The organism is Pseudomonas asplenii (assembly GCF_001293465.1).
In the GTDB taxonomy this organism is placed as follows: Bacteria; Pseudomonadota; Gammaproteobacteria; order Pseudomonadales; family Pseudomonadaceae; genus Aquipseudomonas; species Aquipseudomonas fuscovaginae_B.
In genome coordinates this window covers 343603-398851 of record NZ_JSYZ01000007.1, presented here as the reverse complement: position 1 = coordinate 398851, position 55249 = coordinate 343603, and the positions used below count along the sequence as shown (strand labels likewise).

Genomic DNA, 55249 nt, shown 5'->3' with positions numbered 1-55249 from the left:
CTGGCCGCCGGCAAGGGCGAGATCGTCAACCAGTTCCCCAAGGACGCCGAGCGCACCCGCTTCAACCAGCCGCAACGGGCCCTGGCCCTGACCTATGTGAAGGGCATGACGCCGATGTCGCCGTACTCGCGGGTGGCCTTCAACCTGATTCCCGGGGTGGGCGAGTACTTCGTGTTCCCGGCGCTGACCCTGAGCGGGCCGTGCGAAATCATGGTTTTCGAAGGTATCCCCGGCGGTCCGATGGACTGCTGGCAGGACGTGCAGACCCCCGAGCAGCATCTGCAACGCAGCCTGGAGATCGTGCGCCGTTATGTGCCGTGGGAAGCCGAGCGCTGCCGCCATGTCGAGCTGACCGATGCCGGCGGCGTGCTGGCCGGGCGCTTCACGCCGATGGTGCGCAAGCCGGTGCTGGAGCTGCCCTCGGGTCTGCCGGTGTTCGGCATGGCCGATGCCCTGGTGGTCAACGACCCGATCACCGGGCAGGGCTCCAACAACGCCGCCAAGTGCAGCAAGGTCTACCTCGACGCCATCCTCGCCCACGGTGACCAGCCGTTCACCCCGCAGTGGATGGTGCAGACCTTCGAGCGCTACTGGGACTACGCCCAGCACGTGGTCGGCTGGACCAACAGCATGCTGCTGCCACCGCCTGAGCATCTGTTGCAGTTGCTCGGCGCCGCCGGGCAGTCGCAGGCCCTGGCTTCGGTCATCGCCAACAACTTCGACGATCCGCGCCGCTTCGCCCCGTGGTGGTTCGATGCCCAGGCCTGCCAGGCCTTCATCGCCAAGGTTTCGCCCGTGGCCGCCTGAGGAGTGATGGATATGAACGCAATGCACCTGCCTCTGGACCTGATCGCCGCCGACAGCAGCGAGCCCCGCGCCCTGCGCAACCTGCTCGGCCAGTTCGCCACCGGGGTCACCGTGATCACCACCCGTGGCGTCGACGGGCGCAAGGTCGGCATGACCGCCAACTCGTTTTCCTCGGTGTCCCTGGACCCGCCGCTGGTGCTCTGGAGCCTGGCGCGTACGGCGCCGAGCGTGAGCGACTTCCTCGCCGCCAGCCACTTCGCCATCAACGTGCTGGGCAGCGACCAGCACGGCCTGTCCGGTCACTTTGCGCGGCCGGCGGCGGACAAGTTCGCCGGCATCGAGCATGTCGAGGCCACGGCGGGCGTGCCGCTGCTGGACGGCGCCATCGCCACCCTGGTGTGTCGCAACCTGACCCAGTACGAGGGCGGCGACCACCTGATCTTCCTCGGTGAAATCGAGCACTACCGACACAGCGGCGGAGAACCGCTGGTCTTCCACGCCGGGCAGTACCGGGTCGCCGTCGCGCACCCCGAACTCGGCCGTTGAGTCTCCTGCCTCTTACAACAACATTCGGGTCTGTACGAAATGTCTTCAACGCCGCCTGGGCGAGCGCAGATGCATTTCCTACAGAGCCAAGGAGCCTTGCATGAACAACATCCGTAACCTGGCCTGTGCCCTCGCGCTCGGCAGTGGTGCCGCCCAGGCCTATGACCTGCCGGTGGTCAACCTCGGCCTCACCAGCTTTCTCGACGGCGGCCTGCCGGCGGGGCCGGGCTGGTACCTGCAGCAGTACTTCCAGAACTACAGCGCCAACCGCCTGGTGGACAAGAACGGCGACAAGCTGGGCTTGCCCAGGACCGAGCTGGATTACCAGGTCGCGGTCACCCAGGTCAGCTACCTCTCGGACCTGCGCCTGGGCAACGCCAGCCTCGGCCTGAACACCGTGTTGCCCATCGTGACCAAAATGAAGGTCGACGATGGTCTCGACAACGCGGCCCTGAAGGAGCAGGGCGGGGTCGGCGACTGGCTGATCGGCCCGTTCATCCAGTTCGACCCGATCATGGGCAAGGACGGTCCGCTGTTCGTGCACCGCATCGAACTGCAGGTCAACCTGCCCACCGGCGAGTACAGCGACAAGAAGGACATCAACCCCGGCAACAACGCGGTGTCGTTCAACCCCTACTGGGCGGCGACCTACTGGTTCACCCCGAACTGGACGGCCTCGGTGCGTGCCCACTACCTGTACAACTTCAAGAACCACGACCCCGGCTACGGCTTCGGCGATGCCAGCGATATCCAGGCCGGCCAGGCCCTGCACGCCAACTTCGCCACCGACTACGCGGTCACCCCGCAACTGCGCCTGGGCATCAACGGCTACTGGCTCAAGCAGATCAGCGACACCCGGGTCGACGGCCACGAAGTCTCCGGGCGCCGGGAAAAGGTCTGGGCCATCGGGCCGGGGGCGATGTACAGCTTCTCCAAGGACGATCACCTGGTGTTCAACGCCTATTTCGAACAGGACGTGGAAAACCGCCCCGACGGCTCGCGGCTGCAGGTGCGTTATATCCACCACTTCTGATCGGCTCCTGGGCGTCAGTCTTCATCAGCGTTTGGCCTGCCCTGAGTGGCAGGCCTTTTTTTTGAGTTTGAGGGAGTGCCATGGATTTCGATGCATTGATCTGCCGGACCGACCTGCAGGGGCGGCTGGTGTTTTTCAACGAGGCTTTCTGCCAGGCCCATGGGCTCACCCCGACCGCCGTGCAGCAGACGTCCCTCGATGACCTTCTGCATCCGCAGGTGCCGCGGCGCCTGGTCGAGCACCTGTACCAGACCCTCGGCCGCGGCCGGCCCTGGCTGGGGCCGTTGTGCCACCGGCGCGGCGACGCTGGCGAGCTATGGCTGGAGCTGTACATCAAGCCGGTGCATGGGGCCACGGGTATCAGTGGTTACGGGGCGGTCTTCCTGCCCCTGGACGAGGCGGGCATCGGGCAGGCGCGTCGGGGTTATCGGCGTATCGCCCGGCATGGCGCGCCGGGCGGCGCGTCCTGGTGGCGCTGGTTGTCCGCGGCGGCTGGCGGCTTGCTGCCGCAGGGGTTGCTGCGACGACGCCTTGCCGGTCTGCTGGATGATCACGGCAAAGTCTGCGCCGATCCCTGGTTGGCCGGTTTTCTCGGCGGCGAGAGCAGCCTGGCCCGGGTCGCCTGGGGCCTGCGCAGCGAAGAGCGGCGCCTGCAGGCGGCACTGGTGCGTATCGCTGGCTCCGGGGCCGGGCTGGGCGGACAGGCCCGGGACATGGCCGGGATGATCCGCGAGGAGGCGCTGCAATTGGATCGCCAGCGCGAGGCCAACCAGCAGGTGGCCACGGCGCTGCATGAGCTGGCGGCGACCATCCAGGAAGTGACGCGCAATGTTCAGTTCGCCAGCCAGTCCACCAGCGAGGCCAGCAGCCTGGCCAGCGGCGGTGAGCGACAGGCGCGGGAGGCGGGCGAGGCGCTGGGCACGCTGGAGCAGGCCATCGGTACCAGCGCCCGCGCGACCCGGGAGGTGGCGCAGGAGGTGGAAGCCATCGGCGGGTTCACCAGCCTGATCGATGCCATTGCCAGCCAGACCAATCTGCTGGCGCTCAATGCCGCCATCGAAGCCGCCCGTGCGGGTGAGGCGGGGCGCGGCTTCAGTGTGGTGGCCGATGAGGTGCGGCAACTGGCGGCGCGGACCCAGGAGGCCACGGCACGCATCCGGCCGTTGCTCGAGCGCCTGGAGCAGGCCAACGGCCGCAACCGCGAGGTCGCCCGGCAGTGCGAGGAACTGGCCCGGGCCGGCGCCGGCCGGGTGCAGGCGGTGGCCAGCGCCCTGAGCGCGGTCGCCGGGCAATTGCAGAGTGTGGACAGCCTCGGGCAGCAGATCGCCGTGGCCATGCATGAGCAGGAGCAGGTGGTGCAACTGCTGGATGAACAGTTGCAGGGCAATGTCGAGGCCATCGGGCGCAGCGTGGAGCAGGCGAGGAGGGTGGAGGGGGTGAGCGGGGAGTTGACGCGGCAGTCGGAGAGCCTGTTGAGCCTGGCGCATTACTTCGATCGCTGACGCCCTTCTGTAGAGCGCGGCGTTTCGGGCCGCCGAACCGCCGCGCTGCTGTGAGGACCGGTGCCGCGACTCAATGCCCCTGCAACGCCCGAGGCCGCTGGCTGCGCTCCTGGTCATCGGCATGGGTGGCCGCCTGCAGGGCGAAGTCGAAGGTCATCTGCGCACAGCGCCCGTTCACGCCGTGCACGCCGTTCTCGCTGAACGTCACTTCCCCCACCAGCCCGTCCCGGGTGGCATAGGCAAAGTCATCCCACAGGTACTGGTCACCCGAGAGGTTGATCTGGGTGGTCAGGTGCCGGTAACCCGGTGCCGAGATGAAGAAGTGCACATGGGCCGGCCGCTGGCCGTGACGGCCCAACTGGTTCAGGCATTCCTGGGTCGGGCCCTGCGGGTTGCAGCCATAGCCGCTGGGCACGATGCTGCGGGCGCGGTAGCGGCCCTCGGCGTCGGTGATGATGCGCCGGCGCAGGTTGTACTCCGACTGGCTCTGGTCGAAGTACGAGTAGTTGCCCTGGGTATTGGCATGCCACAAGTCGACGGTGGCCCCGGCGATCGGCGCGCCGTTCAGGTCCAGCACCCGGCCCTCGAGGAACATCACCGTGGCCTGGCCGTCCTCGCTGCCGTCGTCCATGCGCGTTTCACCTTCGGCAATCGGCGCACCGGCCACGTACAGCGGCCCTTCGATGGTCCGCGGCGTGCCACCGACCTTGCCGGCCTGGGCGTCGCGGGCATCGGCGAGCAGGTCGAGGAAGTGCTCCAGGCCCAGCCCGGCCACCAGCAGCCCGGCCTCGTTCTTCCCGCCGAGGCGGTTGAGGTAGTCCACGGCGGTCCAGAATTCGTCATCGCTGATCTGCAGGTCCTCGATCAACCGCGCGGCGTCCTGCAGCACCCGCAGAATGATGCGCTTGATCCGCGGGTTGCCGTTGTCGTTGCGGTAGCCGGCGGCTTCTTCGAAAAAGCGCTGCACGTCGGCGTTCTGGGAAATGGCTACGGTCATGATGTTTGCCTCTGTTGTTGTGATTGTTCGGGTTAACGTCGGGTCGTTGCGCTTTGCAGGAATTTCTCGGCGTAGATCTGCACCTCGCCCGGTGCCTGGTCGGCGACCCAGCCTTTCACCGCCTCCACCATCGGCGGCGGGCCGCACAGGTACATGTCGAAGGGTTCGGCGTTCAGGCGCGCGGCGTCGAAGTGCTCGTGGATATAGCCGCGGCGGCCGTTCCAGTCCGTGCCGGGCTGGCTCACCACCGGGGTGAACTCGAAGCCGGGAATGCGCTGGCACAGCGCTTCCAGACGCGCGGTCTCGCACAGGTCGGCTTCCTGGTTGACCCCGTAGAACAGTTGGATCGGGTACGAACAGTCGCCGCGCTCGGCGATCTCGTCGAGCATGCCGAGGAAGGCCGACAGGCCGGTGCCGCCCGCCACCATCACCAGCGGCCGCTCCACCTGACGCAGGTAGAAGCTGCCCAGTGGCGCCTCCAGTTGCATCGCCATACCGGGCACGCAGTGTTCGCGCAGGAAGTTGCTCATCACCCCGTCCGGCAGCAGGCGGATCAGGAACTGCAACTGGTTGCCGGCATTCGGCCGGTTGGCGAAGGAATAGGCGCGCCACTGGTCGGTGCCCGGTACCTGCAGGCGGGCGTACTGGCCTGGCAGGAACTGCAGGGTGTCGGCCTGGGCGCTGGCGTCCAGGTGGAGGATGGCGGTGCTGGCCGAGACCTGTTCGACCCGCAGCACCGTGCTCTGCAAGCGCAGCGGCTCGCCGGCATGGCAGTGGCTGGAGTCGTGGTCGAAATAGAACGTGGCGTCGGACTGCACGCGGGTCTGGCAGGCGAGCATCTTGCGCTGCGCCAGGTCGCGGGCGCTGAGGGCTTCGTCGTCGACGTATTCCTGCTCGTAGCGCCCGGATTCGCAGCGGCCCTGGCAGGTGCCGCAGACCCCTTCGCGGCAGTCCAGCGGCAGGCTGATGCCCTGGCGCAGGGCGGCGTCCAGCAGCAGCTCGCCAGGCTTGACGGCGATGAAGAAGGTCTTGCCGTCGGCAAAGCTGAGGGCAACGTTATGGGTCATGGCGGCAGCCCTCAGAGGTGATAGAAGTCCAGCACGGAATCGATGGTGTCGTTGAGCAGCAGCACGTGCTTGCGGCGGATGCGCAAGTCCGTACCGTCCTGGCGCAGCAGGTAGGTGCAGTGGCCGAAGAAACTGCCCTGGCGCCCCTGGCGGGCGTACAGGGTTTGCCAGGCGACGCGGGCCTCGAACTGCCCGTCCTCCAGTTCGCGCACCCGCAGGTTGCTGATCTGGTGCAGGGTGCGCGGGTGCGGCGTGGACGCCGCGGACTTGCCGGTGCGCAGGCGGAACACCCGGTCTTCGAGGCCGGAACGGTCCTCGTAGTAGATGTACGAGAGGCCCTGGTTGGGGTCTTCGACGTAGCGGTGCTCGCTTTCCCACTGCGGCAGGTGGAACACGCTGTCCGGGTCGAACAGCTCCAGGTAGGCGTCCCAGTCCTGGGCATCGCAAAGCTCGGCCTTGCGCAACAGAAACTGCTCGATGGTGTAGTGCAGGGAGAGGTTCATGCTTGGACTTCCTTCGGTTGCAGGGCGCGACGGGCCAGGCCTTCGAGCAGCAGGCGCTGCCAGGTGCCGTGCTGGTTGACGTAGAGGCCTTCGTGGGTGAATTCGCGACCGGTCAGCACCGGCCGGATACCCAGGGCTTCGCTGTTGGGCGTGGCGCCCTCGGTCCAGCGGTGATGGCCACGGGAGATATCGCTCCAGCGTTCCAGGCGGGCCTGGAAGCCGCGCTGCTGTTCGCGGAACTCCACCAGGTCGTCCGGCGTGCCCATGCCCGAGACGTTGAAGAAATCCTCGAACTGGCGGATGCGATTGCGCCGGTCGGCCGCAGACTCGCCCTTGACCCCGATGCACTGGCTGATCACTTCGGTCTTGTTCCAGGCCACCGGGCGCACGATGCGCAACTGCGAGCTGATCTGGTCCATGAAGAACAGGCTGGGGTAGATGTTCAGGTTGCGCAGGCGGTGCATCATCCACTCGGCGCGGACCTGCCCGTATTCCTCCACCAGCCTTGGCATGACGCTGGCATAGCCGGGGCGCACGGCGGGGTTGGGCATATCGCTGAACAGCACGCTGTGGCCGTTGTGGAAACTGAACCAGCCGTCGTCGGTTTCCGCATCGCCCGCGCCCAGCTTGCTGTAGTCCAGGGTGCTGTCACCCTGGCCCTTTTGCGCGTTGACCTGCTGGCGGTGCTGCACCGTGGACACGTAGTTGTAGTGCACGGTGGACACGTGGTAGCCGTCCAGGCCGTTCTCGTTCTGCAGCTTCCAGTTGCCGTCGTAGGTGTAGGTGGACTTGCCTGCCAGCACTTCGAGTTCACCGGTGGGCGACTGGGCCACCATCATGTCGAAGAAGATCCGCGCATCGCCCAGGAAGTCCTCCAGCGAGTCGCTGGCGTGGGTGTCCAGGCTGATGAAGACGAAGCCCTTGTAGCTCTCGATCCGTGCCTTGCGCAGGCCGCGGGTGGCCTTGTCGAAGCCTTCCGGGTATTCGCCGGGGGCCTTGACCTTCACCAGGCGGCCGTCGCTCTTGTAGCACCAGGCGTGGAACGGACAGGTGAAGGTGGACTGGTTGCCCGCGCCCTGGCGGGTCAGGGTGGCGCCGCGGTGCTGGCAGGCGTTGATCAGCGCATGCAGCTCGCCGTTGCCATCGCGGGTGATGATCATCGGCTGGCGCCCGGCGCGCAGGGTGATGAAGTCGTTGGGGTTGGCGATTTCGCTTTCGTGACAGGCGTAGATCCACTGCTTCTCGAAAATCAGCTCCATCTCCAGGTCGAACAGTTGCGGCTCGGTGAAGATATCGCGGGCGACGCGGTAGATGCCCTCGACGGGGCGAAAGTCCAGGCAGCCCTGGACGTAGTCTTGCCATTGGCTCGGGGTGCGGGCGCTCATCGGGCGTGTCCTCGTTGTTGGAGTTCTGTGCCGGATTGAAGCGCTGGCGGCGAGGTCGCTCTAGCCGTTTAGTGGGCGTTGACCAGCCATTTCTTCCGCCCTTGCAGAGCGCGGATGACGGCGGGGCAAATAGCTGCACAAAATGGATAGTGGGACGGGGCGTTGTCGCCGGACAATCGAGCCAGTCCACCGAGCCGAGGAGACGCCCATGCACCGCGCCATTGCCACCCTGCATAACCGCTGCGCCGAACTGACCCAGGCGCAGCAATGGATGAGCGCCATCTGTGGCCCGCACCAGTTGCGTTCCCGGCACCCCGAACAGCTCTGTTTCAGCCACCTCGGCACGCGCCTGCCGGCGCTGGGCACGGTGCTGGGGCGCATCGCCTACGGCACGGCGGTGAATATCGGTATCCGCTCGCTCGACGCCTACAGCATCAGCCTGCCGCTGCGCGGGCGGCAGCGTTTGCGCAGCGGCCGCGACCAGGTGCGTTCCGATGCGGGCTGCGGGCTGGTGGTGTCACCGCTGGAAGCCCACTCGCTGGAGCTGGGCGGCGACTGCGAGAAGCTTCAGGTGGTGGTGCATCGGCGGGCGCTGGAGGAGGTGGCCGAGGAAATGCTGCAGCGGCCATTGCGCGAGCCGATCCGCTTTCGGGCGCAAATGGATATTGGCCGCGAGGAAGTGGCGGCCTGGTGGCTGAGCGTGCGCCAGTTGCTGGACAACTGGCCGCAGCTCAGCGCGCTGTACGCCCAGCCGCGTCTGGCCCGGGACATGGAAGGCCTGCTGATCCGCGCGCTGCTGCTGGCGCAGCCGAACAACTACTCCGATGAACTGGAGCAGGGCGGGCAGGAGCGGATTCCGCACTACCTGGTGCGTGCCCGGCAGTTTCTTCAGGACCATGCCCGCGAGGCGCTGCGCCTGGACGATCTGGAGCAGGTGGCCGGGGTCTCGCGGGAGAAACTCTACGATGCGTTTCGCCGTCATCACGGGCTCACGCCGATGGCCTATCTCAAGCATTACCGACTGACCGCGGTGCGCAGCGCGTTGTTGAGTGGCGGGGCGGCGGCGAGTGTGTCGAGTGTGGCGCTGGAGTGGGGATTCGGGCACCTGGGGCGGTTTGCCAGTGATTACCGCAAGGCGTTCGGGGAGTCGCCGTCCGGAACCCTGGCGCGCTTGCGCTGAGGCCCCTCTTTCAGACCGTCTTGAGAGCCCTCGCAGGGGGGGGGGCCTCAAGACGGTCGCCAGGGCATCGGGTGGTCACGACACCCGAAAGCGCCGTGTCGCCGAAGGCAGCTCCCCATACCGCCGCTTGTACTCCTGGGCGAACCGCCCCAGGTGGGCAAATCCCCATTTGAACGCCACCTCCGTCACTGACGCCTGTTCATTGCGCGTCAGTTCTTCATGCACCCGCTCCAGGCGCAGCTCGCGCATGTAGGCCATCGGGCTGGTATTGCGAAAACTGCGGAAGCCGGCAAACAGCGTGCGCACGCTGACCCCGGCCTGCTCGGCCAGCGATTCGACGCTGAGGGGCTCGTGCAGGTGCTCGCGGATGTAGGCCTCGGTGCGCTTGATGAAGTAGGGCGAGATGCTCTTTTCCGCCGGGCGCTCCAGATTGTCCAGGGCGCTGTGGGGCTGCCCGTAGAGCAGGGAATTGAGCAGCGCCGATTCGAACTGCTTGAGCACCAGCGGCTGGTGCAGCGGGTGCTCCGCGCTGCCGATGGCGTGGACCAGGGTGTTGAGCAACTGCAGGAAATAGGCGGCCCCGGGGCGCGAGAAATCCAGGCGCGGATCGAATTGCGGCAGGCGCTGGCTGGCCTGGGGGATGTGCTGGCGGCAGTGGTAGGCCATGTCGGCCTGCTCGATGCGCAGGGTCAGCTGCGGCGAGTGCCCCTGCCAGCGCATCCGCGCCGGCAGGGTCGGCGACAGCAGCGAGGCCACCAGCGGCGAGGATTCGAATTCCAGCCCCTCGCAGCGGATCAGCGCGCCGCCCTGGATGGGGATCTGGATCAGGTAGAAATCCTCCAGGCGTCCGGGGTCGATATCCACTTCCGTGGCGTACTCCAGCCGGCTCAGTGCCAGGCCGCCGCGGGTCACATGGTGCATGCAGGCGCCAACCGCCTCGCTGGTGTGCACCGCAACCAGCTCGTGCGGCTTGAAGATGCGCCCGACACTGGTCCGCACGCTGTCCAGGTCGTAATGCAGGAACAACTGGTTCTGTTCAGTGAAAAGCTGCAAATCACTGAAGCACTCACCGCTCGCAAGGCTTGCTTCGATGGAGATCATTGTCACCTCTCGTTACACAGGCAACCACGTCTGCACGCTTTCGGGCACCGGCTTCTGCAGTAACCGGATAGTCGTTGCAGTGTCCGGATAATGCCCGGGCGGCAGTGTGATCCTTGGTGCCGATCACCGTCGGCTTATCCCTCTCTCAGCAAGGAACAGACCAACCTGGATGTTGATCGTCGCGCGAGCGGGGATCGAACGCAGGTGACGACGAGGTTATGGCGCCCGTTCCGCGAGCAGTGCCTCGATCAATTCCAGGCAACGCTGCAACACCGGATTTGCTTCGTCCTTGCGTCGACTGAGGATGATCGGGCTCACCGCATCCCGATCGCTCACCCCGGTGTATTCCAGATCCGCCCGATGCTGCTGGCGCACCGACGCCGGGGCCAGGGTCACCCCCAGCCCGGCAGACACCAGCCCCAGCGCCGTCTGCAGTTCATTGCTCCACTGCCCGACCTTCACGCTCAAGCCATGGTGGGCGAACAGCGCCAGGACATGGTCGGCATAGCTGGGGCGTGGCGTGGCCGGATACAGCACGAAGGCCTCCCCGGCCAGTTGCGCCAGGCTCGGCGTCGTGCCACCCAGCGCATGCCCGCGCGGCAGCACCGCCACCAGCGGGTCCTCGTACAGCACCCGCTGCTCGATGGCCGGATCATCGATGCGAATGCGCCCGAAGCCGATATCGATACGCCCGGCCTTGAGCGCTTCGACCTGCTGCAGCGTGGTCATCTCGACCAGGTCCAGTTGCAACTCGGCGTCGCTGCGCAGCGCTCGGGTCAGCTCTGGCAACAGTCCATACAGAGTCGAGGGCGCAAAGCCGATTCCCAGCCAGTGTCGCTGCCCCTGGCCGATGCGCCGGGTGGTGGCGCCGATCTGTTCCAGTTGCTGGAGCAGGGTGCCGGTCTGTTCATAGAAATAGCGTCCGGCATCGGTCAGGCGCAGTGGCCGCCCGCGCTCGAGCAGCAGGGTGCCGAGTTCTTCTTCCAGTTGGCCGATCTGCCGGCTCAGCGGCGGCTGGGCCATGTGCAGGCGTTCGGCGGCGCGGGTGAAGTTCAGGGTTTCGGCGAGCGCCTTGAAGTAACGCAAGTGGCGAAGCTCCATCAGACTTCCTGGGTATGGTGGCAGAGGTAATCGATATTGGATTGCTCGCCGCCAACAGGCAATCCTTTGCCCACCCATTGAACGACAACGGCGGCGCAGGGGCGCCGTCGGCCACAAGGTGCCCAGGCAAATGAGCAATGCAGTGATCGAACAGGTACAGGCGGTCATCGTCGACCTGCCCACCATCCGCCCCCACAAGCTGGCGATGCACACCATGCAGCAGCAGACCCTGGTGATCCTGCGCCTGCGCTGCAGCGATGGCATCGAGGGTATCGGCGAAGCCACCACCATCGGCGGCCTGTCCTACGGCTATGAAAGCCCGGAAAGCATCAAGGCCAATATCGACAGCCACCTGGCCCCGGCCCTGATCGGCCTGGCCGCGGACAATATCAACGCCGCCATGCTCAAGCTGGACAAGATCGCCAAGGGCAACACCTTCGCCAAGTCCGGCCTGGAAAGTGCCTTGCTCGATGCCCAGGGCAAGCGCCTCGGCCTGCCGGTCAGCGAACTGCTCGGTGGTCGCGTGCGCGACAGCCTGGAAGTGGCCTGGACCCTGGCCAGCGGCGACACCGCCCGGGATATCGGTGAAGCCGAGCAGATGCTGGAACGGCGCCGGCACCGCATCTTCAAGCTGAAGATCGGCGCCAATCCGTTGGAACAGGACCTCAGGCATGTGATCGCGATCAAGCGGGCCCTGGGCGATTGCGCCAGCGTGCGCGTCGACGTCAACCAGTATTGGGACGAGTCCCAGGCCATCCGCGGCTGCCAGGTGCTGGGCGACAACGGCATCGACCTGATCGAGCAGCCGATCTCCCGGGTCAACCGCTCCGGCCAGGTGCGCCTGAACCAGCGCAGCCCCGCACCGATCATGGCCGACGAATCCATCGAAAGCGTCGAGGACGCCTTCAGCCTCGCCGCCGACGGCGCCGCCAGTATCTTCGCCCTGAAGATCGCCAAGAACGGCGGACCCCGTGCCGTGCTACGCACCGCGCAGATCGCCGAGGCGGCGGGTATCGCCCTGTATGGCGGGACCATGCTTGAAGGCTCGGTCGGCACCCTGGCTTCGGCCCACGCCTTCCTCACCCTGCGCCACTTGACCTGGGGCACCGAGCTGTTCGGGCCCTTGCTGCTGACCGAGGAAATCGTCCGCGAAGCGCCGGTCTATCGCGATTTCCAGCTGCACGTACCGCGTACCCCCGGCCTCGGCCTGACCCTCGACGAGGCGCAACTGTCGCGCTTTGCCCGCCGCTAAGAGCTAAGACAAGAAGGAAACGACCATGCTGTTCCACGTGAAGATGACCGTAAAACTGCCGCAGGACATGGACCCGGCCAGGGCCGCGCAACTGAAGGCCGACGAAAAGGCACTGGCCCAGCGCCTGCAGCGCGAGGGCACCTGGCGCCACCTCTGGCGGATCGCCGGGCACTACGCCAACTACAGCGTGTTCGACGTGCCCAGCGTCGAGGCGCTGCATGACACGCTGATGCAGCTGCCGTTGTTCCCCTATATGGATATCGAGGTTGACGGCCTGTGCCGGCATCCGTCGTCGATCCACGAGGATGATCGGTGAGGGGATGAAGCCCGGTGAAGGAGTTCCAGCCAGGCTCGCGGAGCATGGCTGGATGACTGGCGGCGATGAAGTCAGGAAAGGGCGATGCCGAGTCGACCGGTCAACTCGGCCATTCGCGGGTCGTTCCTCAGGCTCTCCAGGAACTCTTGATGGAGCCTTTCGTTGGTTGAGCGGGAGTTGAGGGCGGCGTAGGTCGATTCGTCGTCGATCAGGCCGTTGCGCTCGAACAGGGCATCCCTGTGAGATTGCAGCAGCGAGAAGTACTCATCGACTTCTCCCGACGAAAGATTCGAGAACTTCGCCTCATCTTTGATCGCTGATTTCCCATCCGGCAGGAATATGATTTCGACCGTGAGTGCATACCTGTAGCGTACCCGCCGTTCATTGTCTGCGGACTGCCCTCAGCGCGGCATGAAATCCTTCTGCCACTGATGTGGAATCCTCAGCGCGATCAGCCCCAGCACCGCGGCGATCGCCGCACTGACCACCAGCGCCTGCACGCCCATCTGGCGCTCCAGCATGGCGCCAAACACTGCACCCACCAGCATGCCGCTCCAGGGCACCAGCTGCACCCGCCAGCCATCGCGCTTTTCGCCGAGCAGCCGGCGCCCCAGGCCGCGGCCGAAGCGGGACAGGGCGCCGGTAACGTAGGTCAGGCCGATCGGCAGGCCGTTGACCTGTTCGACGGCGGCATTGAGCATGCCCATGGCAATGATCGCGGTCAGCAAGGCCGGCACGCGAGTGTTGAACGGCAGTATCGCGGCGATGCAGAGCAGGGTGGAAACGCACAGCAGCAACGGCAGCGAGCGCCTGCCGCCGACGCGTCCGGCCAGCACGCCCAGCACGTTGCCGGCGATGAACGCCATCACCGCCGCGACCAGGCGCAGCACCATCGACAGGTCCCCCTCGCTGACGGCCACCGCCAGGCGCGTGGTGTTGCCGCTCATGAACGAGACGAAGTCGCCCGTGGCGAGAAAGCCGATGGCGTCGGTCATGCCGGCGAGGAAGGACAGGCAGGCCACCAGGGCCAGTCCGACCCGGCCGCGCAGACGGCGCAGGTGCAAACGGTTGCCGGAAAGAAGAGGGGCTGATGGAAGCATCCGCTGGGCTCCTGACTGGACGGTGGACGGCAAGCGGCTGATCAGCCAGAGCAGGCCGCTGTTCCGGGTAGCCGGATGATGACAGGTTTCATGAACTTTTTGTCATGATTTTTAATGGAATAAAATGCAACTTGTATTTTTAAATAGTTAACTTTGATTTAACTGATTCATAACGTTTTATTTAAACTTTTTCATAACTTTCTTAATCCTCGGATAACGAACGGTTGCGAGTCTGCACCCAGCGCCTTCTACCGGATTTGCCGGGTCGGCTTGTGTTTTTCCTATTGAGAGAGTTGCCATGAATATCTATGTAAAGGGCTTGGCCGTTGCCGCTGTTCTTTTCAGTGCCCAGGCGTTTGCCCTGGACCGGAAGGATGTCGCCGAAGTGATCCGCGTGGACTCCAAGCCGTATGCCTGCGGGATTTCCAACGCCAGGATGACCTACAAGACGCCAGACGGGCAGATCAAGGAATATGACTACAAGACCTGGGGCAACGGTTGTGCCGGGGATTGAGGGAAGCGCGGGGCGGGAACGTCGTGTAGCGAAGCCCACTGAATCCTGTAACGCCAACGCGGCGTCACCCTGCAAAAGGTGACGCCGCGAGGTTTTTGAGGGTCAGCCCAGGCAGGCCAGTTCCGGGCCCAGCAGTTCATCGAAGGTCTGCCGCCGCCGAATCAGGCGGGAGTGCTCGCCATCGAGCAGGTATTCCGGCACCAGCGGCCGCGAGTTGTAGTTCGAGGACATGGTCGAGCCATAGGCCCCGGCGTTGTGGAACAGGATGAGGTCGCCGGTGGTTGGCCGGCTCATGGTTTCGAAGCGCAGGGCGCCGTCGCCGGCGAGGGTGAAGACGTCACCGGATTCGCACAGGGGGCCGGCGATGAGGGTGCTGATCGAGGGCCGCTCCGGGGCCTGGGCCACCAGCGACACGCGGTGGTAGCTGCCGTAGAGCGTCGGGCGGATCAGTTCGTTGAAGCCGGCGTCGACCAGCGTGAAGGGGTTGGCGCCCTGTTGCTTGACCGCACGCACTTCGCAGACCAGCGTGCCCGACTCGGCCACCAGGAAGCGGCCAGGCTCCAGCTCCAAACGTACCGGACGACCATAGCGGGTCTGTGCATTACGGCGCACCGCGTCCCACAGCGAGAAGTAGTGTTCCACATCGATCGGTTCCTCACCTTCGCGGTAGGGCACCGAGAGCCCACCGCCGGCCGACAGCGCCTCGATCGGCCGATCGATCTGCTCCAGCAGTTGGGCAACGGCGTCGCAGACCTGGCCCAGGTGACCGTAGTCGACACCCGAGCCGATGTGCACGTGTACACCCACCAGGTGCAGGTCGTAGCGGCTCAGCAGCTCAAGGGCCTCGGCCAGTTGTTCATGCCAGATGCCGTGCTTGCTGTTGGGGCCGCCGGTGTTGGTCTTGGGGCTGTGGCCATGGCCGAAGCCCGGGTTGATCCGCAGCCACACGCGGTGCCCGGGCGACAGCTCGCCCAACTGCTCGATCATGTCCAGCGAGCCGAGGTTGGCCTCGACGCCAAGCTCGACGATACGCGCCAGGGTCGGGCGATCGAACACGTCCGAGGTGTAGACCAGGTCCGAGGGGCCATCGACGTTGCTGCGCGGGTTGAAGCCGGCCTTGATCGCCCGCTCGATTTCGCCCAGGGACACGGCGTCGAGTTTCACGCCTTCCTCGCGCATGAGGCTGAGGATCGACAGGTTCGACAGGGCCTTCTGGGCGAAGCGCACGGTGTCGAAGGTTTTCAGCGTGCGGATACGCTCGCGAATGACGGCGGCATCATAGATCCAGACGGGGGTGCCATGGGCTTTGGCGACGTGTGCGGCATGCTGTTCGAGGGTCATGGGGCAAGCTCGGGCTGAAAGGCGATGTTCCCTGGGTTTTCCCAGGTCGGATAAGGCCACGCCGGGGCTCGCGAGTGTTGTCAGGAGGTGTACCGGTGTGGGTGCGCCTTTTTAGCATTGCCGTGTCCGGATAAAAAATATCAGTTTTCGGGGTGTCCATTCATTTCTGATATGGCCGGTGGGCCGTGCACTGGCTAGGGAATCTCGGCGAGCTGGGCTTCGAGATCTCGACAGCAATCGCGCAAGGCGTCGACGAATCGATCGACCAGTACGGAGTGGGGACGATGCAGCGGACGCACCACGCGGATGGAGTAGGGGATCGACAGGGCAAAGCGCCGAATGGTCAGCCCCAGGTTGACGTAGGAGAGCGCCGTCAGCGGGTTGAGGGTCGACACCCCGACACCCTGGGCGACGGTGCTGCACACCGCAGCCGCGCTATGGGTTTCCACCTGCAGCCGGCGGCTGACGCCATGCTCCTCGAACAACGCATCGATTTTCTTGCGGTAGGGGTCGTTGGCGGCAAACGAGATGAACGGTTCGCCTTCGAAGTCCTCGGGGGCGAGCACCGACTTGGCTGCCAAGGGGTGATCCGGTGGCAGTACGCAGACCATGTCCGAGGTGAACACGCAGTCGCTTTCGGTGCCGAGCGCAAGGGTGGCGTCCTCGATCAGCCCCAGGTCGTAGCGTTGCGAGGACAACCATTCATTGAGCAGCGGCTGTTCCTGCGGGGTGATGGTCAGCGCGACATCCGGGAATTGCCGCAGAAAGCGCTTGCAGACCATCGGCAGTAGGGCCTGGGAGAACGCCGGCAAGGTCACCAGGGCGATCTGGCCGTTCTTGTGTTGGCGGATGGCTTCGGCGGTGCGTTCGATCCGTTCCATGCCGAAATAGGCGCGCTCGACCTCCTCGAACAGTCGCAGCGCCTGTTCGGTGGGAATCAGCTTGGCGTTGGCCCGCTTGAACAGCACCAACTGGGTGATCGACTCCAGGCGGCTCAGCTCGCGGCTCACGGTGGGTTGCGAGGTGTGCAGCAGTTCGGCGGCGGCGGTGGCGCTGCCGGTGGTCATCACGGCCCAGAAGATTTCCATGTGCCTGAAGTTGAGCTTGGCCACGTTGCTTGGGGTCTCGGTGCGGCGGGTGGGGGAACAGATTGTATCTGAATCAGCCGTTGGACTTGAGGGCCCTTTCGCGGCGGTTCGGCGCCCCGACCAGCCACGCTCCTACAGGTTTTGGGCTGGCGCAAGGCGGGTGAGAGGCAGTGGTGTCATCAGATCGTTCCCACGCAGAGCGTGGGAACGATCGGAGGCCTGGGAGCAGGGCGTGGATTACCACAGTGGAATGACGTAGCTCACGTAGAAGCGGTTTTCGTCCTGGAGGGTCTGGCCGGTGATTTCCGGGGCGGCGTGGGCGTTCTGCCATTTCACCCCGAGGCCCTTGAGCTGGCCGGTCTGCACTTCATAGGTCAGCGCCAGGTCGCGTTCCCATTCGCTGGCATCGCTGTTGGCGGCGGTGCGGATCTGGTCGCCGTGGGCGTAGGTGGCGGCGAACTTCAGGCCGTCGATGCCCAATTGGGCGAAGTCGTACTTGTACTGGGCCATCCAGGTCCGCTCGCCGGCGTGCTGGAATTTGTTCAATTGCAGGTTGGTCAGCGCCGGGGTGTCGGCACCGGAGCCCGGGCCCTGGCGGTTGTCGCCGCTGTTGAGGCCCGAGTCCAGGTACGGGAAGTCGCTGTCGCCACTGTTTTTCTGAATGCCCAGGCCCACGGTATGGCCGGCCAGGCTGTAGCTTTCCATCAGGCTGATGGTCGACTGGTTGATCCGGCCCTTGCTGATGCCGTTGCCGTAGTAGCCGGCCGCCGCGTACTCGCTGTCACCGTCGCCGTTGCCTCCGATGCCGAGGCTGCGGTAGGCCCGCAAGTCGCTGTCGATGGCGCCGACAGGCAGGGCGTCATGGCGTTTGGCACCGAGGAAAGCCTGCTGGTAGTAGTCCTGCAGGCTCGAGTACCAGGCGCTCAGGGTGGTGCCGGGAATGCCCGCGTAGTCCGCGCCGCCATAGAGGAAGCGGTCGCTCTTTTGGGTGCCGCCGGCGGTGATCATGCCGGTGTCGCCGGTTTCGTTGCGGATCTTGGTCTGGTTGATGTCGCCGACGGTGAAGGTGAAGTTGTCCAGGTCCCTGGAGACCAGTTGCGCGCCGGTGTTGGTCTGGCGGTACAGGCGGCCGTCGGTATTGGCCAGCATCGGGTTGTTCTGGTACAGGGTGCCGATGCGCAGCTCGTCCTTGAGGAAACGTGCCTTGAAGGTCGGGCTGAGTACGCCGAACTGGTCGGCGGACTTGCCGTCATCCAGGGGGAACATGCTGCCGGGGTAGCGGCCCTGGTGGCTCCTGTCGTTGAGGTCGCCGCCCGAATCCAGCTTCAGGCCGTAGAAGGCCTGCAGGTCCAGGCCCAGGCCGATGGTGCCTTCGGTGTAGCCGGACTTGAAGTCGAACTGGAAACCCTGGCCCCAGTCGCGAATGCTGTGGGCCTTGGCACTGCTGCCGCTGATGTCGCGCCCCTGCTGGTTCAGGTAGCGGTTGAGAAGGGTCACGTCGGCGTGGCTGTCATCGATGAAGTCGGCGTGGGCAGACATCATGATACTCGCCAGGGCGGCCCCCATCACGGGACTGTACAGCTTGTTCATTGGTTCGGGTCCTGGTCACGAAATTGAAATAAGAGCTGAAAACTCTTGAAACAATTAAGCGGTGGCCATGTGACAGTTCCGAGTCAAATGCGGCGTGCAGCGGATGAAATTAAATTTAGAAAAGGCACCTTTTACCCAGTCTACAGCGTTGATTTACCAGCCTTTTTTTTCGGTGTGTTGCAGTGCTTCCGGCCTTGGGCGGGTGGCATGCCGAGGGGCCGGCCTACCGCGGGTTCGTGGGGGTGGCAGCATTGACGTCGGCAGGTCTGCGGGGCGGTTCGTCCAGGGGCACTTCCAGGGTGAACAGCGCCCCCTTGCCCGGCCCGTCGCTGTGCACACTCAGGCGCCCCTTCATCTCGACCGCCGCCAGGGCGCAACTGTGCAGGCCAAAGCCGTGGCCGTCCTTGCGGGTGGTGAAACCGTGGGTGAAGATGCGCGGCAGGTTCTCCGGCGAGATGCCTTCGCCATCGTCCTGCACGCCGATACGCAAGGTCGTGCCGTCGACCACCCGCACGCTCACGGTGATTTCACGTTCGCGGTTCGTCAGGTCGGACACGGCCTGCTTGGCGTTGCTGAGCAGGTTGATCAGGATCAGCAGCAGCCGGTGCTTGTCGCCGAGGAAGATCGGTACCGGCTGGTAGTCCCGGACGACCTTGACGTGATGCCGGGTCAGCGAACCGCTGTTCATGCGCAGGGCATCCTCGATCAGATCGGCGATATTCAGGGGTTCGAGCAGCTTGGGTGCACCGGCGTAGGATTGCTGGGTGCTGACGATTTCCTTGATGTGGTCGACGCTTTTGCTCAGTTGTCCCAGCTCCTGGACGATCTCCGTCTGTTCGGCGCCAATGGCGGTGACCAACTGGTTGAGGTAGGCGGGCAGCAGCTTGCCCTTTTCGTCCTGGCTGAAGAAATGGCCCAGGTCATCGGCCCGTTCGTTGATCAGTTGCACGGCCCTGCCGAGCCCCTGTGCCTTGCTGCCACGCACCCGGCGTGTCACCAGGTCGGCCGAGATGTTCACACTGTTGAGTACGTTGCCGACGTTGTGCAGCACGTTGGTGGCGATCTCCGCCATGCCTGCCGCCCGGGCCGTGCTCATCAGCTCGCTCTGCGCCTCGCGCAGTTCACGGGTGCGCTCTTCCACCCGCTGTTCAAGGCGTTCGTTGGCCGCCTGCAAGGCACTGTTCATCTGGTTGATGAGGGCATGGCTGCGCAACTGGCGGATGATCAGGTAGAACACCCACAGCACCATGAGCGCCGCGCACAGGCTCAGATAGACCAGGTACTGGCGGTTTTGCAGGTCGGCGCGCCGCTGGTTTTCATTGAGCAGTTCGTTGATGGCGTCGAGGTTCGCCGCCACCGGAATGAAGCCGATGCGTTCCAGCAGGTCATTGGTCTGGGGCTGTTCGCTGACCACCACGTTGACCTGTTCGATCAGTTTGTCGATGGGTGCGGCGAAGGCGGGGGGAAGGGTGTTTTTCTGCGAGGTCAGGTACTGGATCTGGCGCTCGATCTTTTCGGCCCTGCCGTTGGTCACGTGGTGGGCGTATTCCATCGTGCTCAGGGTCAGTTTCGAGGCGCTGTAGAGCACGCTGAGGGTTTCCACCGGGTGGCTGGTGCTCAACGGCTGCAGGTCGGCCTGGATCGCGTCCTCGATCGCCGACAGGCTTTCCAGGTCATCACGCAGCGTGGTGTTGTGCGCCTGGAACTGTTCGATCAGTTTGCTCTTTTCCCCCGAGGCATCGAGGTAGGCTTTCTTGCGGGCCTGCCAGATGGGGGAACTGTCCAGGGCGCTGTTCAGCGTGACCAGTTGTTCCCAGCGCCTGCCCGATTCCGCGGCGGGGCCGGCCAGCAGGTTGTAGTTGTATTCGTCGCTGATGCGGGTCTTGAGAATCCTGGCATCGAGCCGGGCGTCCAGTTGCTTGAGCTGGCGAATCAGGTCGCGGGATTCGACGTAGGTGGAGGTCTCGCCCGAGAAGGCCTTGACCAGAAGGAATGCCAGGAGGCTGGCGAGAATGACGAACAGGGTGATCAGCGCGGTACCTCTGTACCTGCTCCATTGCATCATGGCGGACGTCCTGTGCACTACCGGGTCTTCCCTGAGTGTAGTGCCGGCTGACGCTTTCGCCCTGAGAGGGGGTGTGCGGACCCGACGGCCGGGCCGGTCCATCCGGGCCCGGGCGGTCGTCAGCGCCTGCCGGGCCGGATGTGGGGCAACCTTGCGTTGCCCCGTGCAATCATCCGTGTTGCGGCGATGGCGGCAGGAACCAGTTCAGTACCAGGGCGCAAATACCGCCGGTGGCGACACCGGATTCGAGCACGTTGCGCAGCGCCGCCGGCATGTGCGCGAGGAACTCCGGCACCTGCGACACCCCCAGGCCCAGGGCCAGGGACACGGCGATGATCAGCAGCGCCCGGCGGTCGAGGGTGATGCTCGCCAGGATGTTGATGCCCGAGGCCGCGACGGCGCCGAACATGACCATGGCCGCGCCGCCCAGCACCGGCTCCGGGACCGCCTGGATCGCGCCGGCCACGGAGGGGAACAGACCGAGCAGGATCAGCATCAGGGCGATCCACTGGCCGATGTGGCGACTGGCGATGCCGGTGAGCTGAATCACGCCGTTGTTCTGGGCGAAGATCGAGCTGGGGAAGGTGTTGAACACCCCGGCCAGCAGCGAGTTGGCGCCGTTGACCAGCACACCGCCCTTGATCCGTTGCATCCACAGCGGGCCTTCGACCGGCTGGCGCGAGACCTTGCTGGTGGCGGTGACGTCACCGATGGCTTCCAGCGAGGTCACCAGGTAGATCACCAGCATCGGGATGAACAGCGACCAGGAGAAGCCCAGGCCGAAGTGCAGCGGCGTCGGCACCTGGAACAGCGGCGCTTCGTGCATGCCGGTGAAGTTCAGGCGACCCAGGTAGCCGGCCAGGGCGTAGCCGACGGCCAGGGCGATGACGATGGCGCAACTGCGCATCCACACCAGCGGGATGCGGTTGAGCACGACGATGATCGCCAGCACCACGCCGGACAGCAGCAGGTTCTCGCCGTTGGCGAAGGTGCCGTTGCCCATGGCGCTGAAGCCGCCGCCCATGCTGATCAGGCCGACCTTGATCAGGGTCAGGCCGATCATCAGCACGACGATGCCGGTCACCAGCGGGGTGATCATGCGTTTGACGAAGGGCAGGATGCGCGAGATGCCCATTTCGACGAAGGAACCGGCGATGACCACGCCGAAGATTGCCGCCATGACGGCTTCCACCGGTGTGCCTTGCTTGACCATCAGGGCGCCGCCGGCGATCAGTGGGCCGACGAAGTTGAAGCTGGTGCCCTGGACGATCAGCAGGCCGGCGCCGAACGGCCCGAAACGACGGCACTGGACGAAGGTGGCGAGGCCGGAGATCACCAGTGACATCGAGACGATCAGGTTGGTGTCACGGGCCGACACGCCCAGGGCCTGGCAGATCAGCAGGCCGGGGGTGACGATCGGCACGATGATCGCCAGCAGGTGTTGCAGCGCGGCGAGCAGGCCGATCAGCAGGCGAGGGCGGTCCTCAAGGCCAAGGATCAGTTCATTGGCCTGGGGGGCGCTGGGCGGGGTCTGGTGAGAGGTCATGGCAAGTGCCCTGGCAAAAATGAGCGGCGATTCTACTGCAACGGTCTGGGGCGTGAAGCACTATCTGTGGGAACGGGTTCGACATGCCCGCTCCCACAACGCCAGCGCCCAACGGCGCGCGTGGCGCAGTCGAGGATGTCGAAACCGCTGCCCAGCCGCTCGCCATTGATCAGCAGGTGCACTGCATGGTGGCCGCTGTAGTGGCGGCGCGTGGTGAGTTCGCGGATGTGCTGGCGGCGGCTCGTGTTCTGCTGTTTCCGGCGCTTTTATTGAACGACCGTCGGGGCGCAGTGGGGGCTGTCCGTGACAATCCGGTTGCGCCCGCTTTTCTTGGCTTTATAGAGAAGGCTGTCTGCGTGGGCGAACCACTGTTTTGCACTTTCGAACTCGTCATGCCAACTGGCTATGCCTACGCTGACGCTCAATGAAGGGGCTACGATATGAGCGCTGTTGATTTTGAAATTTTGACAGGCGCGCTCGATTATCGTTGCAGCCTGCTCCAGGGAAACGCCCTCCATGATTATGCAGAACTCATCGCCGCCGAACCTGGCAATAAGGTCGGCAGAGCGTAAGGAGGACCTGAGTGTTTTGCTCAGCAGGCAAAGAATGGAGTCGCCAGTCGGGTGGCCGTAACGGTCATTCACTGCTTTGAAGTTGTCCAGATCAAGCACTATGAGAAACGTGTTGTTTTTTCTGTTGTTGGAGCTGGCGATGTTCTTCAGCTCTTCGTCCAGGTATCTCCTGTTTAAAAGCCCGGTTAGTTCGTCTGTTATGCTAAGGCTGTTCAGGGTGTTTTTTATCTTGTATAGCTCTGAGGCAAGCTTATATGAGGTAAAGCTTACCGAGATAGGGTATAGCGTCAACAGTGGCAGGCTTGACCAAGCCGACAGAATTGAGCTTTGTTGTAAGTCTATTCCGACGAGAATCTGCCACGCGAGTATGCCTGATGCTTGCAGGGTCAGCCCTTTTTTCAGACTCTTCAAACCGCCCGTGTTGATGGCGTTCATTGCCACCATTGCGGATAGGCTTATTGAAGAGATCGGGTTTAATCCGATGGCGCCCATCCATAAGCCGCACAGCAGTGAGTCGACGTCCAGATTTCGTATTTCTGCCATGTAAGGGTTTTTTGAGCGGTTGGAAATTCTGTAGGCTACATGGGGCCATATTGCAACATTTATAAAAAGCAATGACGCCAGGATCAGGAAATTCTGTTGGTGGATGATGGATTCTAGAATGATGGGCGCACACAATATCGTACCCAGTATTCGTGGGTAGTAGATTCTCTTGGTGAACCGTTTTCCATGCTTTATTCGATCCAAGGTTCACCTCTACTGATCACGTGACATGCTCCTGTATGCCATCATGTCTGTCGTGTTTTGTCTAGCATCATGGATTCTGGTTTTCGGTTTTTGCCAATTCCTCTTGTGGGAAAATTGGACTGGCTAACCGGGTTCTTGATTGACGCCAATGAGTTTTAGTTGGTGAGCGAGGTTCATGTATCGGAGCGGATACAGCACTTCGGGTAAGGGCCCGGAAGAGGCTTTGTCATACAGACCCTAGTAGTGTGGATTTCAGATAGATGTGCAGGCCTGGCCGGTGGTCGCCTGAATGCACCATGACTTTTCGGCACTGACCCCTCGACTTCAACCGACCTGTCGTGGCAGCCGTCTCCAGCCGGTCAGCGGCTTCTAGACCCTCATTCGTTCAGTTGAGCAGAGACTTCTTTCGCCAGCTCGATGAAAACCCGAGCCGCGGCGCTCTGGTAGGCGCCTTTGCGCTGCATAAGGACGGCGGTGCGCTGCAAGCGTTCGGGCTCGAGTGCGATCGCCACCAGGTCGCCATGGGCGAAGGCGGTGTTGGCGGGCAACAACGTCGACAGCGTGGTCCTGCGAACGATTTCGATCACTGCACCGAGTGCATTGGCCTCCATCCGCACTTCAGGGCGTATTCCGTGCTCGCGGCAGTAGCGATCGATCTGTTCGCGGGTCGCGAATTCCGTGCTGAGTAGAACCAGCGACTCGCCGCTCAGGGCCTGAGGGCCAATGGAACTTTCCTGCGCCAGGGGGTGGGTGCGGTTCACCACCAGGGCGAGGGTTTCGATCAGCAAGGGCAGGGAATCGATGTCCGGGGTGTGTATTTCATCGAACGCGATCCCCACGTCCAACGCTCCAGCGATGAGCAGGTCCTCCATGCGCTCCTGGGAGATCTCCTGCACGTTCAGGGTGATCTGCGGGTAACGCGAGTGGAATGCCTCGACCAGGGGGCCCACCAGGTAGGTCGTGAAGGTCGGTGTCACCGCCACCCGCAACGACCCGCGACTGAGGTCGCTCACATCATGGATGGCTCGCCTGGCTTCGCGCAGTTCCTGTGAGGCCCGGCGCGCATACTGTAAATAGACCTCCCCGGCATCGGTCAGACAGGTCGTGCGTCCAGAGCGATCGAACAGCTGGGCGCCGAGACTTTCTTCCAGGAGCTTGACCTGCTGGGACAGCGCAGGCTGGGAGACATGCAACGCCGCAGCGGCCCGCGTGAAGCTGTGATGCTCCGCCACGGCGAGGAAATACTGGATGTGTCGGGCAAGCATGGATTTATCCATAAGATAATATGATCAATCACATAATAAATGAGACTTTTACCTTATGTAAGTCCACCCCTAATCTTGGCTTCAACAACCCGCGACATCGAGGACGAAGCCATGAAGGACATCATTGACGGTTTTCTGAAATTCCAGAGGGACGCCTTTCCCGAGCGGATCAAGCTGTTCCAGGACCTGGCCACGCAGCAGAGCCCAAGGGCGTTGTTCATCTCATGCTCTGACAGTCGGCTGGTGCCTGAGCTGGTCACCCAGCGCGAACCAGGCGATCTGTTCGTGATCCGCAACGCGGGCAACATCGTGCCTTCCTATGGCCCTGAGCCGGGCGGTGTGTCGGCCTCGGTCGAATATGCCGTCGCCGCGCTGCAGGTCGCCGACATCGTCATCTGCGGCCACTCCGATTGCGGGGCGATGACCGCCATTGCCACCTGCAAGTGCCTGGACCACATGCCCGCTGTGGCGGGCTGGTTGCGCTACGCCGATTCCGCCCGGGTGGTGAATGAGGCCCGCCAGCATCCGGACCAGCCGACCAAGGTCGCGGCCATGGTGCGCGAAAACGTGATTGCGCAATTGGCCAACATCCAGACTCACCCGTCGGTGCGCCTGGCCCTTGAAGAGGGCCGCGTCACCCTGCACGGCTGGATCTATGACATCGAGAGCGGGCGTATCGACGCCTTCGATGGCAGTACCGGGACCTTTGTGTCCCTCGCCGACCACCCGCAAGTCCACGCCGTTTCCAAACCAGCCAGGCAAGTTGCCTGAACCCGATATCAACCGAGGAGATAACCCCATGATCCAGACACAAGCCACCAAAAGCCTTCGCCAGGCCCTGACTGAAATCATCGTGATGGCCAAGGCCCGCAAAGGCCTGTCCTACGCGCAACTCACCGAGGGTACCGGCCTGTCCGAAGCCTTCGTCACGGCAGCCCTGCTGGGTCAGCACCCGCTGCCTGCCAACGCCGCGAAGGTCGTGGGCGAAAAGCTGGACCTTGACGCCGACGGCATCGCCTTGCTGCAGACCGTCCCGGTTCGTGGCTGCTTCGAGAACAGCGTACCGACCGACCCCACCCTCTATCGCTTCTACGAAATGCTGCAGGTCTACGGCACCACCCTCAAGGCTCTGGTCCACGAGAAGTTTGGCGACGGCATCATCAGCGCCATCAACTTCAAGCTGGACATCAAGAAGGTCGAAGATCCGGAAGGCGGCTCCCGTGCCGTGATCACCCTGGATGGCAAGTATCTGCCGACCAAGCCTTTCTGACCCTGCTGTGAGTCTGCCCGGCGTCTGACGGCGACCGGGCTACCCCCCAACCCCTTATCTCAGGCTGCGCCACCCCGGCGTGAAGCCAGGCCTTTTTTCGCCCTCAATACAGGTGAGTTGCCATGAAATATTTATTCGCTTTATTCCTGGGTGGTCTTTGCTCCGTTGCAGTAGCCGATGAACTCACTGCCCAAACCCCGCAGGTTACCGTCGAGTCCTATCGTGACGCTCAGGACCTGGATATCGCCCACGTGGTCGCCAGTACCGAAATACCGGACGTCTGCGGCGTAGTGCCTGTGCAGATGACTTATGACGACTCCAAGGGCATTCGGCACACCATCGCGTACCACGTCATGGGGACTGGCTGTACCCACTGATCATGCCTCTCGTCAGCCTGTCTGGCGCCCGATCATGCGGCGCCAGCGGCGGGGGACCTTGGCCGCAGTCGCGGGGCCCGGTTCTCGTGAGCCAACCCTTCCTCATTCCGCGTCCTGACGTTTCAACGCGGTCGTTGCGATCCGTTCCGCCAAGTCCACATTCGACCGCATGCTCGCGGTTGACTTCCTCGTTTTTCTGGCACGCTTCGACTCAATCATAAACAAGCCTTGGATCAGTTTCTGGCCGCAGATGCTGGATGAGGTTCTGGCAGGCGTGTGATCGATGTGGGATCAGTGGGGTGCAGGCGCAGCGGCCATCGTTGCCCGTGGCCTTCCTTGCTGGCAACGGCAGTGGCGCCAGGCGTTTCGCGGTTTTGCGGTTGAACAGGATGAGTTCGGCAGTCATGGAGCCTGCTTGGGGCGGGTGCGGCTGCGGTATCTGTGAGCGAGTGGGCGACGCAGAGGCAGGGGTCGGCCTTATCAGCAGACCTGATCCTTCTTGAGAAGGGGCAGGTCTGCTGGATGTTTGGCGGGGGTTAACGGGATGTTCAAGCCAATCTGGCTTGTATGAATGGCCGGCCTTGGAGAACGACGCGTTGAAGCGATATTGGCGCAACTTTACTTGCGTTGACGACGCGGCTGTCATTACCCAACGCTGACGTCGTAAATAACGCGCTCGCCAGTAGTATCAAAACTCTATGGCGCAGGCGTACGGCTCCTCGAAACTGAAGTTTCGCCGCGCAGTGTCATCACGCTTGGAGCCGTACTTGCGTTATAGAGCGTTCATATTGAACGAATGGTTTTCGTCACGCCCTATCCAGTTGACCAACTTGAGATATAAAGATGGATCTGGATTGATGGGACAACTTACAGCCCAAGTTCTGTCAGGCCTGGATGATCATCCGGACGGCGCCCCAGTGGCCAGTGGAACTTGCGTTCGCTTTCCTTGATCGGCATGTCGTTGATGCAGGCGAATCGGCGGCGCATCAGACCATCCGCTTCAAATTCCCAGTTTTCGTTACCGTAGGAGCGGAACCAGTTACCGGAATCATCATGCCACTCGTAGGCGTAACGGACGGCGATGCGGTTATCGGTAAAGGCCCAGAGCTCCTTGATCAGGCGGTAGTCCAGCTCTTTCTTCCATTTGCGGGTGAGAAAGCCCTTGGCCTCTTCGCGATTGGTCGCGAATTCAGCACGGTTACGCCATTGGGTATCCAGCGTATAGGCGAGCGAGACCTTCTCGGCATCGCGGCTGTTCCAGCCGTCTTCGGCGAGTCGGACTTTCTTAATCGCCGATTCGCGAGTGAAGGGAGGAAGTGGCGGGCGAGTTTGGGCATTGGACATGGTAGTGCCTCCAGTCTGGTTGGATAAATCGGTATGGGTAACGTCTTTTGAAACTCAGGCCTTTATGAGGAGGCCTCTAACAACAACTATGCAAATTCCCTTGCATGGTCGGCTGCGCGATAATCATCCAGCGCGGGTGCCATAGTGATTGCGCCTTCCATTAATATTATTGACTGCCCGGCTTAAACTCAGCGTTTGCTCGATATTCAGTGCCCGGTCAGCCCAAGCGTATAATTCAGTCGTTTCTGCCTGCGCACTTTCGCAAACTTGCGGATGGGGATCATCTGGATCCCCAAACTTCTCCCGCAGTGTTGATCATCCACAGCCAGAAAGACCCTCCGACTCGAACCGGCCGTGAACGGATTAAGCATGCGATCCGTCATGGGTGGGTTCATGAGTTCAATGTAGAACGATCGTTCTCCCTGGTCAAGCGACACCGGGAGAATTTTTTTCCGAGGGGGTGAGCAGGCCAAGTCGAGAGGCATCAGGGAGCGTTTCGAAAGCGCTGGATCGACCCTCACGGCAACCTGCTCGACGGCCTACGCCATGCTCCTGCGATGGCGCAACAGGTCGAGAAACGAATCAAGCTGCACTCCGAAGCATTTTCACGGTCCATGTAAAACGCATCGTTGAGTGGGAGGTGAACCTTGGCAAGACAGAAAAAGCCCGTCGTCGATGGCATGCATTTGACGACGCTTTCTTCCAACCGCAAGGACCGCTTCTTCGCAGCCATGGACGCCAGCCACAGCGCGATGATCGTGACCGATCCGGCGCAGCCGGATAATCCGATCATTTTTGCCAATCAGGCATTCCTGACCCTCACCGGGTATGAGCACGACGAGGTCATCGGACGCAATTGCAGGTTCCTGCAGGGCCCGCAGACCTGCAAGGACACCCGACGGCAGGTGCAGTTGGCGGTCGGGCGGCACCATGAAGTGTGTGTGGAGGTGATCAATTACCGCAAGGACGGCTCCTCTTTCTGGAACGAGCTCTTTATTTTCCCGCTCTTCGATGAACGTGGCCGACTGACGTATTTTTTCGCCTCCCAGTTGGATGTGAGCCAGCGTCACGATGTGGCGCTGCGCAGGCGTCGGGCCCAGGACCTCGAGGCACTGGGGCAGCTCACCGGCGGTATTGCCCACGATTTCAATAATCTCCTCCAGGTGATGGTGGGCTATCTGGAATTGATTCAGTTGAGCGCAAAGCGTCCTGGCAGCGATCCGCAGCGTATTTTCAATAGCGCCAATCGTGCCAGGGCCGCCGCCGAAAAGGCGCAAACCCTGACTCAGCAGTTACTGGCGTTTTCGCGCAAGCAACGGCTGGAGAGTCGTGTGTTCAACCTGAACACCTTGTTGAGCCGCCCCGGCGTCATGGCGCGTGCGCTGCATGACGTCCACCTGCAGGTTGATCTGGCCGACGATCTGTGGAACTGCCTGATTGATCCTGGCCAGGCTGAGCTGGCGGTCCTGCAGTTGCTGACGAACGCCCAGGAGGCGCTGGAGGGCCGCGTCGATCCGACAGTGACCGTCAAAACCTGCAACGTGCGGATTCCAGGCGACGCCAAGCTTCAACGGGAGGGTTTGGCAGAGGGGCGCTATGTCAGCCTTTCGGTGAGTGACAATGGCAAGGGGATAGCGGCGGAGCTCCAGGACAAAGTCGTGCAGCCGTTCTTCACCACCAAGGAAGAGGGCAAGGGTTCTGGCCTGGGGTTGTCGATGGTGTACGGCTTTGCCAGGCAATCGGGGGGCACGGCCCGCATCCATTCATACCCCGGTGTCGGCACCACGATACGCCTGTATTTTCCTGCAGATGACAGCGAGTACTGCGACGAGCAGGCGCCGACAGCGCCTCTGTCGCTGCAAGGTTGTGAAAGCATCCTGATTGTGGAGGACCGGCCCGAGGTGGCCGAGCTGGCCCAGGTGATTCTGTCGGATTACGGCTATCAGATAGACACCGCGCACGATGCCGCCCAGGCATTGGCCCTGCTCCAGAACAAGGCCTACGACCTGGTGTTCAGCGATTTGATCATGCCGGGGGACATGGACGGCGCGGCACTGGCGCGTGAGATATCCCGCCTGTATCCGCACACCAGGATCCTGCTCACCACAGGCTACGCGAAAGACGCGCTGGAGCGGGCCAATATCCAGGTGCATGAGTTCGAGGTGCTTCCCAAGCCTTATCAGCCTGCTGACCTACCCCGAAAGATACGTGCCGTGCTTGACGCTCAGTGACACCGGCGCAAGACAGCGCTGGTCATGGTGAACCTGGGAGAGGGCTACCCAGGGCAGGTGAAAATCCTGTCGTTGTCAGGCAAAGCGTACACCGGCACAGACCTCTGAAATCCACCTCCCTATACAGCCCTTGCGTATTGACGTGTGGGGGCATGGGCTCAGGCGTTTGCCCGAGCCAGCCTTGGCGCATTGGCCAGATAAAATCCATAAAAAAGCCCGCACTGAGTACGGGCAAGACAGGAGTGCTTATGAGCAGCCTGGAGTGACCAGACTCACTATTGAGATTTAAAAAACCTGAGCTTTCTCGATTGTTTTTCCAGGTTGCCGACGGATGGTGGAGGTTCTTGAACAAGCGCGCCATGCCCGGATAGGCGGGTTCAGGTTGCGGTCTTTTTGCTGCGTACTTTGCGCGGGGTCGACGAGGAGGGTGCCTTGCTTTTTGAGTGTTCCGGTTCAGGTGGCGCGACGCTGCTCTCGACAGAGCCCGACAACTCGTCAGTGCCAGCCGCTCCCAGCTCATCCCTGGCTTGTAGCCAGTGTACAAAGTCCCGGCCATCAGGTTTGCCTTGCTGCTCCCAGATGCGATAGGCGGTGAGCCGAATCGTTTCTTCGTCCATTGTGATTCTCCCGTTTAAATCAAAGTCGTCAGGAATAAATGAAGCTGCTGACCGAGTCCGACTTGATGATGGGCAAGTCGATGGCATGGATCAGACCGGCGGCGATCGCTTGTTGCGGGTCAATGATCCTCGGTGCGGCGATCAGGTATTTTTCGGTTTCCAGTTTTTCGATAGCGCCGTGGGTGCGCTCGGCTACGATACGCACATACAGTTGCAGGTCGTAATCGAGGCTCATGGCATATTCGGACATGCGTGAATGATCTACGGCACCCTGAACATGCCAATGAAAGGGATGAAATAGAAACTTGCTGTATTGGCAGGCGGTCCTGCGCTCGCCAGCCAGGAAGATGATGTTGCCCATCGACTCGACTGTACCCAGATTGTGGGTATGCACGGGAATCGGCAGAGACAACAGAAAGTTGTACAGGGTAAACCCGTAGCTACATTCACCCCCCATGGTCGCGATATTGAGCACCAGCTCTGATGCGTCTTGCTGTACGGCCGCCGAGGCCTTTTCGATCAGTTGGCTGCAGGTGGAGGCGGTGATGGGCCCGGTGAAGTTGATAATGTGTAAAGGCATGGTTTCGCTCCATGAGGTAAACAGGAGAGCGCAGCTCCCCTGTATCAGGCACGTCAACGGTTGCGCCCGCTACCATGGCTGTTTCCACCACCCTGTTTAGCGGTTTCGTTCACACTCATATGGCCTTGCTTGTCTTGAGTACTCATGCTGGATTTCCTCTCTGTCAGAGAGATTTTTAGAATTTAATGCTGATGTGCCAGGGTTTTTATCAAATAGCGCAGCCTTATGGATGGTGTAATAGGTTTCTTTCACAAACGGGGGGTGTCTGAGATGCACCGACGATGGCTTCGGACTGTCTGACCCTTCGCTGATGTTCGTAACAAGGGGGTGAATTCGAGGTCGGGCCAGTCTTGGCTTCAGGACGTGTTTCCACGCCTCGCTGGCGATTATTGTGCTGCTTATCAGTTGGCGTTCGCATGATTGATATCCTTGGTTTGACTGCCTGTCTGCTAGCGGTCTGATTCAGGCTGCCGGCAACTATTCAGAGAGTGGCGGCGATGGGTGTGTTTTCTTTTTTTTCGAAAATGGCGACGAGCGGCATTCGGATAAACTTATACAAGTCGGGTGCCGCTTCGTATAAGTAGGGTGGCGGGATTGATATTAAGGTGATGGCAATGACCGCTTGGCTTTCTGCTTGCTGATAAAGAGCAGCGATGAGAACCGAATCTGTCAGTGAGCAAGTCTGGATTGACTCGGGATGCCCTTTCGTGGGATACATCTCGGCCGCACGCTCAACTTCTCAGTAACTTGCTATAAATCCCGGTGCGCACCCAATTAATTGGGTTTGTTTTCTTCCTGAATGAATAATCACCTATCTAGTGGGACGCCCTTGCGATGCCTTCTACTCTTGAATTGCGTCGTCTCATTGAAACCGCATTTCTGCCAACCCCGTGCATCTGCACGGTCGATCAGGGGAAAACCCTCACGATTCAACTGATGGACGCAGATACCCGGCAGGAGCAGCTCACCGTCACCGGCATTGACCCTCAAGGTTTGAGGTCGATTCGGGCCATTGCGCTTCTGGTCGCAGAGATCAAGGAGGAGCTCAGGCTCAATGCGCGAGCGACGGATGAGTCCGCAGACACCTGAGGTGCCAATAGCCTGATATCGCACTATCGAGCTGAAAACTCGAATAGCTGGGTACCGTCACCTGAAAAGTTGTACAGAATTCTAAAAGATGTACACGTAAGCGTCGGTTCGTCTACACCCCGGGCATCTGCTTCAACACCCCTTCATCTTTGACGCCACCCCGCAACAGCTCCCCCTGCGCTCAGCTTTTCTGAACAATTTCTCCCTTTGCAGACTCCACCGAACAGGCAACTGTCGTGATGGAGCGTGATGGGTACCTGGCGATCCGCAAGGACTGCCGGGTGGGCCAATCCGGTCTTGACCATCACAAGCGGTCGGTGAGGGCAGTGACAGCCTTGGCGTCCATCGAAAAACACCTGGGGAGAAAGGGGTATGTCCACCGCCGCAAACATCATTGCTTGTCTGCGTAAGCACGCCTTGCGGTTGACCACCGCGCAGTCGTGCACCGCAGGCAGGGTCGGCGAGAGGGCATGGGAGGAGCAGCGTGAACCAGCCTGAATCTGCGGACGAGCAAAGCCGCGATTACCCGGTACGCGAAGACATGGCCTATCAGCTCAAAGTCTGGCGATTTGAGCGGTGGGGTTGGTATGGCTTGGTCGTTATCGTGTTGATGGCATTGCTCGGGTTTTTTTCTCGTGGGCCGCTGAGCAGCCGGGAGCTTCACAGCCAGGACGGCAGGGTAACGCTGCGCTACGAGATCGTTCACCGCAACGGCTCGACCAATCCCATGAAGATAACCGTTGCCAGTGGCCGGGCCCAGTCGCAGGTCGAGTTGGCGCTGGATGGGGATCTTTTCGAGGGATTCAGCATTGAAACCCTGCAACCCGATCCGATCAGGACGGTCAGCTCCGCACGGGGGCTCAGGTTTTGGCTGCAGACCGACGCTCAAGGACAGGCCACGCTTTATCTGATGCTGCGAGGCGATGGCCTGGGAGGCTACAGCAGCCGCGTATCGATAGCGGGCTCCTCGCCCGTTGAACTGACACAATACATCCTACCGTAGGTGCACCATGGACTCCGTGTTACGAGCGGCCGCGATGTACGTGGCCTTGATGATCCTGTTCAAAATCGCTGGAAGACGCTCGCTGGCGGAGCTGACCACGTTCGATCTGGTATTGCTCATGATCATTGGCGAGGCCACGCAGCAGGCGCTGCTTGGCGACGATTTCTCGTTGACCAACTCCATCGTGGTCATCGTCACGCTGATTGCGGTGGACGTGGGCCTGTCGCTGTTGAAGCGACGATTCTCGACAATCTCCCGGCTGATCGACGGCTAGCCCACGATTCTCGTCGAGCACGGCAGGATTCTGCATGAGCGCTTGCGTCAGGCGCGTCTGATCGAAGCGGATCTCATGGAAGCGGCACGTTCAAACCAGGGCATCGAACGCGTGGACCAGATCAAGTTCGCCATACTTGAGCGAAATGGAAAAATCTCGGTCATTGCGCAGGATCAATGAGGGAGTCATCAGCGCCCTCAACCACATTCGCGTAGGCACGAGCTGCCCTGCCGAGCAGCGCGGCGCGCTCGTCGCCGTCGATGAAGCCTTCGTCGAAGTACTCATCGGCCAGCCGCACGAGCTCTTCATGCTGCTCCTGGGCGTTCATGTGGCTCTCCGGTTTTTCCAGCAGTTTTTCCCAAGCCTGTAAGGCGTGTTCCTTTCGGTCTTCGTACATGGCACACCTCATGGAATGATGACGAGCGCAAGGGCCCAGGCCTCGGTTGAACGACAGTACGGAAAAGCTCGGCCAAGGTTCCAGGCGTTACCCTCCTGGACTCTCGTTGGCCGATTGGCGCATGGCTTTGGCACGCTTTTCCAGTACCAGGTAGCTGGCGCCCGCGAGCAACAGGGGGATGAGGTAGTAGAGCGTTCGATAACCCAGCAGTGCGGCCACCAGCGGGCCCTGGTCAAGCTGGTCGTGGAGCAGGGCGAGAAAAACCGCCTCCAGCACACCCAGCCCTGCGGGAATATGCGTGATGACGCCTGCGACACAACTGATCAGCAGAACCCCCAGGACCGCGGGATAGCTCAAGGGAGCCGGGAGCAGCAGGAACATGAGGCCTGCCATCAACGCCCAGTTGCTGGCACCGAGCCCGACCTGAAACAGCGCCAGGCGCAGCGAGGGTAAGGTGAACTCGTACCTGCCCCAGGCCCAGGCCCTTTGCCTGGCCCACCCGCAGGCAAGCAGATAACCCCCGGCGATGACGACCAGCGTCAGTCCGATGAGCTGCAAACCGAGCGCCCCCAGGCTCCAGCTGTCCGGCAAGGTCACCAGACGCAGGGAAAACACCACGCCGGCCAGGGCCGCATAACCTATCCAGTTGGTGACGATCCCCAGGGTAATGATCTGCGTGACCGTGGCAGTTTCAAGCCCCAGGCGCTTGTAGAGGCGTAAACGCAAGGCGATGCCGCCGATCCAGGTGGTGAAGTTCAGGTTGAAGGCATAACAGACAAAGGCCACCGGCAGAACATGCCGCACTGGCAGCGTGTGGCCGGTGTAGGCGCGGGCGAGCAGGTCATAACCGCTGACCAGTGCGTAGCTCAACAGGGCCATCGCCAGACCGAGCAGCAGTGTCCCGGGTTCATAGCCTTGAATCGAACGCAGGACCTGGTGCCAATCCAGGTGGCGGGCCATCCAGTAAAGCAGCGTGCAGACGAGCCCCACAAAGCACAGTGTCAGCCACTGCCGGCTTCGGGCCTGCCAGGCTTTGCCCGTCATCAGCGCTCTCCTTCCTGGCAACTGATGGGCTGCGCGTGGGGGGCCAGGGGGCGCAGGTATTGCTTGTGCGCCGGCAGCCAGCCGGCAATCGTCGGAAAATGCCGGATGCAGTGAAAGCACAGGAAGATCAGCGGGGCCCTCCACCAGAAGCCGCGGACCATGCGCTCGAGGGTGATCCGCTTGCAGTCGTGGCGGATGAGCTGTTGAAGGTGATCGTGCAGGTGTTTGTTGAACACGTCATCGCGAATGAAGAGATTGGCTTCCAGGTTCAAGGCCAGGCTCAACGGATCGAGGTTGCTCGAACCCACCGTGGCCCATTGATCATCCACCAGCGCGACCTTTCCATGCAGTGGCCGACGACAGTATTCCAATACCCTGACGCCATCGCGTAGCAGGTGGTTGTACAACAGCCTGGAGAGGGCTCGCACCCAACGCAGGTCCGGCTGCCCCTGCAGAATCAGCGTCACCTCTACACCCCGCCGGGCGGCGTTACGCAGCTCTCGCAGCAAGCGATAACCCGGAAAGAAGTAGGCGTTGGCGATCAGCACGCGAAAGCGGGCGGCCTGCAGGGCTGCCAGGTACTGCTCCTCGATCGTATTGGTGTGATGCTGGTTGTCACGGTCAAGCAACCGTGCCCATGCCTGTCCGCGCAGACGGCCGTCGGCCGCCGCCCGCTGCTCGGGTGGCTCTTGGCCCAGCAGGCGCAGACAGCAGGCCTGCACCTGGGCCACGACGGGGCCGGTCACCTCCACCGCATAGTCCTGTTTGGCCATGGGGCCGGATTCGTCCAGGTGATCGGCGCCATAGTTGAGCCCGCCGACAAACGCCCGCTGGCCATCAATCACGACAAGCTTGCGGTGCAGGCGCCGAAAGAGATTGGTACGCATGCCCATCCATCGCGGTTGAGGATCGAAGACATGCAGGCGCACCCCCGCTGAGGTCAGGGCCTGGATGAAGGCGGGAGGCAGGTCGGCGGTACCGTAGCCATCGACCGTGACATCGATCTGCACGCCCCGTCGAGCGGCTTCGACGAGCACCTGCTGCAACGCCTTGCCCACGGCATCGTCCTGGATGATGAAGGTTTCAAGCAGCACGCGTTGGCGAGCCTGGCCGATGCTGTCGAAGACACGGCGGTAATAGTCGTTGCCATTGATCAGCAACCGGACGTCATTACCTTCCAGCCAGGGGGCGTTCACAGGGCCAGCTCCACCACCAGCGACGCATGGTCCGACAGGTGCGACCAGGGGCGTGTGCTCAGTACGCGTGCGCCCAGGGGCGAAGCATTGCGCACATAGACCCGGTCCAGGCGTAGCCAGGGAAACCGCGCAGGAAAGCTGCGTGCCGGCGCACCTTCAAGCTGGGCGAAGGCTTCGACCCAGGACTTCTCGCAGAGCCGGCGGTCAGCGCGTCGACGCCAATCGTTGAAATCCCCGGCGATGATCACCGGCGCGTCGGGGGGCAATGCCCCCAGGTAATCGAACAACAGATCGATCTGATTCTGACGCTGGGCTTCGCGCAGGCCCAGATGCACGCAAATGGCGAACACCCGGGCATGCCCGGGCACATCCAGTGTGCAGTGGAGCAGCCCGCGCTGCTCGTTGCCCTGGACCGAAACATCCCGGTTGCCATAGGCCAGGATCGGAAATTTGGAGAGCAGGGCATTGCCGTGATCCCCATGGGGATACACCGCGTTGCGTCCGTAGGCGAACTGCGGCCACATGCTGTCGGCCAGGTACTCGTACTGAGGCAATGAAGGCCAATCGGGGTAGCGCTGCTCGTGTTGGCGATGGCTGCCATGCACTTCCTGGAGAAACACCAGATCAGCCCCGGTGCTGCGTACGGCCTCGCGCAACTGCGGCAGGATGAAGCGCCGGTTGAACAGGTTGAAGCCCTTGTGCACATTGAGGGTGAGCACCGTCAGGCGATGTATCGCATCGACAGCCGGTGGCAGGCTGGCTGGGCCTGGTACGGGGTTGACCTGGTTCACCGTTCTCCTCCTTCCTTCCGGGGCTGGCCTGCGCGTGTCGGCTTCACTGTGAGCGGACCACGCGGGCGCGAGGGGGCTGATTTCGAGCTGTCCCCTGTAGCTGCGACCGGGCCTTGCGCCGTGCAGTTCAAGAAGAATCCGTGCGCCCCGGATAGCCGGCGCCCTGCGGGTCGGTAGGCCGTCACGACGGCCACGCTCCGTTGATCGATCCGGCCGAACTATTGATCCGCGGGGTCAGTCGGCTTCCCTATAGGGTCAACAAAGGGAGCCCTCCCCATGAGCGTTACGGCGAAGCAACGGTGTGTGGTGGCCTACGGCAGTGTCGGGGCCGGGGAGCATGAGGAACAGACCAACCTGGCGCTGGCGCGCTGGTTGGCACAGATTCTCGGCTGGTCATTCACCGACATCAGGTCGCAGGACCGCGAGTCGGCGCAGGCGCTGTATTTCGTTCCTGCCCACACCCTGGTCGGTGAGGAGCGGGTCGAACTGGGCATCAGCGGTGTGGAGGACCTGCTGGGTGGCTATGTGCAACACGCTTTCATGGCCACCAAGGCGATTTCCCACCCGTTGCTTTCCCGAACGCGCTGGCAGCCGCAGGGGTGGAATCCCCAATTCGCGGAACGGGTGCGGGCCGTGGTGCTGGCGGGCCTGACGGTGTTCGATCGGGACGATGCCCGGCACGCGGCTATTGAGGCGCTGCGCTCAGGGCCCTTGCGGGTCAAGCAGGTGCAGGCGTGCGGCGGGTCCGGCCAGGCGGTGTTGCACGACAGCACCGATCTGGCGCAGTGGTTGAGTGGTCTTGATGAGCCCACCTGTGCCCAGGGCATCGTCCTGGAGGAAAACCTTGAACAGGCCGTGACCCACAGCGTGGGACAGACCCTGATCGACGGTTTGCTGATGACCTATCACGGCCACCAGCACCAGGTACTGAACCGGCACGGTGAGTCGGTGTACGCCGGCTCCGACCTGTTGCTGGTACGTGGCGACTACGTCGATCTGCTGGCGCGGGACCTGGAGCCGCAAGTGCGCAAGGCCATCGAGTATGCGCGCGTTTATGACACTGCCGCCGCGCTGAGCTTTCCGGGCTTCTTTGCTTCGCGTCGCAACTATGACGTGCTGCAGGGCATGGGCAGGGAGGGAGAATCGAAGTTCGGCGTGCTTGAGCAGTCCTGGCGGGTGGGCGGCGCGACGGGGGCCGAACTGGCAGCCTTGCAGGTGTTTCGTGAGCGCCCGGCTGTGAAGGCCGTTCGTGCTTCCACCCATGAGGCCCATGCCGAATGCCCGCTGCCTGAGTCGGCACGGGTGCTGTATCGCGGCCCTGATGGCCGGGGTGATTTCATTCTCAAGTATGCACAGGTCCATGACCATGATTGCTAACAGCGAACCGGTGTGGATCAACGTCGAGGAAGACTCCATCGCGGGCAATTTTCTGAGCCCCCGATCCAAGGTCCCCGGCGTGTTGTTCGTGCACGGTTGGGGAGGGAGCCAGGAGCGTGACCTCAAGCGTGCCCGGGGGATCGCCGGCCTGGGCTGTATCTGCCTGACCTTCGATCTGCGCGGGCATGGCGCAGAGGACAGCCGACAGGCGCAGGTCACGCGTGAAGACAACCTGCGTGACCTGTTGGCCGCGTATGATCGGCTGCTGGCGCATCCCGCCCTGGATACCTCATCGATCGCTGTGGTGGGCACCAGCTATGGTGGCTACCTGGCGACGATTCTCAGCCAGCTGCGCAAGGTGCGCTGGCTGGCCCTGCGGGTACCCGCCATCTATCGTGATGAAAACTGGCACATGGCCAAACGCCAACTCGATCGCAGGGATCTGATGCAGTACCGGGCGAGTCACATCCAGGCGACTGAAAACCGCGCCCTGAGAGCGTGTGCGGCGTTTCGGGGAGACGTTCTGATTGTCGAGTCGGAGCATGATGAGCATGTGCCCCATGCCACGATCATGAGCTACCGGGCTGCGTTTCAACAGACCCATTCGCTCACCCACCGCATCATTGATGACGCCGACCACAGCTTGAGTACCGAGGTCGCGCAGGATGCCTATACCTCCATTCTGATCGATTGGATCACCGAAATGGTGGTGGGTGAGCGATTGAGTATCTCCAGCCTATAGGATCGGTTTGCCGCCGGTGACGCCATAGCGTGACCCCGAGACATAGCTGGACTCGTCAGAGGCCAGCAGCACGTAGAGCGGCGCGACTTCCACGGGTTGGCCGGGCCGCCCGAGGGGCGTCTGTTGACCGAAGTTCCTGACCTCTTCAGGCGGCATGGTGGCCACGATCAGGGGTGTCCATATCGGACCGGGCGCCACGCTGTTGACACGAATGCCCTGGGGACCGAGCAGTTGCGCCAACCCGGCAGTGAAGTTGGCAATCGCGCCCTTCGTGGTGGCATAGGGCAGCAGGGTCGGCTTGGGCGCATCGGAGTTGATCGAGCTGGTATTGATGATCGAGCTGCCGCTGGCCATGTGGGGCAGGGCCGCCTTGCAGAGGCGGAAGATCGCCGTGATGTTGATGTCGAAGGTTCGCACCCACTCCTCATCGGCAATGTCCTCCAGGGTCTCGTGGGTCATCTGGTAGGCGGCATTGTTGACCAGCACGTCGATGCGCCCGAATGTCTCGACGGTTTTGGCCACCAGTTCGCTGCATTGCTCTTTCTGCGCTATATCGCCGGGCAACAACAGGCATTGGCGACCGGCCTGTTCGACCCAGCGCGCGGTTTCCCGGGCATCTTCATGTTCATCCAGGTAGGCCACGGCGACATCGGCGCCTTCGCGCGCAAAGGCAATCGCCACGGCGCGGCCGATGCCGCTGTCGGCGCCGGTAATCAAGGCAATCTTGCCTTGCAGGCGGCCGGAGCCCCGGTAGCTTTGCTCCCCGCAATCGGGGTAGGGATCCATGGCTTTCTGCGAGCCGGGAGTGGATTGGGGTTGGGACGGAAAGGGCGGGCGAGGATAGGTTTTCATACGTGCGTCTCCATCAGAATCAGGGATGGGCAGTTCAGCCATGGGTCGTTCAGTGGCGACTCATGCGAAGTTGCCTGGATTGCGTTGTCCGGTAGGGGCCAATGCGATACCGCTGGGACATCTGACTGTTGCCGGCTGTATCGCCTGACGCCGAATGACCTGCCAGGGAGGTCGTCAGGCGGCCACGAGCGCCTGCGCAATGGCCTGGTTGAAATCGTCCAGGTCGCCGGGGTTGCGTGAGGTGATCAGCGTCCAGCCATTGGCCTGGCATTGCGTGACCGAGGCATCGATCCATTCAGCCTTGGCATTGACCAGGTCTGTCCGCACGCTGGGGTAGGAGGTGAGCGTTTTGCCTGCGATCACGCCGGCGTCAATCAAGGTCCAGGGCCCGTGGCAGATGGCGGCAACGACCTTGCCTGCCTGGACAAAGTCGTTGATCAGACGAAGGGCCTCGCCATCCTGGCGTAGCGTATCGGCGTTGACGGTACCGCCGGGAATCAGCAGCGCATCGAAGCCGCCGCCGTTCAGATCCGCCAATCGAGCGTCGGATTCGACCTGCCTGTCCTTCTCGGTATCGTGCAGGAAGGTCTGGGTCGCACCGCCTTCGCTGGACCCATGGGTGACCGTCGCACCCAGCTCACGCAGGGTCTGCAGCGGTTTTAACAGTTCATCTCTTTCGATACCGGTGTTTGAGGTGATGATGAGTATGTGCTTGCTCTGGAGTGGTGAGTTCATGAGTGAAAGTTCTCCGGTTTAAATAAAGGGGGGCTTCAGTTGGCGCTCTACCTCCTGTCTGACCTCATGGGCAATGCCGTAGGCCGGTGATTCATGCGCGGCGGCCACCTTCGGGCGGTGGCCTCGATCGGGCTCAGGCGATATCCCGGTCCACCAGTTGCAGATGCTCGATGGCTTCTCTGGCCTGACTCTGCGCCTTGGCCTTCAGCGTCTGGTAATGGCTGAAGGTTTCCGCATCGAGGTCGGGGCGCTCCAGCAGTTCATAGGCGGCATGCTGAAGGGCATAAGCCCTGTCGAACAGTCGCCGGTTCTGTTCGAGCGCGAACCGTTTGCAGGCTTCGAGTGGGGCGTGATGAGGTTGGGTTTGCATGGGTTCCTCCTGATTGAAAATGAGCGGTGGCGGCTGGCAGAACGGCTGCCATACAAGGTCCGACTTCGACCGGGCGCAGGGATTGCAAATAAAAGCATTGGAAAAGCTGTGGCGTTGCGCCGTTAACACAGCAGGAAAGTCGAACGGTCAAAGGGAAGCTCCGCCAGGTCGGGTAGCGCCTGCCGGCGAACCATCAAGGCCTGACCCTTCACCTCTTGCGTTTGGGCAGTACGCTGCTCACCACCTGTTTGGCGGTCTGCAGGAGGATGCCTGCTTCATCGGGATCGCCCTGGGCCAGGGTCGAGGCCATTTTTCTGGCCTGCTCGAGCGTGATATGCGCCGGCAGCGGTGGCACGTTGGGGTCGGTCTTGAACTCGATGACCACCGGGCAGTCGGCGGCCAGGGCCTGCTCCCAGGCCGCAGCGATGTCCTCTTCGCGCTCGACGAAGATGCCCTTGAGGCCGATGGAGATCGCAAACAGGTGGTAGGGCACGTCCGGAATGCCCTGCGAGGCTTCGAACTTGGGATCGCCTTCCATCACGCGCTGCTCCCAGGTCACCTGGTTCAGGTCTTCATTGTTGAAGATGGCGCAGATCCAGCGGGGGCTTTCCCACTGCCGCCAGTACTTGGCCACGGTAATCAGTTCGGCCATGTTGTTCATCTGCATGGCGCCGTCGCCGACCAGCGCCACCACGGTGCGCAGAGGGTGGGCGAACTTGGCGGCAATGGCATACGGCACCGCGGCCCCCATCGAGGCCAGGCCGCCGGACAGCGAGCACTGCATGCCCTGGCGGATCTGCAGGTCGCGGGCAAACCAGTTGGCGCAGGAGCCCGAGTCGCTGGTGACGATTGCGTGGTCGGGAAGACGGGGCGAGAGTTCGAACACTACCCGTTGCGGGTTGATCGGATCGGCCTTGACCAGGGCGCGTTTTTCCAGGGTTCTGTCCCAACTGGCGCGCCAGCTTTCGACCTTCTTGCGCCACTGGCGGCGAGTCTTGTGTTCAAGCAATGGCAGCAGTGCCTGCAAGGTCTGGCTGGCATCGCCCTGCAGATTGACCTCCATCGGATACCGCAGGCTGAGCATGCCGGGCCGCAGGTCGATCTGCACCGCACGCGCCTGGCCTTCCCTGGGCAGGAACTCGGCATAGGGAAACCCGGAACCGATCATCAGCAGGGTGTCGCACTCGTTCATCAGCTTGTAGCTGGGCTCGGTGCCCAGCAGGCCAATGCAGCCGGTGACCCAGGGCAGGTCATCAGGCAGGGCTGCCTTGCCCAGTAGCGCCTTGGCGACGCCGGCTCCGAGCTTCTCGGCCACGGCGATGACCTCTTCGGTGGCCTGCAACGCGCCAGCGCCGACCAGGATCGCCACCTTGTTCCCGGCGTTCAGGACCTCGGCCGCGCGTTGCAGGTCCTGCGCATGAGGGATCACCCGCGGGGCACTGTAGCCTGAGCCGGAATGCGCGGTGCCATGGGCGCGACTTGGCTCCTCGTATTCGAGGTCCTGAAGATCGTTGGGCAGAATCAAGGCTGTGACGCGTCGCTCACCGATGGCGATCCGCAGTGCCCGGTCGACCAGGTGGCGAACCTGCGAAGGGGCTGAGGCCTGCTGGACGAAGGCGGCCGCGACGTCCTTGAACATCGACACCAGATCCAATTCCTGCTGGTAATGGCTGCCCAGCGCCGTGCGTGCCTGCTGTCCAACGATCGCCAGTACGGGCATGTGGTCCATCTGTGCATCGTAGAGCCCTGTCAGCAGGTGTGAAGCGCCCGGACCTGAGGTGGCGATACACACGCCGGGTTCACCGGTGAATTTGGCGTGGGCCGTGGCCATGAAGGCGGCCATTTCCTCGTGCCGGGCCTGAATGAACTCGATCTTGCCCTGGCTGCGGTTGAGGGCACCGAAGACACCATTGATGCCGTCGCCCGGATAGCCATAGAGGCGTCGGACACCCCATTGATACAAGCGTTGCACCAGAAAATCGCCTACGGTCATGGTCATTGAACACCTCACTGTTCTCGAAAAGGACGTCGTGATGGGGCTTTCCGCCTGGCTACCGGCGAACGTCACGGATCATTGATGGGGCACTGGGCTGATTGCGCCCGGACGCGCTGAACGGCGACGGCTGCGGATCAACCGGGGCTGCCGCCAGCGTCTTCAGGGTTTTCCTGAAACTCGTTCCTGGCTTGCTCCCAGGCCTTGCGGGCTTGCGCGTACCGGGTAGCGGCTTGCTCCTTGGCGAGGCGAAATTTCTCCAGTGTGTCCGAGGTGACGACGCCGTCGCTGAGCAGGTCGTACGCTTCGTCATCCAACCGGGCCGCCTCCCTGAACAGGCGGTTGCTGCGTTCGGTTGCCGCGAGCCAGCGGTTTTTGGTTGTCTTTCTGTTATTCGCTCCTCGGTTCATGGCAGGTCTCCTTTTCTGGCTTGTCATTTCAAATGAAGGGAATCAACCTGGCTGCTGTAGCAACAGAAGGTCAGTCGGGTGGCGGTGGGATATAAGGTTTTGGAACAAAGGGCGCTTCGCCGGAGCGCCACCATTTCACGTTCTCGACGCCATAGCGTTCGGCGAGCGGTTTACTGATCCGTTTGACGCGCTCTCGGGCGAATCGGGGAATACGGCCTATGCCCGCATCACAACAGGCCCAATGCCAAGCCTCGGCGTTATTCATTGTGGGTGCCCTGATGATGAAAGACTTCTGCTCGCCGTGAAGAAAGTATTCGATGATGAAAAGTTGATTGTTCATTTTTCCTCCTTGTTGTTTGAGTTGGTCGGGCAGGCGAGGCAGGAGGTTCAAATTATTTGGGGGTTTAATTGGATGGCGTGATATCAATTAGCCTCTGGGTTTTTATTTAAACGGGTGTATGGTTTGTTGTTCGGATTAATGTTGTACAGATATTTTTTTCTTGTACATGTTTTGTATAGGTATTTAAATGATTAGCGTCATTTCATAAGGCCTGGTTTGATCGTCGTGAAACAAGCGGGGGATGGGAGGAACTAACCGGGAACTTGGCGGGTTGAGTCGGTTCGCCGCGAGTCGCTGAATAACATCGGATATCGAGGAGGGAGGGGAGTTCTTGTTCTTTCGGATGCGGTTATTTGCCTGAGGTATCTGAATGAGGGGCTGTATAAAAGTTGTGGTTAACCCATTATTCAGCGCGCCCTCCACCTGGAAGAGTGCGACTGTCGCCGCACTCGTTTGCCGTTTACAAGGGGTTTTTACTGGGGATGAGTCCAGACCCGAGGTCCGCACCGGTGAGAGGGTTGGCTGCCGGGTCCGACTGGGTTCGAATTTTCATGGCTTCAAGCACATCCTCGTCGGCAGCGGGCAGGTCCACGCTGGCGCTCCCGTCCCCACCATCGAGCGCCGGTTGAGGATTGTCGACGTACTCGAAATCCTCGTCATTGTTCCATGGGCCGCGCAGGTCAGGCTCGCCCTTGGACATGCTGAAATAGGTATTGGCGAACTCAGGCATACCCGGCAGCTTGCCTTGGGGGAAGTTGGGTTGAATGGCGTGCAGGGCTTTCTCGAACGACTTCTGGTGAGCAATTTCCCGGGTCATCAGGAAACCGAGCGCCTCCTTGATACCGGGGTCGTCGACCACGTTCATCAACCGCTCGTAGACGATCTTGGCGCGGGCTTCGGCAGCAATGTTGGAGCGAAGGTCGGCGGTGGGTTCCGTCATGGAGTCGACATAGGCCGCCGTCCAGGGCACGCCGGCGGAATTCACCAGTGGGGCTCCGGCCCCGTAGAGCAGGCTGGTGATGTGTGAATCATTGCCGGCCCCGTTGATGGATCGATACAGCTCGCCTTCTGCCTGGACGCCCTCTGCCATCTGGCCCTTGGCGCCCCGGTTGAGCATGACAATAATCGAGCCGACGATCTCCAGATGGCTCAGTTCTTCTGTGGCAATGTCCATCAGCAGGTCCTTGCGGCCTGGATCCTCTTCGGCCAGTGCCTGGGTGAAGTACCGGGCGGCGGCGGCGAGCTCGCCATTGGCACCGCCAAACTGCTCAAGCAGCAGGTTGGCAAGGCCCGGGTTGGGTTGCGCGACGCGTACGGTGTATTGAAGGCGCTTATTGTGTAAAAACATGCTGAATCTCCTCGGGCGCATCGGTCTGTCTGGGTCGCACAAGGCATCACGGCCGTTCAGGTGATGGGCCCTTCAATATCAGGATGAAAGAGGGGTTGGCGAGAGGGTGACCAGGCCCCGATGTCCCTGAGGCCTGGTCCGGGTTACACGTACTCAGGATTTCTGCCCACCGGAGTGGCTATGTTGGCCACCTTTTTTCCCCGCTTCTGAAGCCTTTTCACGGTCTTCGGCAAAGTTGCCGCCGCGACCGCCGTTAGACTCGTTGTCCTGGGCGTCGCTGGCATGCCGGCCCCCGCCGTGACTGTGCTCACCGCCTTTGCGACCGGCTTCGGCGGCTCGTTCCGGATCATTGGCGAAGTTGCCTCCCGATACCTGGCCTCCCTTGCGGCCTGCTTCAGAGGCTTTTTCACGGTCATTGGCAAAGTTTCCAGGATTGGTGTTTTCGGTATTAGCCATTTTATCTCACCTCATGATTGTTAAAGTACGAGCCGTTGGCCCGTTTAATGTTGAGGGGAGAAAACGCTCAAGGTTTTTTTATTCTTTTATAGGGGCGACGGATGGATGTTTATTGAAGGTTCAACTTGTTTTGAGTTTATTCGATGGTCAGTCGATAAGCCGCCTCGCTAAATAAAGCCTCTGTGGGTGCGCGCCGACTGCTCGCGCGCAGCCTCCGGTTGAGAATGATTGAAGGTCGATTGACAGGGCTGGCCAGTGACGGGCGATAGTGGGGTGATTAAATGCCCGGGAGTGTGACTCAATGTGCCAGCATCTTGATGTGGATGCTTTCCATGATCCATAACGACAACCCCACCAGCAGCAGGATGATGACCAGCGAAAAAACGAATGCAATCAGGTTCCAGCGCTGCTCGGCGGCTGTATCCAGATGCAGGAAGTACTTCAAGTGAATGAAGACTTGCACGATCCCGCTCAGGATGACCAACCAGGCCGTGAAGTGGCGAGGGAGTGTCGGGAACATGACCAGGCCGAAAGGGATGATCGTCAGCACCAGGGACAGAGCAAATCCGATCAGATAGGACGTTCTGCTGCCATGGCTTGAACCGGCTGAGCTGTTGATGGGGCTTTGGGTATACATATCAGGCCACTCCCAGCAGGTAGACGACGGTGAACACGCAGATCCAGATGACATCGAGAAAATGCCAGAACAGGCTCAGGCAACTCAGACGCATTGCCGTGGTGCCGGTGATCCCCCGACGGGCGACCTGGCACATGAGAACGGCCATCCAGATCAGGCCGATGGCGACGTGCAGACCGTGGGTGGCGACCAGCGTGAAAAAGGCACTGAGAAAGCCGCTGCGGGCAGGGCCGTACCCTTCCTGAACCAGATGGTGAAACTCATTGATCTCCATGCCCACGAAGGCGGACCCCAGCAGGAACGTCAGCCCAAGCCAACGAATCACTTGCCCGGCGGCACCTCGGTTCAGGGCGAGCATCGCGTAGCCGTAGGTAATGCTGCTCAGCAACAGCAACAGGGTTTCTCCCAGGACATAAGGCAGCTCGAAGATGTCGACCGTCGAAGGTCCACCGGCGACGTTGTCGCGCAGGACGGCGTAACTGGCGAACAGCGTCGCGAACAGAATGCAGTCGGTCATCAGGTAGACCCAGAAGCCGAACACCTTCAGGGAGCCCGCGTCTTCATGGCCCTGTTCGTGGTTATGGGCGATAGCTTGATTCAATACCGTGTGAGTCATGATGACGCCTCCGTCAGATGCTGAAGCCGGGTTTTCTCGATCACGGCGACTTCCTGCGCGGGTATGAAATGGTCGGTGTGCTCGTCATGACTGCGAACAATCAGGGCCACACCGGCGGCGACCAGTCCCAGCACTGCCAGCCACCAGATGTGCCAGACCAGGGCAAAACCGCATAGGAAGGTGAAGAGACTGATCAGCAGGCCGGCCGAGGTGTTGCTGGGCATGTGGATCTGCCGGTAGTCGGTGTGGGTGAGGGTGCTGATGCCACGCTCCTTCATTCCCCAATAGGCATCCAGGTCATCCACTACCGGTTGTTGAGCGAAGTTGTAGACCGGGGGCGGGGAGGCCGTCGCCCATTCCAGGGTGCGCCCGTCCCAGGGGTCTCCGGTCTTGTCCCGATTCTTGTCGCGATCGCGAATGCTCACCCACAGTTGCACGGCCTGGCACGTCACTCCACAGAGAATGATCGCCACGCCGATCAACTCCAGCATCAGCCATGGGCGCCACTCGGGGTTGTTGAAGTGATTCAGGCGTCGGGTCATGCCCATGAAACCCAACACGTAGGACGGCATGAAGGCGAAGTAGAAGCCGATCAGCCAACACCAGAAGGCGGTTTTTCCCCACTTGTCGTTCAGACGGAAGCCGAAGGCCTTGGGGAACCAGTAGGTCAGGCCCGCCATGTAGCCGAACACCGCACCGCCAATGATGACGTTGTGAAAGTGCGCGATCAGAAACAGGCTGTTGTGCAGCAGAAAGTCCGCCCCCGGCACCGCGAGCAGAACACCGGTCATGCCACCGATGCTGAACGTCACGATAAAGCCCAGCGTCCAGAGCATGGGTGTTTCGAAGCGGACCCGGCCTTTGTACAGGGTGAACAGCCAGGTGAAGATCTTCACCCCGGTCGGCACGGCGATGATCATCGTCATGATGCCGAAAAACGCGTTGACGTTGCCGCCGGCCCCCATGGTGAAGAAGTGATGGAGCCAGACGATGAACGACAGGATCGTGATGGCGATGGTTGCCCATACCAACGAGGCATAGCCAAACAGGCGCTTGCGACTGAACGTGGCGGCAATTTCCGAAAAGATGCCAAATGCCGGCAGGATCAGGATGTACACCTCCGGGTGTCCCCAGGCCCAGATGAGGTTGACGTACATCATCGGGTTGCCGCCGGCTTCATTGGTAAAGAAGTGCATGTCCAGGTAGCGGTCCATGGTCAGCATGAACAGCGTGGCGGTGAGGATGGGAAAGGCGGCCAGGATCAGAATGGAGGTACACAGCACCGTCCAGGTGAAGATCGGCATCTTGAACAGGGTCATGCCCTGGGTCCGCATCTTCAGGATGGTCACGAAGAAGTTGACCCCGGTGAGCAGCGTACCGATGCCGGAGATCTGCAACGACCAGATGTAGTAGTCGACCCCGACGCCGGGGCTATAGGCGAGCCCTGAAAGTGGCGGGTAGGCGACCCAGCCGGTGCGGGCGAACTCGCCGACCCCCAATGACACGTTGACCAGCACGGCTCCGACCACGAACAGCCAGAAGCTCAAGGCATTGAGGAAAGGGAAGGCGACATCGCGGGCGCCGATCTGCAGCGGTACGACGACGTTCATGAGCCCCACCACGAACGGCATGGCCATGAAGAAGATCATGATCACGCCATGGGCGGTGAAGATCTGATCGTAGTGTTCCGGGGGCAGGTAGCCGGCTCCCCCACCGGCGGCCATGGCCTGCTGTGTCCGCATCATGATGGCGTCGGAGAAACCGCGCAGCAGCATGACCAGTGCCGCGATGATGTACATGCAGCCGATCTTCTTATGGTCCACGCTCGTGAGCCATTCGCGCCACAGGTGGCCCCAGTACCGCTTATGGGTCACCCAGGCGAGCAGGGTGACGCCGATCAGCGCCACCACCGCCAGGGTGTACATGATGATCGGCTCATCGGTGGGGATGGCGTCCCAGGTCAATTTTCCGAACATGTCAGGGCTCCTTCGACATCATGGGTTGGGGCTTGCGGTCATGGATTCCGATGGCACGCATCCCGGTTTCCTTGCCCTTGGTTCCGTTGGATGGGTTCATCCCCTCGTACTGGTCCACAATGGCCTGGAACAGCGTTTCATCGACGCGGGAGTAGTAGGTCACCGGATGGGCGATGGTGGGTCTGGCGAGCCTTGCGTATTGCGCGTGATCCAGTGATCGTGGGGCGGTTTTCACCTTGGCCACCCACGCCTCGAACCCGCTGGCGGTCGTGGCATAGGTATCGAAGTGCATGTCCGAGAAACCGGGGCCGTTGTAATTGGCGGCGATGCCCCGCAACTGCCCCGTTTCGTTGGCGATCAGGTGGAGCCGGGTCTGCATGCCGGCCATGGCGTAGACCTGGCCTCCCAATGCGGGAATGAAAAATGACGTCATCGCCGCGTCGGAAGTGATGGTGAAGCTGACCGGAGTGTTTACCGGCAGGGACAGCTCATTGACACTGGCGATCCCCAGGTCGGGATAGATGAACAGCCATTTCCAGTCTGTCGCCACCACCTGGACATTCAGCGGTGCGACCTGCGACTCGAGGGGCTTGTAGGGATCCAGCGAGTGGGTGGTCCGCCAGGTGACGACACCCAGAACCAAGATGATGAGCAGCGGCACTCCCCAGACGACCGCCTCGATCCTGTGTGAGCTGGCCCAGCGCGGTGCGTAGGGCGCGGTCTTGTTGCTGGCGCGATAGCGGTAGGCGAACCAGAAGGTCATGACGATCACCGGCAAGACGACAACCAGCATCAGCGCTGTGGCGAGAAAGATGAGGTTGCGCTCGTCAATGGCGACTTGGCCTTTGGGGTTCAACAGAACGGCATTACACCCCTGTAGCGTCACTGCACTGATCAGGAAAGACAGATGAGGTTTTTTGATTTTCATAGGTGCTCCCTCACGCGCGCTGCATTCAGTGCGGTGTGTGGTTCAGTGCGTTTGAATCGGTAACAGGGGTATGGAAAAGGCGTCGCCCGGATTGGTTTGAACGGATGTTTTTTTTACGGACGAGCGGTAAAACTGGCGAAGCGGCCAGTTGCGCTGTGATTGCCTTGTGTCGGGCCTGGATAAAAACAATGGAATTATTATCGCGGCAGCCGGGTCCTTGAGTTTCAAGCGATTTTCAGGAGAGCCGTCATGTATCGCCGAGGACCTGTCTATAACGCGTGGGTACAGCAGCCAATGACCGAGGTGTGTCATAACGAAGCGGTTGAAAATGGCTGTTACCTGGATATTCGGGTTCGAGCACGTTCCAACGAAGTGCTCGAACTCCTGGTCTGCGTTTATTCCAATGATCTGCAACCGGTATGGGAACGGGTCGAGACGCTTTCCGCAACGGAGTGGACCCTGGCCGATGCCCTCCAGCGGGGCCGCGATCAAGCCGAGCGTATCGCCGGCGGCGAGGCGGGGCGTTTGTCCTGCGCCGACTCCGGGCAGCCGGACAACGCGTGATGAAAACGGACCCCGAGAAGCTGTGGCAATGCCCCGGATCCTGACGTCTCGGATCAACGAGGATGACCTGACCGAGCAGAATGCCAAGATGTTCGGTTCTCCCAAGGAGCGCCTGGATTTCTATCGCCGTGAAATCCAGTACGAAACCACCATCCTGTCCAATCGGACGGACGCCTACCTCACGGCCCAGTCATTTCTGGTCATCGCTTTCGCTTCCTGTATGAGCAACGTCAATCCTGAGTGGGGCAAGCTGTTCACGCTGTCCCTGCCACCGATACTGGCCTTGCTCGGCATTCTCAGTTCCCTGAACGCCTGGCCTGGCATCAAGGCGGCGTACGAGATCATCGATCACTGGCACTTCAAGCAAAGCCAGCTCTTGCAGAGCGAGCCGGTGATGGGACTGGCCTATGATGAGTCGCCGTTATTCTGCGCCAGTGAATCAACGCACAAGGGGTACCGCAAATCGCTGCTGTTCTCCCTGCGTTCACCGCTGCTTTTTGCCCTCTTCTGGCTGTTGCTCGGAAGCTGGTCGGTGATAGTGCAGACCGTCAGCTTCTGATTCGACTTGCAGGATGAAGCGGCAGGGCGTGGACCTGTTTGGCAGGCGGTCCCGTTCGGGTCAGGCGTCGTCCTGCTTCGCCCTCAGGCGCTCATAGCGGGCAAGCATGGGCTGGGTACTCAGGCCATGGATCAGGATGCTGAGGGCGACCACCGAGAGGGTCAGGCCGACACAGGTCCCGGCCAAGTCCGCGTCCAGCCCGTGATTCAAGGCGTAGAAAAGGTAATACAGGCTGCCGATCCCGCGGATACCGAACCAGCCGACCAGCCACCGTTGAGGCGTCTGCAGCAGTGGGCCCCAAGGCAGCAGCAGGACGCTCGACGGCCGGATGACGAGAAACAGGAGGGCGCCGATGATCACTGCCCGCCCGTCCCAATAGTTCACGATGACGACCCCCAGCAGGGTGACCAGGAACACCTCCATGGCCCTTTCCACCAGGTTACCGAAGGCCAGCATGTCCCCCATCATCACCCCCGCCGCCACCTGGGCCTCTTCCAGGGCATCGACATCGCCATGCAGGGCCAGGTGCGGCTCGACGTTCTGGTGCCCGACCACGGGCTGCACCAGGTGCTCGGCGGGCGCTTTGGCACTGTCCGAGGAGAGCACTTCCGACCGGCGCAAGCCGAGCGCGGCCGCGAAGACCGAGAGAAAACCATACCCCTGCAATGCCTCTGCAATCACATAGGCCAGGGCGATCAGCGCCAGCGTCAGGTAGTCGTTGGGCGAGGAGGTGCTGTCCCGGTTTCGGGTTTGCATCAGCAGCGTCAGCCGGCCCAGCCCGCGTCCCATGCCGTAGCCGATCAGCAGGCCTGCCGGAACGGCCCACAACAGATCCTTGCATAGCCACTCCAGCCAGCCATCGCTGGTGCTGCCTGGCGCCTGGAGCATCGCCAGCCCCAACAGGACGAATGGAAAGGCCACCCCGTCGTTGAGTCCTGCTTCGCCGGAAAGGCCGAAACGCACCCGGTCGTGATCCCTCGAGTCGTTCACCTGAACCATGGAGGCCAATACCGGGTCGGTAGGGGCGAGGATCGAGGCCACCAGCACAGCGGCTCCCCAGGGCAGTCCGAGCAGATAGTGCAGCGCCATGCCGGTGGCAGCGATGCTCAGCAGCATCACCGGTCCGGCAAGCCCGAAGGCGACTCGCCAGCTGGGGTCCTTCAGAGGCAGGCGCAGCTTGAGTCCGCACACGAACAGGGAAAACAGTACGGCGACCTCACTCAGGTGCTCCATCCAGGACGACGCCTGATGAAGGTCCAGTTGCAGCCAGCCGAGTCCGGCAGGACCCATGGCAATCCCCATGACCAGGCAGGCGGCCGAGGTGGTGATCGGCATCCAGCGCAAGGCGGAGGAGGTCAGTGCCAGGACCAGCAGGATTCCGCCCAGCACGCTCATCCACAGGAGGAAGCCCATGGCGGGGCTCAAGTGCCCAGCGCAGTGAGAAAATCGCCGAAGCCGCCGCGCACGCGACAGTCGCTGCGACTGCTGGTGGAGACACTGTTGCGGGCGGTCCACACGATTCGAGCCCCGCTTTGCTGCAGGTCGTTCACCAGTTGTACATCCTCGTGCAGTGGCAGGGGTTGAAAGCCGCCGGCCCGTTGGTAGGCCCTGGCACAAATGCCCAGGTTGGCCCCATGGATGTGGCGATGATGCTCGCGCGCCTGGTAGTGCGCCTGATAACGCTGGCGCAGCCTGGCATCCTGATGAGCCTGCCAGTGCTCCACATGCACGGTGCCGCACACGGCATCGGCGCCAAATGCCAGTTGGCAGAGCAACCAGTCGGGAGGGACGCAACTGTCGGCATCGGTACACGCCAGCCAGCGAGCGCCGTTCTCCAGCATCAGGGAGGCGCCGGCCCGGCGGGCCATGCCGACGTTGCGTGCGTCGATGCTCAGGGTGCGAACGGCATGTGCCACGGCGATGGAGTGGCTGGCATCGCTGCACTGATCCAGGACGACAAGGATCTGGACGGCTTCGCCCAGGCGTTCCACAGGGCGGGCGGCCCGTTTCAAGGCCTGGAGGCATTTCCCCAGTCGCTGGGCCTCGTTATGGGCAGGTACGATCACGGCGATCATAGGCAGGTCTCCTGCAGATTGACGACGCAGGGCTCCGGGCTCCAGAGCTCCAACAGAAACTGCGCTTCCTCATGGCGCACGACCCGATGCAGGGGCAGATGGCGTTCGAGCAGGGCATGGACCTGGCTTCCGTCCTGTTCGCACCCCGCGATGGGCGCAAGCCAGTGGCAGGCCAGCACTTCACCCCCGGGCGCCAGGCTGTCGAGGGCCTGGGCGATAACCTGGCGCCAGTCGCAGGCACTGAGGTAATAGCCGATCTCGCCCAGTACGATCAGGTCAAACGGTCCCGCCGGCCAGGTCGTGGGCAGCCGGCCCTGTTCGACCACCGCGTGGGGCAAGTCGCCCAGGCGTGTCCGTGCCAGGCGCACGGCCGTCGGGTCGCCGTCCTGGCACAGCAGTGCGTCGCAGCGGCAGGCCAGGGCGGCACTGAGCTCGCCATTGGCACAGGCGGGCTCGAAGACACGCCCATAGCGTTGCCGTGGCAGGCAGGACAGGATCAGGTCGTGTTTTCGTTGCTCGTACCAGCGGCTGCGAAATTGCCAGGGATCGTCACTGGCGGCAAACAACTGGGCGAAGTAGTGCTCGCTCACACTCATGTGAATACCAGTTCAAAGGGTTGCAGAAGCCTTTCGAGGGCATGGGCCTGCAGCACTGGCGCGGTGTCCTGATCAGGCACTGTCTGGCTGCGGTGAGCGGCGATCGCCCGACGCTTGAGTGAGAGCGTCGAGGCGTCGAGCGAGAGTTTGCGAGCACGTTTCCACGGCAGGCGGGCATCGTTCGGCAGGGCCCAGTGCCACGCCCACACGGGGGCTTCGAACAGCATGGCCTGGCGTTGTCGGGCTGCCCCGGCGCAGGCCCGCCCAACCGCTTCATGGTCAGCATGACCATCCTCGCGCCAAGTGGTGATCACGCGATCCCCGGGTTCGATCCATTGCGACAGGTCGTGGCACAGCTCGGGTTCATGGCGTGCAACGTCACTGTCCGGCAGCCCGAGGCGCAACCATTGCAGCTGCGTGGTCTTGAGTCCCAGTTCATGCAGGGCGGCCAGGCTCTCCCGGGGCCGCACCTGCCGAAGCCGGTGTTCAGTCCAGCGCGTCGACCCTCGATGGCTGGCTTCGCCGTCCGTCACCGAGATCAACAACAGGTTCGGTGCCGGCTGTTGCGCCAGGCCCACCAGCAGCCCCCCGCACATCAGCACCTCGTCATCGGGGTGCGGTGCGACCACGACCAGCCGGCATCCGTCGGGAACGAGCGTGTTGCGGCTGATGGGCGGCACCTCCGCCAGGGACACCGAGCGTTGCCAGTCGGCCAGGGGCGTGCCGGTTCCCTCAATCGCCTTCGAGTCCATGGCGGTGCTCATAGCTGCCAGCTCCCTGGCGCCGCATCGGCCACCTGGTGGCCCAGCTCTGCCAGGTCCCGCTCGGCATGGCTTTGCCGCAGGTACACCGGAAGGTCGGCAGCGAGCCGGGCAAAGTGGGGATCACGACAGTAGGGGCTGGCCCCCAGCGCACGTCCCACATGAGCGCTCACGTTCGAGGCGGCTTCTTCCACCACTGCCCGCAAGCGGCGTACGGGGACGCTGGCCTCGGCCTGCGGATGCGCGTCGATCCAGGCTGCACATTCGCGCAGTGTGGCTCTGGCGGCGCACAGGGACGCCTCGACGGCCCCCAGGTGGGCGTTGGCATGGGGATCGGATCGCCGGGTGCAGCAGTACTGGCGCAGATGCTCGGCCAGGGCCTCACTGGCCCCATACCAGCAAGCGGCAATACCTGCCCCGCCATGCCAGAAACCCGGACGCTCCAGATAACGCCCCGGTTGACCCACCGGGTACGCAGGGGTGTCGCGAAACTCGAGCTCAACGCTGCCGGTGTCTGCCATGCCCACCGCGTGCCAGGTGCTGGCGTCCAGGTGTTGGGTGGGCTCATTGAGATGGATGGCGACCAGTTGCTGACGGCCTTCTTCATCCCAGGCGGTCAGTAGTGCGCGATCGATGTGGTGGGCACCCGAGCACCAGGCCTTGCGCCCGCGCAACTGCAACTGAAGGCCCCGACGGGCGACAATCCGCGTGCTGGCAAAGGGCGGCTCGGCGGCCCAGACGCCCCAGATATGCGGGTCCTCCAGGTGCCGGGCATCACATTCAGCCAGGATTGCCAGCGCATCGGTATGGCCTTCATAGAGTTTGGCCAGTGAAAGGTCATGCCCGGCCACTTGGGCCAGTTTTTGCCAGCGCTGCAAGGTCTTGCCCTGGCCTGGCAACGGCAATCGATCCAGGCCGTGGGCCTGCAAGGTGCGCAGGGTTTGAGCGGCAGGCGCAGACACCGGAAAACGGCTGAGCAGGGTTTGCAGTACGTCATGCTGGAGGGTGTCGGCATGGGGCATGCTCATCATCCTTGGCGGGTGGAACGGTGGAGAACCATTGCCTAGGCTATGTACGAAATCG

The 55249-nt window shown here is 62.1% G+C and carries 57 protein-coding genes and 3 pseudogenes (1 of these 60 cut by a window edge); 20 read left to right on the top strand and 40 right to left on the bottom strand.

The window, feature by feature from the left end; all coding sequences use genetic code 11:
• The 5 genes and pseudogenes from PF66_RS11600 to PF66_RS33905 form a co-directional block, all read left to right on the top strand.
• Positions 1-807: the 3' portion of a styrene monooxygenase/indole monooxygenase family protein gene (locus tag PF66_RS11600; RefSeq protein WP_054062776.1), read on the top strand. 432 nt of this gene lie to the left of the window's left edge; only the last 807 of its 1239 coding nucleotides appear in the window; the start codon falls outside the window, past its left edge; it ends in the stop codon at positions 805-807.
• Positions 808-819: 12 nt separating this feature from the next.
• Positions 820-1353, top strand: a complete 534-nt coding sequence (locus tag PF66_RS11595) for a flavin reductase family protein (protein ID WP_054056397.1) — start codon at positions 820-822, stop codon at positions 1351-1353.
• A gap of 100 nt (positions 1354-1453) precedes the next feature.
• The gene (locus tag PF66_RS11590) at positions 1454-2386 is read left to right on the top strand and encodes a SphA family protein (protein WP_054062775.1); all 933 of its coding nucleotides are present in this window, start codon (positions 1454-1456) and stop codon (positions 2384-2386) included.
• Positions 2387-2466: 80 nt separating this feature from the next.
• Positions 2467-2745 (top strand): annotated as a pseudogene (locus PF66_RS33910) (PAS domain-containing protein); the annotation flags it as partial.
• Between the two features lie 354 nt (positions 2746-3099).
• Positions 3100-3888 (top strand): methyl-accepting chemotaxis protein, encoded by a 789-nt coding sequence (locus PF66_RS33905; RefSeq protein ID WP_425357894.1) that lies wholly within the window; start codon positions 3100-3102, stop codon positions 3886-3888.
• A gap of 70 nt (positions 3889-3958) precedes the next feature.
• Here PF66_RS33905 and catA read toward each other — a convergent pair whose 3' ends face one another.
• Genes catA through antA form a run of 4 tightly spaced genes read right to left on the bottom strand, consistent with a single transcriptional unit; the run spans position 3959 to position 7840 of the window.
• Positions 3959-4885, bottom strand: a complete 927-nt coding sequence (gene catA / locus PF66_RS11580) for a catechol 1,2-dioxygenase (RefSeq protein WP_054059440.1) — start codon at positions 4883-4885, stop codon at positions 3959-3961.
• Between the two features lie 32 nt (positions 4886-4917).
• Positions 4918-5952 (bottom strand): anthranilate 1,2-dioxygenase electron transfer component AntC, encoded by a 1035-nt coding sequence (gene antC, locus PF66_RS11575; protein ID WP_054062773.1) that lies wholly within the window; start codon positions 5950-5952, stop codon positions 4918-4920.
• 11 nt (positions 5953-5963) lie between these two features.
• Entirely contained in the window at positions 5964-6455 is a 492-nt protein-coding gene (gene antB, locus PF66_RS11570) for an anthranilate 1,2-dioxygenase small subunit (RefSeq protein ID WP_054059442.1), read from the bottom strand.
• Positions 6452-7840 (bottom strand): anthranilate 1,2-dioxygenase large subunit, encoded by a 1389-nt coding sequence (antA, locus tag PF66_RS11565; RefSeq protein WP_054059443.1) that lies wholly within the window; start codon positions 7838-7840, stop codon positions 6452-6454. The genes antB and antA overlap by 4 nt, the downstream gene beginning before the upstream one ends.
• Before the next feature lie 208 nt (positions 7841-8048).
• On the opposite strand from antA, the gene PF66_RS11560 reads away from it, so the two are divergent.
• Positions 8049-9020: an AraC family transcriptional regulator gene (locus PF66_RS11560; protein WP_054059444.1), complete on the top strand. Its 972-nt coding sequence runs from the start codon at positions 8049-8051 to the stop codon at positions 9018-9020.
• A 75-nt stretch (positions 9021-9095) separates the two neighbouring features.
• On the opposite strand, the gene PF66_RS11555 is transcribed toward PF66_RS11560, so the two are convergent.
• Both PF66_RS11555 and PF66_RS11550 read right to left on the bottom strand, forming a co-directional pair.
• Entirely contained in the window at positions 9096-10121 is a 1026-nt protein-coding gene (locus PF66_RS11555) for an AraC family transcriptional regulator (RefSeq protein WP_054062772.1), read from the bottom strand.
• 216 nt (positions 10122-10337) lie between these two features.
• Positions 10338-11222, bottom strand: coding sequence for a LysR family transcriptional regulator (locus PF66_RS11550; RefSeq protein ID WP_054062771.1), 885 nt, complete (start codon positions 11220-11222; stop codon positions 10338-10340).
• 130 nt (positions 11223-11352) lie between these two features.
• Between PF66_RS11550 and PF66_RS11545 the strand changes: the two genes are divergently transcribed.
• Entirely contained in the window at positions 11353-12474 is a 1122-nt protein-coding gene (locus PF66_RS11545; RefSeq protein WP_054059447.1) for a muconate cycloisomerase family protein, read from the top strand.
• Positions 12475-12499: 25 nt separating this feature from the next.
• The gene (catC, locus tag PF66_RS11540; protein WP_054059448.1) at positions 12500-12790 is read left to right on the top strand and encodes a muconolactone Delta-isomerase; all 291 of its coding nucleotides are present in this window, start codon (positions 12500-12502) and stop codon (positions 12788-12790) included.
• Between the two features lie 401 nt (positions 12791-13191).
• On the opposite strand, the gene PF66_RS11535 is transcribed toward catC, so the two are convergent.
• Positions 13192-13890, bottom strand: coding sequence for a YoaK family protein (locus PF66_RS11535; RefSeq protein WP_054062770.1), 699 nt, complete (start codon positions 13888-13890; stop codon positions 13192-13194).
• A 298-nt stretch (positions 13891-14188) separates the two neighbouring features.
• On the opposite strand from PF66_RS11535, the gene PF66_RS11530 reads away from it, so the two are divergent.
• Positions 14189-14404 (top strand): DUF2790 domain-containing protein, encoded by a 216-nt coding sequence (locus tag PF66_RS11530; protein ID WP_054061096.1) that lies wholly within the window; start codon positions 14189-14191, stop codon positions 14402-14404.
• A 102-nt stretch (positions 14405-14506) separates the two neighbouring features.
• Here the strand turns inward: PF66_RS11530 and lysA are convergent, their stop codons facing one another.
• The 8 genes and pseudogenes from lysA to cynR form a co-directional block, all read right to left on the bottom strand.
• Positions 14507-15745, bottom strand: coding sequence for a diaminopimelate decarboxylase (gene lysA / locus PF66_RS11525; RefSeq protein ID WP_054061095.1), 1239 nt, complete (start codon positions 15743-15745; stop codon positions 14507-14509).
• A 194-nt stretch (positions 15746-15939) separates the two neighbouring features.
• Entirely contained in the window at positions 15940-16857 is a 918-nt protein-coding gene (locus PF66_RS11520) for a LysR family transcriptional regulator (protein ID WP_054061094.1), read from the bottom strand.
• A 213-nt stretch (positions 16858-17070) separates the two neighbouring features.
• Positions 17071-18423, bottom strand: a complete 1353-nt coding sequence (locus PF66_RS11515) for an OprD family outer membrane porin (protein WP_054062769.1) — start codon at positions 18421-18423, stop codon at positions 17071-17073.
• Between the two features lie 223 nt (positions 18424-18646).
• The gene (locus tag PF66_RS11510) at positions 18647-20488 is read right to left on the bottom strand and encodes a DAHL domain-containing protein (protein WP_054062768.1); all 1842 of its coding nucleotides are present in this window, start codon (positions 20486-20488) and stop codon (positions 18647-18649) included.
• Between the two features lie 169 nt (positions 20489-20657).
• A complete protein-coding gene (locus tag PF66_RS11505) occupies positions 20658-22034 on the bottom strand; it encodes a nucleobase:cation symporter-2 family protein (RefSeq protein WP_054062767.1) in 1377 nt (458 codons plus the stop codon).
• A gap of 131 nt (positions 22035-22165) precedes the next feature.
• A pseudogene (locus PF66_RS33425) lies at positions 22166-22282 on the bottom strand (DNA alkylation repair protein); the annotation flags it as partial.
• Positions 22283-22300: 18 nt separating this feature from the next.
• Positions 22301-23353 (bottom strand): diguanylate cyclase, encoded by a 1053-nt coding sequence (locus tag PF66_RS11500; protein ID WP_054062766.1) that lies wholly within the window; start codon positions 23351-23353, stop codon positions 22301-22303.
• A 377-nt stretch (positions 23354-23730) separates the two neighbouring features.
• Positions 23731-24618, bottom strand: a complete 888-nt coding sequence (gene cynR / locus PF66_RS11495; protein ID WP_054062765.1) for a transcriptional regulator CynR — start codon at positions 24616-24618, stop codon at positions 23731-23733.
• A gap of 111 nt (positions 24619-24729) precedes the next feature.
• Here cynR and PF66_RS11490 point away from each other — a divergent pair, with 111 nt between their 5' ends.
• The 3 genes from PF66_RS11490 (at position 24730) to PF66_RS11480 (ending at position 26265) form a co-directional block, all read left to right on the top strand.
• Positions 24730-25389, top strand: coding sequence for a carbonic anhydrase (locus tag PF66_RS11490; RefSeq protein ID WP_054056926.1), 660 nt, complete (start codon positions 24730-24732; stop codon positions 25387-25389).
• Between the two features lie 28 nt (positions 25390-25417).
• Positions 25418-25888: a cyanase gene (gene cynS / locus PF66_RS11485; protein ID WP_054056925.1), complete on the top strand. Its 471-nt coding sequence runs from the start codon at positions 25418-25420 to the stop codon at positions 25886-25888.
• A gap of 122 nt (positions 25889-26010) precedes the next feature.
• On the top strand, positions 26011-26265 hold the full coding sequence (locus PF66_RS11480; protein WP_054056924.1) for a DUF2790 domain-containing protein: 255 nt from the start codon (positions 26011-26013) through the stop codon (positions 26263-26265).
• A 211-nt stretch (positions 26266-26476) separates the two neighbouring features.
• On the opposite strand, the gene PF66_RS32670 is transcribed toward PF66_RS11480, so the two are convergent.
• Together PF66_RS32670 and PF66_RS11475 are read right to left on the bottom strand one after the other, a co-directional pair.
• Complete coding sequence (locus PF66_RS32670) at positions 26477-26671, bottom strand: hypothetical protein (protein ID WP_152973004.1); 195 nt, start codon at positions 26669-26671, stop codon at positions 26477-26479.
• Between the two features lie 461 nt (positions 26672-27132).
• On the bottom strand, positions 27133-27609 hold the full coding sequence (locus PF66_RS11475; RefSeq protein WP_054062764.1) for a DUF1348 family protein: 477 nt from the start codon (positions 27607-27609) through the stop codon (positions 27133-27135).
• Positions 27610-28256: 647 nt separating this feature from the next.
• On the opposite strand from PF66_RS11475, the gene PF66_RS11470 reads away from it, so the two are divergent.
• Positions 28257-29840 (top strand): histidine kinase famiy protein, encoded by a 1584-nt coding sequence (locus PF66_RS11470; protein WP_081005886.1) that lies wholly within the window; start codon positions 28257-28259, stop codon positions 29838-29840.
• A gap of 377 nt (positions 29841-30217) precedes the next feature.
• Here PF66_RS11470 and PF66_RS31955 read toward each other — a convergent pair whose 3' ends face one another.
• Both PF66_RS31955 and PF66_RS11465 read right to left on the bottom strand, forming a co-directional pair.
• Positions 30218-30457, bottom strand: coding sequence for a DUF2934 domain-containing protein (locus tag PF66_RS31955; RefSeq protein WP_081009834.1), 240 nt, complete (start codon positions 30455-30457; stop codon positions 30218-30220).
• A 28-nt stretch (positions 30458-30485) separates the two neighbouring features.
• Positions 30486-31037 (bottom strand): ATP-dependent Clp protease proteolytic subunit, encoded by a 552-nt coding sequence (locus tag PF66_RS11465; RefSeq protein WP_054062763.1) that lies wholly within the window; start codon positions 31035-31037, stop codon positions 30486-30488.
• 834 nt (positions 31038-31871) lie between these two features.
• On the opposite strand from PF66_RS11465, the gene PF66_RS11455 reads away from it, so the two are divergent.
• From PF66_RS11455 to PF66_RS11445, 3 genes and pseudogenes are all read left to right on the top strand, one after another.
• Positions 31872-32126: a DUF1652 domain-containing protein gene (locus tag PF66_RS11455; protein ID WP_054056919.1), complete on the top strand. Its 255-nt coding sequence runs from the start codon at positions 31872-31874 to the stop codon at positions 32124-32126.
• 484 nt (positions 32127-32610) lie between these two features.
• Positions 32611-33129 (top strand): hypothetical protein, encoded by a 519-nt coding sequence (locus tag PF66_RS11450; protein ID WP_241494328.1) that lies wholly within the window; start codon positions 32611-32613, stop codon positions 33127-33129.
• Positions 33130-33136: 7 nt separating this feature from the next.
• A pseudogene (locus PF66_RS11445) lies at positions 33137-33583 on the top strand (DUF421 domain-containing protein).
• On the opposite strand, the gene PF66_RS11440 reads toward PF66_RS11445, so the two are convergent.
• The 4 genes from PF66_RS11440 to PF66_RS11425 all read right to left on the bottom strand — a co-directional run bounded on the left by PF66_RS11440 (position 33564) and on the right by PF66_RS11425 (position 36831).
• Positions 33564-33800 (bottom strand): hypothetical protein, encoded by a 237-nt coding sequence (locus PF66_RS11440; protein ID WP_054062761.1) that lies wholly within the window; start codon positions 33798-33800, stop codon positions 33564-33566. The pseudogene PF66_RS11445 and the gene PF66_RS11440 overlap by 20 nt on opposite strands.
• Positions 33801-33887: 87 nt before the next feature.
• On the bottom strand, positions 33888-34844 hold the full coding sequence (locus PF66_RS11435) for a lysylphosphatidylglycerol synthase domain-containing protein (protein ID WP_054062760.1): 957 nt from the start codon (positions 34842-34844) through the stop codon (positions 33888-33890).
• Positions 34844-36040 (bottom strand): cardiolipin synthase ClsB, encoded by a 1197-nt coding sequence (clsB, locus tag PF66_RS11430; RefSeq protein WP_054062759.1) that lies wholly within the window; start codon positions 36038-36040, stop codon positions 34844-34846. Before clsB ends, PF66_RS11435 begins: the two co-directional genes overlap by 1 nt.
• The gene (locus tag PF66_RS11425; protein WP_054056914.1) at positions 36037-36831 is read right to left on the bottom strand and encodes an endonuclease/exonuclease/phosphatase family protein; all 795 of its coding nucleotides are present in this window, start codon (positions 36829-36831) and stop codon (positions 36037-36039) included. Before PF66_RS11425 ends, clsB begins: the two co-directional genes overlap by 4 nt.
• Before the next feature lie 276 nt (positions 36832-37107).
• On the opposite strand from PF66_RS11425, the gene PF66_RS11420 reads away from it, so the two are divergent.
• A complete protein-coding gene (locus PF66_RS11420; protein ID WP_054062758.1) occupies positions 37108-38208 on the top strand; it encodes a DUF3182 family protein in 1101 nt (366 codons plus the stop codon).
• On the top strand, positions 38198-38950 hold the full coding sequence (locus PF66_RS11415) for an alpha/beta hydrolase family protein (RefSeq protein ID WP_054056931.1): 753 nt from the start codon (positions 38198-38200) through the stop codon (positions 38948-38950). The genes PF66_RS11420 and PF66_RS11415 overlap by 11 nt, the downstream gene beginning before the upstream one ends.
• Here the strand turns inward: PF66_RS11415 and PF66_RS11410 are convergent.
• From PF66_RS11410 to cyoA, 12 genes are all read right to left on the bottom strand, one after another.
• Positions 38945-39802 (bottom strand): SDR family oxidoreductase, encoded by an 858-nt coding sequence (locus PF66_RS11410; RefSeq protein ID WP_054056912.1) that lies wholly within the window; start codon positions 39800-39802, stop codon positions 38945-38947. The two genes, PF66_RS11415 and PF66_RS11410, sit on opposite strands and share 6 nt — an antisense overlap.
• A gap of 174 nt (positions 39803-39976) precedes the next feature.
• The gene (locus PF66_RS11405; protein WP_054062757.1) at positions 39977-40537 is read right to left on the bottom strand and encodes a type 1 glutamine amidotransferase domain-containing protein; all 561 of its coding nucleotides are present in this window, start codon (positions 40535-40537) and stop codon (positions 39977-39979) included.
• Positions 40538-40670: 133 nt separating this feature from the next.
• Positions 40671-40907, bottom strand: coding sequence for a hypothetical protein (locus PF66_RS11400; protein WP_054062756.1), 237 nt, complete (start codon positions 40905-40907; stop codon positions 40671-40673).
• 208 nt (positions 40908-41115) lie between these two features.
• Entirely contained in the window at positions 41116-42906 is a 1791-nt protein-coding gene (locus PF66_RS11395; RefSeq protein ID WP_054062755.1) for a thiamine pyrophosphate-requiring protein, read from the bottom strand.
• Between the two features lie 131 nt (positions 42907-43037).
• Positions 43038-43310 (bottom strand): hypothetical protein, encoded by a 273-nt coding sequence (locus PF66_RS11390; protein ID WP_054062754.1) that lies wholly within the window; start codon positions 43308-43310, stop codon positions 43038-43040.
• A gap of 70 nt (positions 43311-43380) precedes the next feature.
• Complete coding sequence (locus PF66_RS31950) at positions 43381-43650, bottom strand: DUF6555 family protein (protein WP_054056907.1); 270 nt, start codon at positions 43648-43650, stop codon at positions 43381-43383.
• A 460-nt stretch (positions 43651-44110) separates the two neighbouring features.
• Positions 44111-44998, bottom strand: coding sequence for a manganese catalase family protein (locus tag PF66_RS11380; RefSeq protein ID WP_054062752.1), 888 nt, complete (start codon positions 44996-44998; stop codon positions 44111-44113).
• Between the two features lie 153 nt (positions 44999-45151).
• Positions 45152-45454, bottom strand: coding sequence for a general stress protein (locus PF66_RS11375; RefSeq protein ID WP_081005884.1), 303 nt, complete (start codon positions 45452-45454; stop codon positions 45152-45154).
• 298 nt (positions 45455-45752) lie between these two features.
• Positions 45753-46091, bottom strand: a complete 339-nt coding sequence (cyoD, locus tag PF66_RS11370) for a cytochrome o ubiquinol oxidase subunit IV (protein ID WP_054056904.1) — start codon at positions 46089-46091, stop codon at positions 45753-45755.
• Position 46092: 1 nt separating this feature from the next.
• Positions 46093-46707, bottom strand: a complete 615-nt coding sequence (gene cyoC / locus PF66_RS11365) for a cytochrome o ubiquinol oxidase subunit III (RefSeq protein WP_054056903.1) — start codon at positions 46705-46707, stop codon at positions 46093-46095.
• The gene (gene cyoB / locus PF66_RS11360; protein ID WP_054062750.1) at positions 46704-48683 is read right to left on the bottom strand and encodes a cytochrome o ubiquinol oxidase subunit I; all 1980 of its coding nucleotides are present in this window, start codon (positions 48681-48683) and stop codon (positions 46704-46706) included. The genes cyoC and cyoB overlap by 4 nt, the downstream gene beginning before the upstream one ends.
• Position 48684: 1 nt before the next feature.
• A complete protein-coding gene (cyoA, locus tag PF66_RS11355) occupies positions 48685-49611 on the bottom strand; it encodes a ubiquinol oxidase subunit II (RefSeq protein ID WP_054062749.1) in 927 nt (308 codons plus the stop codon).
• A 249-nt stretch (positions 49612-49860) separates the two neighbouring features.
• Here cyoA and PF66_RS11350 point away from each other — a divergent pair, with 249 nt between their 5' ends.
• Together PF66_RS11350 and PF66_RS11345 are read left to right on the top strand one after the other, a co-directional pair.
• Positions 49861-50175: a hypothetical protein gene (locus PF66_RS11350; RefSeq protein ID WP_054062748.1), complete on the top strand. Its 315-nt coding sequence runs from the start codon at positions 49861-49863 to the stop codon at positions 50173-50175.
• Between the two features lie 28 nt (positions 50176-50203).
• On the top strand, positions 50204-50734 hold the full coding sequence (locus tag PF66_RS11345) for a hypothetical protein (RefSeq protein ID WP_054056900.1): 531 nt from the start codon (positions 50204-50206) through the stop codon (positions 50732-50734).
• A 60-nt stretch (positions 50735-50794) separates the two neighbouring features.
• Here PF66_RS11345 and PF66_RS11340 read toward each other — a convergent pair whose 3' ends face one another.
• Genes PF66_RS11340 through PF66_RS11320 form a run of 5 tightly spaced genes read right to left on the bottom strand, consistent with a single transcriptional unit; the run spans position 50795 to position 55194 of the window.
• Complete coding sequence (locus PF66_RS11340) at positions 50795-52147, bottom strand: cation:proton antiporter (protein WP_054062747.1); 1353 nt, start codon at positions 52145-52147, stop codon at positions 50795-50797.
• Positions 52148-52155: 8 nt separating this feature from the next.
• Positions 52156-52809, bottom strand: coding sequence for a glycosyltransferase (locus PF66_RS11335; RefSeq protein WP_054056898.1), 654 nt, complete (start codon positions 52807-52809; stop codon positions 52156-52158).
• Positions 52806-53405 carry a class I SAM-dependent methyltransferase gene (locus PF66_RS11330; protein WP_054062746.1) on the bottom strand — a complete coding sequence of 200 codons (600 nt, stop codon included), beginning with the start codon at positions 53403-53405 and terminating at the stop codon, positions 52806-52808. The genes PF66_RS11335 and PF66_RS11330 overlap by 4 nt, the downstream gene beginning before the upstream one ends.
• Complete coding sequence (locus PF66_RS11325) at positions 53402-54157, bottom strand: PIG-L deacetylase family protein (RefSeq protein ID WP_054062788.1); 756 nt, start codon at positions 54155-54157, stop codon at positions 53402-53404. Before PF66_RS11325 ends, PF66_RS11330 begins: the two co-directional genes overlap by 4 nt.
• Positions 54158-54165: 8 nt before the next feature.
• Positions 54166-55194 (bottom strand): acyl-CoA dehydrogenase family protein, encoded by a 1029-nt coding sequence (locus PF66_RS11320; RefSeq protein WP_425357893.1) that lies wholly within the window; start codon positions 55192-55194, stop codon positions 54166-54168.
• Between the last annotated feature and the right edge of the window lie 55 nt (positions 55195-55249).

Excerpts from the sequence above, each read along its gene's own strand:
- PF66_RS11595 (WP_054056397.1), top strand. The coding sequence starts at position 820 with ATGAACGCAATGCACCTGCCTCTGGACCTGATCGCCGCCGACAGCAGC.
- PF66_RS11590 (WP_054062775.1), top strand. The coding sequence starts at position 1,454 with ATGAACAACATCCGTAACCTGGCCTGTGCCCTCGCGCTCGGCAGTGGT.
- PF66_RS33905 (WP_425357894.1), top strand. The coding sequence starts at position 3,100 with ATGGCCGGGATGATCCGCGAGGAGGCGCTGCAATTGGATCGCCAGCGC.
- catA (WP_054059440.1), bottom strand. The coding sequence starts at position 4,885 with ATGACCGTAGCCATTTCCCAGAACGCCGACGTGCAGCGCTTTTTCGAA.
- antC (WP_054062773.1), bottom strand. The coding sequence starts at position 5,952 with ATGACCCATAACGTTGCCCTCAGCTTTGCCGACGGCAAGACCTTCTTC.
- antB (WP_054059442.1), bottom strand. The coding sequence starts at position 6,455 with ATGAACCTCTCCCTGCACTACACCATCGAGCAGTTTCTGTTGCGCAAG.
- antA (WP_054059443.1), bottom strand. The coding sequence starts at position 7,840 with ATGAGCGCCCGCACCCCGAGCCAATGGCAAGACTACGTCCAGGGCTGC.
- PF66_RS11560 (WP_054059444.1), top strand. The coding sequence starts at position 8,049 with ATGCACCGCGCCATTGCCACCCTGCATAACCGCTGCGCCGAACTGACC.
- PF66_RS11555 (WP_054062772.1), bottom strand. The coding sequence starts at position 10,121 with ATGATCTCCATCGAAGCAAGCCTTGCGAGCGGTGAGTGCTTCAGTGAT.
- PF66_RS11550 (WP_054062771.1), bottom strand. The coding sequence starts at position 11,222 with ATGGAGCTTCGCCACTTGCGTTACTTCAAGGCGCTCGCCGAAACCCTG.
- PF66_RS11545 (WP_054059447.1), top strand. The coding sequence starts at position 11,353 with ATGAGCAATGCAGTGATCGAACAGGTACAGGCGGTCATCGTCGACCTG.
- catC (WP_054059448.1), top strand. The coding sequence starts at position 12,500 with ATGCTGTTCCACGTGAAGATGACCGTAAAACTGCCGCAGGACATGGAC.
- PF66_RS11535 (WP_054062770.1), bottom strand. The coding sequence starts at position 13,890 with ATGCTTCCATCAGCCCCTCTTCTTTCCGGCAACCGTTTGCACCTGCGC.
- PF66_RS11530 (WP_054061096.1), top strand. The coding sequence starts at position 14,189 with ATGAATATCTATGTAAAGGGCTTGGCCGTTGCCGCTGTTCTTTTCAGT.
- lysA (WP_054061095.1), bottom strand. The coding sequence starts at position 15,745 with ATGACCCTCGAACAGCATGCCGCACACGTCGCCAAAGCCCATGGCACC.
- PF66_RS11515 (WP_054062769.1), bottom strand. The coding sequence starts at position 18,423 with ATGAACAAGCTGTACAGTCCCGTGATGGGGGCCGCCCTGGCGAGTATC.
- PF66_RS11510 (WP_054062768.1), bottom strand. The coding sequence starts at position 20,488 with ATGATGCAATGGAGCAGGTACAGAGGTACCGCGCTGATCACCCTGTTC.
- PF66_RS11505 (WP_054062767.1), bottom strand. The coding sequence starts at position 22,034 with ATGACCTCTCACCAGACCCCGCCCAGCGCCCCCCAGGCCAATGAACTG.
- cynR (WP_054062765.1), bottom strand. The coding sequence starts at position 24,618 with ATGCTTGCCCGACACATCCAGTATTTCCTCGCCGTGGCGGAGCATCAC.
- PF66_RS11490 (WP_054056926.1), top strand. The coding sequence starts at position 24,730 with ATGAAGGACATCATTGACGGTTTTCTGAAATTCCAGAGGGACGCCTTT.
- cynS (WP_054056925.1), top strand. The coding sequence starts at position 25,418 with ATGATCCAGACACAAGCCACCAAAAGCCTTCGCCAGGCCCTGACTGAA.
- PF66_RS11480 (WP_054056924.1), top strand. The coding sequence starts at position 26,011 with ATGAAATATTTATTCGCTTTATTCCTGGGTGGTCTTTGCTCCGTTGCA.
- PF66_RS32670 (WP_152973004.1), bottom strand. The coding sequence starts at position 26,671 with ATGACTGCCGAACTCATCCTGTTCAACCGCAAAACCGCGAAACGCCTG.
- PF66_RS11475 (WP_054062764.1), bottom strand. The coding sequence starts at position 27,609 with ATGTCCAATGCCCAAACTCGCCCGCCACTTCCTCCCTTCACTCGCGAA.
- PF66_RS31955 (WP_081009834.1), bottom strand. The coding sequence starts at position 30,457 with ATGGACGAAGAAACGATTCGGCTCACCGCCTATCGCATCTGGGAGCAG.
- PF66_RS11465 (WP_054062763.1), bottom strand. The coding sequence starts at position 31,037 with ATGCCTTTACACATTATCAACTTCACCGGGCCCATCACCGCCTCCACC.
- PF66_RS11455 (WP_054056919.1), top strand. The coding sequence starts at position 31,872 with ATGCCTTCTACTCTTGAATTGCGTCGTCTCATTGAAACCGCATTTCTG.
- PF66_RS11440 (WP_054062761.1), bottom strand. The coding sequence starts at position 33,800 with ATGTACGAAGACCGAAAGGAACACGCCTTACAGGCTTGGGAAAAACTG.
- PF66_RS11435 (WP_054062760.1), bottom strand. The coding sequence starts at position 34,844 with ATGACGGGCAAAGCCTGGCAGGCCCGAAGCCGGCAGTGGCTGACACTG.
- PF66_RS11420 (WP_054062758.1), top strand. The coding sequence starts at position 37,108 with ATGAGCGTTACGGCGAAGCAACGGTGTGTGGTGGCCTACGGCAGTGTC.
- PF66_RS11415 (WP_054056931.1), top strand. The coding sequence starts at position 38,198 with ATGATTGCTAACAGCGAACCGGTGTGGATCAACGTCGAGGAAGACTCC.
- PF66_RS11410 (WP_054056912.1), bottom strand. The coding sequence starts at position 39,802 with ATGAAAACCTATCCTCGCCCGCCCTTTCCGTCCCAACCCCAATCCACT.
- PF66_RS11405 (WP_054062757.1), bottom strand. The coding sequence starts at position 40,537 with ATGAACTCACCACTCCAGAGCAAGCACATACTCATCATCACCTCAAAC.
- PF66_RS11400 (WP_054062756.1), bottom strand. The coding sequence starts at position 40,907 with ATGCAAACCCAACCTCATCACGCCCCACTCGAAGCCTGCAAACGGTTC.
- PF66_RS11395 (WP_054062755.1), bottom strand. The coding sequence starts at position 42,906 with ATGACCATGACCGTAGGCGATTTTCTGGTGCAACGCTTGTATCAATGG.
- PF66_RS11390 (WP_054062754.1), bottom strand. The coding sequence starts at position 43,310 with ATGAACCGAGGAGCGAATAACAGAAAGACAACCAAAAACCGCTGGCTC.
- PF66_RS31950 (WP_054056907.1), bottom strand. The coding sequence starts at position 43,650 with ATGAACAATCAACTTTTCATCATCGAATACTTTCTTCACGGCGAGCAG.
- PF66_RS11380 (WP_054062752.1), bottom strand. The coding sequence starts at position 44,998 with ATGTTTTTACACAATAAGCGCCTTCAATACACCGTACGCGTCGCGCAA.
- PF66_RS11375 (WP_081005884.1), bottom strand. The coding sequence starts at position 45,454 with ATGGCTAATACCGAAAACACCAATCCTGGAAACTTTGCCAATGACCGT.
- cyoD (WP_054056904.1), bottom strand. The coding sequence starts at position 46,091 with ATGTATACCCAAAGCCCCATCAACAGCTCAGCCGGTTCAAGCCATGGC.
- cyoC (WP_054056903.1), bottom strand. The coding sequence starts at position 46,707 with ATGACTCACACGGTATTGAATCAAGCTATCGCCCATAACCACGAACAG.
- cyoB (WP_054062750.1), bottom strand. The coding sequence starts at position 48,683 with ATGTTCGGAAAATTGACCTGGGACGCCATCCCCACCGATGAGCCGATC.
- cyoA (WP_054062749.1), bottom strand. The coding sequence starts at position 49,611 with ATGAAAATCAAAAAACCTCATCTGTCTTTCCTGATCAGTGCAGTGACG.
- PF66_RS11350 (WP_054062748.1), top strand. The coding sequence starts at position 49,861 with ATGTATCGCCGAGGACCTGTCTATAACGCGTGGGTACAGCAGCCAATG.
- PF66_RS11345 (WP_054056900.1), top strand. The coding sequence starts at position 50,204 with ATGCCCCGGATCCTGACGTCTCGGATCAACGAGGATGACCTGACCGAG.
- PF66_RS11340 (WP_054062747.1), bottom strand. The coding sequence starts at position 52,147 with ATGGGCTTCCTCCTGTGGATGAGCGTGCTGGGCGGAATCCTGCTGGTC.
- PF66_RS11335 (WP_054056898.1), bottom strand. The coding sequence starts at position 52,809 with ATGATCGCCGTGATCGTACCTGCCCATAACGAGGCCCAGCGACTGGGG.
- PF66_RS11330 (WP_054062746.1), bottom strand. The coding sequence starts at position 53,405 with ATGAGTGTGAGCGAGCACTACTTCGCCCAGTTGTTTGCCGCCAGTGAC.
- PF66_RS11325 (WP_054062788.1), bottom strand. The coding sequence starts at position 54,157 with ATGGACTCGAAGGCGATTGAGGGAACCGGCACGCCCCTGGCCGACTGG.
- PF66_RS11320 (WP_425357893.1), bottom strand. The coding sequence starts at position 55,194 with ATGAGCATGCCCCATGCCGACACCCTCCAGCATGACGTACTGCAAACC.